General features: G+C 69.7%; 62 protein-coding genes, 1 tRNA gene and 1 rRNA gene (1 of these 64 cut by a window edge). 12 read left to right on the forward strand and 52 right to left on the reverse strand.

Annotated elements, in window-relative coordinates; genetic code table 11:
• The 14 genes from EDF51_RS17750 to otsA all read right to left on the reverse strand — a co-directional run.
• Positions 1-75 (reverse strand): 16S ribosomal RNA (locus tag EDF51_RS17750); the annotation flags it as partial.
• A 462-nt stretch (positions 76-537) separates the two neighbouring features.
• Entirely contained in the window at positions 538-1308 is a 771-nt protein-coding gene (locus EDF51_RS17755; RefSeq protein ID WP_123292275.1) for a fumarylacetoacetate hydrolase family protein, read from the reverse strand.
• Positions 1309-1338: 30 nt separating this feature from the next.
• Positions 1339-2448: a branched-chain amino acid aminotransferase gene (locus tag EDF51_RS17760; protein WP_123292274.1), complete on the reverse strand. Its 1110-nt coding sequence runs from the start codon at positions 2446-2448 to the stop codon at positions 1339-1341.
• A gap of 15 nt (positions 2449-2463) precedes the next feature.
• Complete coding sequence (locus EDF51_RS17765; protein ID WP_123292273.1) at positions 2464-3534, reverse strand: 3-isopropylmalate dehydrogenase; 1071 nt, start codon at positions 3532-3534, stop codon at positions 2464-2466.
• Positions 3534-5123, reverse strand: a complete 1590-nt coding sequence (gene serA / locus EDF51_RS17770; RefSeq protein WP_123938753.1) for a phosphoglycerate dehydrogenase — start codon at positions 5121-5123, stop codon at positions 3534-3536. Before serA ends, EDF51_RS17765 begins: the two co-directional genes overlap by 1 nt.
• 78 nt (positions 5124-5201) lie before the next feature.
• On the reverse strand, positions 5202-5582 hold the full coding sequence (locus tag EDF51_RS17775; RefSeq protein WP_134195849.1) for a hypothetical protein: 381 nt from the start codon (positions 5580-5582) through the stop codon (positions 5202-5204).
• Positions 5579-6043 carry a hypothetical protein gene (locus EDF51_RS17780; protein WP_111085937.1) on the reverse strand — a complete coding sequence of 155 codons (465 nt, stop codon included), beginning with the start codon at positions 6041-6043 and terminating at the stop codon, positions 5579-5581. The genes EDF51_RS17775 and EDF51_RS17780 overlap by 4 nt, the downstream gene beginning before the upstream one ends.
• A gap of 61 nt (positions 6044-6104) precedes the next feature.
• Positions 6105-7295 (reverse strand): mannitol-1-phosphate 5-dehydrogenase, encoded by a 1191-nt coding sequence (locus EDF51_RS17785; RefSeq protein ID WP_123292269.1) that lies wholly within the window; start codon positions 7293-7295, stop codon positions 6105-6107.
• Positions 7296-7507: 212 nt separating this feature from the next.
• The gene (gene ilvC / locus EDF51_RS17790; RefSeq protein WP_111085939.1) at positions 7508-8533 is read right to left on the reverse strand and encodes a ketol-acid reductoisomerase; all 1026 of its coding nucleotides are present in this window, start codon (positions 8531-8533) and stop codon (positions 7508-7510) included.
• Positions 8534-8584: 51 nt separating this feature from the next.
• Positions 8585-9085, reverse strand: coding sequence for an acetolactate synthase small subunit (ilvN, locus tag EDF51_RS17795; protein WP_022907763.1), 501 nt, complete (start codon positions 9083-9085; stop codon positions 8585-8587).
• Complete coding sequence (locus EDF51_RS17800) at positions 9082-10905, reverse strand: acetolactate synthase large subunit (RefSeq protein WP_134195851.1); 1824 nt, start codon at positions 10903-10905, stop codon at positions 9082-9084. The genes ilvN and EDF51_RS17800 overlap by 4 nt, the downstream gene beginning before the upstream one ends.
• Positions 10906-10952: 47 nt before the next feature.
• Positions 10953-12647: a dihydroxy-acid dehydratase gene (ilvD, locus tag EDF51_RS17805; protein WP_123292267.1), complete on the reverse strand. Its 1695-nt coding sequence runs from the start codon at positions 12645-12647 to the stop codon at positions 10953-10955.
• Between the two features lie 92 nt (positions 12648-12739).
• The gene (gene otsB, locus EDF51_RS17810) at positions 12740-13522 is read right to left on the reverse strand and encodes a trehalose-phosphatase (RefSeq protein WP_134195853.1); all 783 of its coding nucleotides are present in this window, start codon (positions 13520-13522) and stop codon (positions 12740-12742) included.
• A complete protein-coding gene (otsA, locus tag EDF51_RS17815; protein ID WP_123292265.1) occupies positions 13515-15107 on the reverse strand; it encodes an alpha,alpha-trehalose-phosphate synthase (UDP-forming) in 1593 nt (530 codons plus the stop codon). The genes otsB and otsA overlap by 8 nt, the downstream gene beginning before the upstream one ends.
• Positions 15108-15242: 135 nt before the next feature.
• On the opposite strand from otsA, the gene EDF51_RS17820 reads away from it, so the two are divergent.
• Positions 15243-17726, forward strand: coding sequence for a hypothetical protein (locus tag EDF51_RS17820; RefSeq protein WP_134195855.1), 2484 nt, complete (start codon positions 15243-15245; stop codon positions 17724-17726).
• Positions 17727-17794: 68 nt separating this feature from the next.
• Entirely contained in the window at positions 17795-18766 is a 972-nt protein-coding gene (locus EDF51_RS17825; protein WP_123292263.1) for a magnesium transporter CorA family protein, read from the forward strand.
• 301 nt (positions 18767-19067) lie between these two features.
• Here EDF51_RS17825 and EDF51_RS17830 read toward each other — a convergent pair whose 3' ends face one another.
• The gene (locus tag EDF51_RS17830; protein ID WP_134195857.1) at positions 19068-20219 is read right to left on the reverse strand and encodes an SLC13 family permease; all 1152 of its coding nucleotides are present in this window, start codon (positions 20217-20219) and stop codon (positions 19068-19070) included.
• Positions 20220-20429: 210 nt separating this feature from the next.
• On the opposite strand from EDF51_RS17830, the gene EDF51_RS17835 reads away from it, so the two are divergent.
• Complete coding sequence (locus tag EDF51_RS17835) at positions 20430-21224, forward strand: tyrosine-type recombinase/integrase (RefSeq protein ID WP_166673585.1); 795 nt, start codon at positions 20430-20432, stop codon at positions 21222-21224.
• 19 nt (positions 21225-21243) lie between these two features.
• A complete protein-coding gene (locus tag EDF51_RS17840) occupies positions 21244-21489 on the forward strand; it encodes a hypothetical protein (RefSeq protein ID WP_134195861.1) in 246 nt (81 codons plus the stop codon).
• On the opposite strand, the gene EDF51_RS20195 is transcribed toward EDF51_RS17840, so the two are convergent.
• The 21 genes from EDF51_RS20195 to EDF51_RS17935 all read right to left on the reverse strand — a co-directional run bounded on the left by EDF51_RS20195 (position 21486) and on the right by EDF51_RS17935 (position 37514).
• Positions 21486-21869, reverse strand: coding sequence for a hypothetical protein (locus tag EDF51_RS20195; protein ID WP_208321866.1), 384 nt, complete (start codon positions 21867-21869; stop codon positions 21486-21488). The two genes, EDF51_RS17840 and EDF51_RS20195, sit on opposite strands and share 4 nt — an antisense overlap.
• Positions 21869-22543, reverse strand: a complete 675-nt coding sequence (locus EDF51_RS17850; protein WP_134195863.1) for a hypothetical protein — start codon at positions 22541-22543, stop codon at positions 21869-21871. Before EDF51_RS17850 ends, EDF51_RS20195 begins: the two co-directional genes overlap by 1 nt.
• Positions 22540-22917, reverse strand: a complete 378-nt coding sequence (locus EDF51_RS17855; RefSeq protein WP_134195865.1) for a hypothetical protein — start codon at positions 22915-22917, stop codon at positions 22540-22542. Before EDF51_RS17855 ends, EDF51_RS17850 begins: the two co-directional genes overlap by 4 nt.
• Positions 22914-23540, reverse strand: a complete 627-nt coding sequence (locus tag EDF51_RS17860; RefSeq protein ID WP_134195867.1) for a hypothetical protein — start codon at positions 23538-23540, stop codon at positions 22914-22916. The genes EDF51_RS17855 and EDF51_RS17860 overlap by 4 nt, the downstream gene beginning before the upstream one ends.
• 9 nt (positions 23541-23549) lie before the next feature.
• The gene (locus EDF51_RS17865; protein ID WP_134195869.1) at positions 23550-25280 is read right to left on the reverse strand and encodes a hypothetical protein; all 1731 of its coding nucleotides are present in this window, start codon (positions 25278-25280) and stop codon (positions 23550-23552) included.
• A 1-nt stretch (position 25281) separates the two neighbouring features.
• The gene (locus EDF51_RS17870) at positions 25282-26736 is read right to left on the reverse strand and encodes a hypothetical protein (RefSeq protein WP_134195871.1); all 1455 of its coding nucleotides are present in this window, start codon (positions 26734-26736) and stop codon (positions 25282-25284) included.
• Positions 26736-28511, reverse strand: coding sequence for a hypothetical protein (locus EDF51_RS17875; RefSeq protein ID WP_134195873.1), 1776 nt, complete (start codon positions 28509-28511; stop codon positions 26736-26738). The genes EDF51_RS17870 and EDF51_RS17875 overlap by 1 nt, the downstream gene beginning before the upstream one ends.
• A 2-nt stretch (positions 28512-28513) precedes the next feature.
• Positions 28514-29032: a hypothetical protein gene (locus EDF51_RS17880; protein WP_134195875.1), complete on the reverse strand. Its 519-nt coding sequence runs from the start codon at positions 29030-29032 to the stop codon at positions 28514-28516.
• A 3-nt stretch (positions 29033-29035) separates the two neighbouring features.
• Positions 29036-29446, reverse strand: coding sequence for a hypothetical protein (locus EDF51_RS17885; protein ID WP_134195877.1), 411 nt, complete (start codon positions 29444-29446; stop codon positions 29036-29038).
• Between the two features lie 2 nt (positions 29447-29448).
• The gene (locus tag EDF51_RS17890) at positions 29449-29850 is read right to left on the reverse strand and encodes a hypothetical protein (RefSeq protein WP_134195879.1); all 402 of its coding nucleotides are present in this window, start codon (positions 29848-29850) and stop codon (positions 29449-29451) included.
• The gene (locus EDF51_RS17895; RefSeq protein WP_134195880.1) at positions 29850-30428 is read right to left on the reverse strand and encodes a hypothetical protein; all 579 of its coding nucleotides are present in this window, start codon (positions 30426-30428) and stop codon (positions 29850-29852) included. The genes EDF51_RS17890 and EDF51_RS17895 overlap by 1 nt, the downstream gene beginning before the upstream one ends.
• Positions 30429-30504: 76 nt before the next feature.
• Positions 30505-32151 carry a hypothetical protein gene (locus tag EDF51_RS17900; protein WP_134195882.1) on the reverse strand — a complete coding sequence of 549 codons (1647 nt, stop codon included), beginning with the start codon at positions 32149-32151 and terminating at the stop codon, positions 30505-30507.
• Between the two features lie 2 nt (positions 32152-32153).
• Positions 32154-33266, reverse strand: a complete 1113-nt coding sequence (locus EDF51_RS17905; protein WP_134195884.1) for a phage portal protein — start codon at positions 33264-33266, stop codon at positions 32154-32156.
• Between the two features lie 64 nt (positions 33267-33330).
• Positions 33331-34947, reverse strand: a complete 1617-nt coding sequence (locus tag EDF51_RS17910) for a hypothetical protein (RefSeq protein WP_166673586.1) — start codon at positions 34945-34947, stop codon at positions 33331-33333.
• Complete coding sequence (locus EDF51_RS17915) at positions 34863-35189, reverse strand: hypothetical protein (protein ID WP_134195888.1); 327 nt, start codon at positions 35187-35189, stop codon at positions 34863-34865. Before EDF51_RS17915 ends, EDF51_RS17910 begins: the two co-directional genes overlap by 85 nt.
• Positions 35186-35347, reverse strand: a complete 162-nt coding sequence (locus tag EDF51_RS20035) for a hypothetical protein (protein ID WP_166673587.1) — start codon at positions 35345-35347, stop codon at positions 35186-35188. Before EDF51_RS20035 ends, EDF51_RS17915 begins: the two co-directional genes overlap by 4 nt.
• A 288-nt stretch (positions 35348-35635) precedes the next feature.
• On the reverse strand, positions 35636-36037 hold the full coding sequence (locus EDF51_RS17920; protein WP_134195890.1) for a hypothetical protein: 402 nt from the start codon (positions 36035-36037) through the stop codon (positions 35636-35638).
• Positions 36034-36342 (reverse strand): hypothetical protein, encoded by a 309-nt coding sequence (locus EDF51_RS17925; protein ID WP_134195892.1) that lies wholly within the window; start codon positions 36340-36342, stop codon positions 36034-36036. Before EDF51_RS17925 ends, EDF51_RS17920 begins: the two co-directional genes overlap by 4 nt.
• Before the next feature lie 298 nt (positions 36343-36640).
• Positions 36641-36988, reverse strand: coding sequence for a helix-turn-helix domain-containing protein (locus tag EDF51_RS20040; protein ID WP_166673588.1), 348 nt, complete (start codon positions 36986-36988; stop codon positions 36641-36643).
• Between the two features lie 4 nt (positions 36989-36992).
• Complete coding sequence (locus EDF51_RS20045; protein WP_166673589.1) at positions 36993-37232, reverse strand: hypothetical protein; 240 nt, start codon at positions 37230-37232, stop codon at positions 36993-36995.
• 84 nt (positions 37233-37316) lie between these two features.
• Positions 37317-37514: a helix-turn-helix domain-containing protein gene (locus tag EDF51_RS17935; protein ID WP_134195896.1), complete on the reverse strand. Its 198-nt coding sequence runs from the start codon at positions 37512-37514 to the stop codon at positions 37317-37319.
• A gap of 89 nt (positions 37515-37603) precedes the next feature.
• On the opposite strand from EDF51_RS17935, the gene EDF51_RS17940 reads away from it, so the two are divergent.
• The gene (locus tag EDF51_RS17940; protein WP_134195898.1) at positions 37604-37909 is read left to right on the forward strand and encodes a helix-turn-helix domain-containing protein; all 306 of its coding nucleotides are present in this window, start codon (positions 37604-37606) and stop codon (positions 37907-37909) included.
• Between the two features lie 29 nt (positions 37910-37938).
• The gene (locus EDF51_RS17945) at positions 37939-38130 is read left to right on the forward strand and encodes a hypothetical protein (protein WP_111085947.1); all 192 of its coding nucleotides are present in this window, start codon (positions 37939-37941) and stop codon (positions 38128-38130) included.
• Positions 38131-38218: 88 nt separating this feature from the next.
• Here EDF51_RS17945 and EDF51_RS17950 read toward each other — a convergent pair whose 3' ends face one another.
• The 4 genes from EDF51_RS17950 to EDF51_RS17965 all read right to left on the reverse strand — a co-directional run bounded on the left by EDF51_RS17950 (position 38219) and on the right by EDF51_RS17965 (position 42844).
• Positions 38219-39382: a mechanosensitive ion channel domain-containing protein gene (locus EDF51_RS17950; protein ID WP_134195900.1), complete on the reverse strand. Its 1164-nt coding sequence runs from the start codon at positions 39380-39382 to the stop codon at positions 38219-38221.
• 110 nt (positions 39383-39492) lie between these two features.
• Positions 39493-40407, reverse strand: a complete 915-nt coding sequence (locus EDF51_RS17955; protein WP_123292260.1) for a glycine betaine ABC transporter substrate-binding protein — start codon at positions 40405-40407, stop codon at positions 39493-39495.
• 131 nt (positions 40408-40538) lie between these two features.
• Complete coding sequence (locus tag EDF51_RS17960) at positions 40539-41480, reverse strand: ABC transporter permease subunit (RefSeq protein ID WP_131845574.1); 942 nt, start codon at positions 41478-41480, stop codon at positions 40539-40541.
• The gene (locus EDF51_RS17965; RefSeq protein WP_243837158.1) at positions 41477-42844 is read right to left on the reverse strand and encodes a glycine betaine/L-proline ABC transporter ATP-binding protein; all 1368 of its coding nucleotides are present in this window, start codon (positions 42842-42844) and stop codon (positions 41477-41479) included. The genes EDF51_RS17960 and EDF51_RS17965 overlap by 4 nt, the downstream gene beginning before the upstream one ends.
• Positions 42845-43274: 430 nt before the next feature.
• On the opposite strand from EDF51_RS17965, the gene EDF51_RS17970 reads away from it, so the two are divergent.
• Together EDF51_RS17970 and EDF51_RS17975 are read left to right on the forward strand one after the other, a co-directional pair.
• Positions 43275-44837, forward strand: a complete 1563-nt coding sequence (locus EDF51_RS17970) for an amino acid permease (RefSeq protein ID WP_134195902.1) — start codon at positions 43275-43277, stop codon at positions 44835-44837.
• Positions 44838-44907: 70 nt separating this feature from the next.
• On the forward strand, positions 44908-45225 hold the full coding sequence (locus EDF51_RS17975) for a hypothetical protein (protein ID WP_131845576.1): 318 nt from the start codon (positions 44908-44910) through the stop codon (positions 45223-45225).
• A gap of 19 nt (positions 45226-45244) precedes the next feature.
• Here the strand turns inward: EDF51_RS17975 and EDF51_RS17980 are convergent, their stop codons facing one another.
• From EDF51_RS17980 to EDF51_RS20055, 8 genes are all read right to left on the reverse strand, one after another.
• Positions 45245-46084 (reverse strand): VOC family protein, encoded by an 840-nt coding sequence (locus tag EDF51_RS17980; RefSeq protein WP_134195904.1) that lies wholly within the window; start codon positions 46082-46084, stop codon positions 45245-45247.
• An 84-nt stretch (positions 46085-46168) separates the two neighbouring features.
• Positions 46169-46813 (reverse strand): PepSY domain-containing protein, encoded by a 645-nt coding sequence (locus EDF51_RS17985; protein ID WP_134195905.1) that lies wholly within the window; start codon positions 46811-46813, stop codon positions 46169-46171.
• A 48-nt stretch (positions 46814-46861) separates the two neighbouring features.
• Complete coding sequence (locus tag EDF51_RS17990) at positions 46862-48178, reverse strand: HAMP domain-containing sensor histidine kinase (protein WP_208321867.1); 1317 nt, start codon at positions 48176-48178, stop codon at positions 46862-46864.
• A gap of 34 nt (positions 48179-48212) precedes the next feature.
• On the reverse strand, positions 48213-48890 hold the full coding sequence (locus tag EDF51_RS17995) for a response regulator transcription factor (protein ID WP_134195909.1): 678 nt from the start codon (positions 48888-48890) through the stop codon (positions 48213-48215).
• 75 nt (positions 48891-48965) lie between these two features.
• Positions 48966-49178 (reverse strand): hypothetical protein, encoded by a 213-nt coding sequence (locus EDF51_RS18000; RefSeq protein WP_131845581.1) that lies wholly within the window; start codon positions 49176-49178, stop codon positions 48966-48968.
• A 140-nt stretch (positions 49179-49318) separates the two neighbouring features.
• Entirely contained in the window at positions 49319-50245 is a 927-nt protein-coding gene (locus EDF51_RS18005; protein ID WP_131845582.1) for a hypothetical protein, read from the reverse strand.
• Positions 50242-50703 (reverse strand): ImmA/IrrE family metallo-endopeptidase, encoded by a 462-nt coding sequence (locus EDF51_RS20050; protein WP_111085958.1) that lies wholly within the window; start codon positions 50701-50703, stop codon positions 50242-50244. Before EDF51_RS20050 ends, EDF51_RS18005 begins: the two co-directional genes overlap by 4 nt.
• Positions 50700-51140: a hypothetical protein gene (locus EDF51_RS20055; RefSeq protein WP_159573933.1), complete on the reverse strand. Its 441-nt coding sequence runs from the start codon at positions 51138-51140 to the stop codon at positions 50700-50702. The genes EDF51_RS20050 and EDF51_RS20055 overlap by 4 nt, the downstream gene beginning before the upstream one ends.
• Positions 51141-51210: 70 nt before the next feature.
• Here EDF51_RS20055 and EDF51_RS18015 point away from each other — a divergent pair, with 70 nt between their 5' ends.
• Positions 51211-51867: a YigZ family protein gene (locus tag EDF51_RS18015; RefSeq protein ID WP_131845843.1), complete on the forward strand. Its 657-nt coding sequence runs from the start codon at positions 51211-51213 to the stop codon at positions 51865-51867.
• A 103-nt stretch (positions 51868-51970) separates the two neighbouring features.
• On the opposite strand, the gene EDF51_RS18020 is transcribed toward EDF51_RS18015, so the two are convergent.
• A tRNA-Lys gene (locus EDF51_RS18020) sits at positions 51971-52046 on the reverse strand.
• Between the two features lie 93 nt (positions 52047-52139).
• Here EDF51_RS18020 and bcp point away from each other — a divergent pair.
• Complete coding sequence (gene bcp / locus EDF51_RS18025) at positions 52140-52610, forward strand: thioredoxin-dependent thiol peroxidase (RefSeq protein WP_134195911.1); 471 nt, start codon at positions 52140-52142, stop codon at positions 52608-52610.
• Between the two features lie 74 nt (positions 52611-52684).
• Here bcp and EDF51_RS18030 read toward each other — a convergent pair whose 3' ends face one another.
• Positions 52685-53107: a hypothetical protein gene (locus EDF51_RS18030; RefSeq protein ID WP_131881465.1), complete on the reverse strand. Its 423-nt coding sequence runs from the start codon at positions 53105-53107 to the stop codon at positions 52685-52687.
• 260 nt (positions 53108-53367) lie between these two features.
• Here EDF51_RS18030 and EDF51_RS18035 point away from each other — a divergent pair, with 260 nt between their 5' ends.
• On the forward strand, positions 53368-53616 hold the full coding sequence (locus EDF51_RS18035; protein WP_017888820.1) for a WhiB family transcriptional regulator: 249 nt from the start codon (positions 53368-53370) through the stop codon (positions 53614-53616).
• 426 nt (positions 53617-54042) lie between these two features.
• Here EDF51_RS18035 and EDF51_RS18040 read toward each other — a convergent pair whose 3' ends face one another.
• On the reverse strand, positions 54043-55542 hold the full coding sequence (locus tag EDF51_RS18040) for a PAS domain-containing sensor histidine kinase (protein ID WP_111085963.1): 1500 nt from the start codon (positions 55540-55542) through the stop codon (positions 54043-54045).
• A 118-nt stretch (positions 55543-55660) separates the two neighbouring features.
• Here EDF51_RS18040 and EDF51_RS18045 point away from each other — a divergent pair, with 118 nt between their 5' ends.
• Positions 55661-56101, forward strand: coding sequence for an Rv3235 family protein (locus EDF51_RS18045; RefSeq protein ID WP_123938738.1), 441 nt, complete (start codon positions 55661-55663; stop codon positions 56099-56101).
• Between the two features lie 151 nt (positions 56102-56252).
• On the opposite strand, the gene secA is transcribed toward EDF51_RS18045, so the two are convergent.
• Positions 56253-56467 carry the 3' end of a preprotein translocase subunit SecA gene (gene secA / locus EDF51_RS18050; protein WP_123938737.1) on the reverse strand. It continues 2566 nt past the right edge of the window, so only the last 215 of its 2781 coding nucleotides appear in the window; its start codon lies off the right edge, out of view — the gene reads right to left on this strand; its stop codon occupies positions 56253-56255.

The raw sequence follows: 56467 nt of genomic DNA on the forward strand, positions 1-56467 counted from the left end.
GCATCATCGTTCGACTTGCATGTGTTAAGCACGCCGCCAGCGTTCGTCCTGAGCCAGGATCAAACTCTCCGTAAAAAAATACAGACCCAACACCCAAAGGGCATCAGACCGAGTTGATTCTGACTGTTGACTGTCTACTGACAATCTTCAATCCAAAAGGAATTGCATCATGACCTGAACAACCGAAGCTGCCCAGGCACGAGGTCAATCAATAAATTGGCATTGACAATGTGCACGCTGTTGAGTTCTCAAGGACCAGACGCACTCCCCCGCTCGACACCCGAAGATGCTCCGCCAGAGAGGCTGGTGAATCCGCTGCCCGGGGAAGAACCGTGGCGGACAAGATCCCCGGGTAAACCCAGTGACCGTCTCAGCCGTTCCGTTCTCCGCCGCCGTGGCAACGAGTGATTACTCTACGCAGGGACGAACGGCTGCGCCAAGCCAGGCTGCATCCCGGGCGTGTCGCCCGGGACGGCCCCGAACGCGGAACGGCCCGCTCCCCCGAGGGGGAACGGGCCGTCGTGGTGACGAGCCGGGTCAGTGGCGCGCGATCACCGGGTTCTTGAGCGTGCCGATGCCCGAGATCGTGACCTCGACGACCTCGCCGTCGCGGATCTGGCCGACCCCGGCGGGGGTACCGGTCAGGATGACGTCACCGGGCAGCAGGGTCCAGATCGACGACACGAACTCGACCAGCGAGGGGATGTCGTGGACCATCTCGTTCGTCGAACCCGCCTGGCGCAGGTCGCCGTCCACGCGGGTCTCGATTCGGATGTCCGACGGATCGATCTCGGTCTCGATCACCGGACCGAGCGGGCAGAAGGTGTCGAACCCCTTCGAACGGGTCCACTGGCCGTCGCGGGCCTGCAGGTCGCGGGCGGTCACGTCGTTGGCGATCGTGTACCCGAGCACGACGCTCGCGAAGTCCTCACGCCGCACGTTCTTGGCGAGCGATCCGATCACGATGGCGAGTTCGCCCTCGTGATCGACGCGGCCGATGTCCGCCGGCAGACGGATGGGTTCGTCGGGTCCGATCACCGAGGTGTTCGGCTTGAGGAACACCACCGGGTCGTCGCCAGCGCGCTCGTCCATCTCCGAGGCGTGCTCGAGGTAGTTGAGCCCCACCCCGACCACCTTCGACCGCGGGATGACGGGGGCGAGGAGCTTGGCGTCGGCGAGTGCGACGCGCTCCCCCGTGGTCTCGAACCCCTGGTACATCGGGTCTCCGGCGAGCACCACCAGGTGCCGCTCGTCGAGGATGCCGTACCGGGGGTCTTCACCCTTGCTGCTGAACCGTGCGATCTTCACCGTTCGACCCTACCCACGCTCGGACGTCGATCAGGACGCGTCGGTCAGCTTCGTCATCCACCCGTGCGGGTCGGGACGACGGCCGTACTGGATGTCGGTGAGCTCGTCGCGCAGGGACATCGTGAGTTCCCCGGCGCCCTCGGTCGGCGAACCGATCGTGAAGCCCTCGCCGCGGAGCTCCGCGATCGGGGTCACCACTGCGGCCGTCCCGCAGGCGAACGCCTCGGTGATGGAGCCGTCGGCCACACCGTCACGCCACTCGTCGAGGGTCACCCGGCGCTTCTCGACCGTGAGCCCGCGGTCCTCTGCCAACTGCAGGATCGAGTCGCGCGTGATGCCCTCGAGGATGGAGTCGGAGTCGGGCGTGACGAGCGTGCCGTCGGACTTCACGAGCACGACGTTCATGCCGCCGAGTTCTTCGAGGTACTTGCCCTCGACCGAGTCGAGGAACATGACCTGCTGGCACCCGTGCTCGTAGGCCTCCTGCTGTGGCAGCAGCGACGACGCGTAGTTGCCACCGGTCTTGGCGGCACCGGTCCCGCCCTTGCCGGCGCGGGCGTACTGGGTGGAGAGCCAGATCGAGACCGGCTTCGGGCCCGAGGTGAAGTACGCCCCGGCTGGGCTCGCGATGCAGTGGTACGCCACCGCCTGCGCCGCACGCACCCCCAGGAACGACTCGGTCGCGATCATGAACGGCCGGAGGTACAGGCTCGTCTCGGGCGCGGACGGCACCCAGTCGACGTCGGTCTGCACGAGCTGCCGGATCGACTCGACGAAGGCCTCGACCGGCAGTTCCGGCAGCGCCAGCCGACGGGCCGACCGCTGGAACCGACGAGCGTTGGCGTCCGGGCGGAAGGACCACACCGACCCGTCCGCGTGCCGGTACGCCTTGAGCCCCTCGAAGATCTCCTGCGCGTAGTGCAGCACGCTGGCGCTCGGGTCGAGCGAGAGCGGGCCGTAGGGGTGGATCGAGGCACCGTGCCAACCACCGTCGAGCGTCCACTCGACGGTGGCCATGTGGTCCGTGAAGTGCTTGCCGAAGCCCGGGTCGGCGAGGATCTCCTCGCGCTCGGCGGCGGCGCGGCGGTCCGCCGACGGGGTGGTGGCGAACTCGAGTCCGAAGGCGGTGTCGGTGCTCATGGGGAGGGCTCCTTCTCAGGCGGTGGTGGTGCGTGCCGTGGCCGCGGCGGCGATGGCGTCGCCGATCTCGGCCGTGCGACGCTGCGTGGTGCCCCGGTCTGCCAGGTCTGCCTCGACGGCCCGCGTCACCGCCGTCGCCAGGTCGCTGCGACCGATGTGGTCGAGCAGCAGGGCGACGGAGAGGATGGCGGCCGTGGGATCGGCCTTCTGCTGACCCGCGATGTCCGGCGCGGAGCCGTGGACCGGCTCGAACATGCTGGGGAAGGTGCCGTCCGGGTTGATGTTGCCCGAGGCCGCCAGACCGATGCCGCCGCTGATCGCGCCGGCCAGGTCGGTGATGATGTCGCCGAAGAGGTTGTCGGTGACGATGACGTCGAACCTAGCAGGATCCCGCACCATGTGGATGGTGACCGCATCGACGTGCTGGTAGTCCACCGTGACGTCCGGGAACTCCGCCCCGACGGCCGCGACCGTGCGCTGCCACAGGGCCCCGGCGTGCACCAGGACGTTGCTCTTGTGCACGAGCGTGAGGTGCTTCCGTGCCCGACGGTTCGCCAGGTCGAAGGCGTAGCGGACGACCCGCTCGACACCGAACGCGGTGTTCAGCGAGACCTCGGTCGCGATCTCCTGCGGCGTGCCCGTGCGGATCGCTCCCCCGTTGCCGACGTACGGCCCCTCGGTGCCCTCGCGCACGACGACGAAGTCCACCGCGCCCGGGTCGGCGAGCGGCGTCGCGACGGCGTCGTGGACCTTGGTCGGTCGCAGGTTGACGTAGTGGTCGAACGCGAAGCGCAGCTTCAGCAGGAGCCCACGCTCGATGATCCCGCCGGCGAGCCGGGGGTCGCGGGGGTCCCCGCCGACGGCGCCGAGCAGGATCGCGTCGTGCGACGCGATGGCGGACATGTCGTCCTCGGTGAGGATGTCACCGGTCTCGAGGTAGCGCGTCGCACCGAGGGAGAACGGGGTCTCCTCGATGACGAGGTCGTCCGGGGTCACGGCGTGCAGGACCTTGAGGGCCTCGTCGACCACCTCTGGTCCGATGCCGTCCCCGCGGATCACCGCGAGCTGGAGCGTCCGGACGGCCATCAGAGCGTGATGTCGATCTCGCGGAGCGAAGAGGCGTCGATCGCCCGGCCGACGTGCTCGAGGATCTCGGCGGGCACCGGCGAGTCGACGGTGAGGACGCTGAGCGCCTGGCCGCCGGCGGCTTCGCGCGAGATCTGCATCGCCGCGATGTTGATGCCGGCCTCACCGAACTCCTTGCCGTAGACCGCGACGATGCCCGGGCGGTCGACGTACTCCATGACGACGTGGTGCCGGTCGAGCGGGACCTCGACGTCGTGCCCGTTGATCTCGACGAGCTTCTCGACCTGCTTGGGGCCGGTGAGCGTGCCGGAGACGCTGATCGCGGGGCCGTCGGACTGGGCGCCGCGGATCGTGAGCACGTTGCGGTACTCGGGGCTGTCGGTCTCGGTGATGAGCCGCACGGTGACACCGCGCTGCTCCGCGATGAGCGGGGCGTTGACGTAGGAGACCTGGTCGCTGACGACGTCGGTGAAGACGCCCTTGAGCGCCGCGAGCTTGAGCACGCTGACGTCGTACTCGGCGAGCTCGCCGTGGACCTCGACGTCGATGCTCGTGACGGGCGACGTCGCGAGGGCCGTGAAGACCTGGCCGAGCTTCTCGACGAGCGGGATGCCGGGGCGGACGTACGGGTCGATGACGCCGCCGGCGACGTTGACCGCGTCCGGCACGAGCTCGCCGCCGAGCGCGAGACGCACCGACTTGGCGACCGAGACGCCGGCCTTCTCCTGCGCTTCGTCCGTCGAGGCACCCAGGTGCGGCGTGACGACCACGTTGGGCAGCGCGACGAGCGGGGAGTCCTTCGGGGGCTCCGACACGAAGACGTCGAGACCGGCACCCGCGATGGTGTTCGCGGTCAGTGCACGGTGCAGGGCGTCCTCGTCGATCAGGCCGCCGCGGGCGACGTTCACGACGAACGCCGTCGGCTTCATGAGCGCGAACTGGTCGTCCGAGATCATGCCGAGGGTCTCGGGGGTGCGCGGCATGTGGATCGTGACGAAGTCGGCACGCCGCAGCAGGTCGTCGAGGGAGACGAGCTCGACCCCGAGCTGCTGGGCGCGAGCCGTCGTGACGTAGGGGTCGTACGCGATCACCTGGACGCCGAAGGCCTGCAGGCGCTGCGTGATGAGCGCGCCGATGCGGCCGAGACCGATGATGCCGACGGTCTTCTCGTAGAGCTCGACGCCGGTGTACGACGAGCGCTTCCACGCACCGGCGGCCAGCGACGCGTGCGCGGCCGGGATGTGGCGGGCGAGCGACAGGATGTGCCCGACGGTGAGCTCGGCGGCGGAGATGATGTTCGACGTCGGCGCGTTCACCACCATGACACCGGCGGTGGTCGCCGCCTTGATGTCGACGTTGTCCAGGCCGACACCGGCACGGGCGACGACCTTGAGGTTCGGGGCCGCGGCGATCGCCTCGGCATCGACCTTGGTGGCGGAACGCACCAGCACGGCATCCGCGTCGGCGAGGGCCGACAGGAGCGCGGGGCGGTCGGTGCCGTCCACGTTCCGGATCTCGAAGTCGGGCCCGAGGGCGTCGACCGTGGCGGGCGAGAGTTCTTCGGCGATCAGGACGACCGGCTTCGACACAGCTGCTGTTTCCTCACGAGAGACGGTTGGTATCCCACCATGCTATCGACGTGCGCGGCCCGTTACGACCGCGGGCGCCTAGAACTGCAGCAGGCTCGGCACGAACAGCTGCAGGTCGAGCCAGAGGGCGCCCGCCGCCGCGAAGGCGAGGACGAACACGGCGAGGGTGACCGCGAGCCGCGCACGACGCGTGATCACCAGGGCGACCACGAAGGCGACCGGGGCGATCAGGATGTCCAGGACCAGCCACAGCCAGGGCGTGCTGGCCTGCAGCGAATCGCCACCGGAGGTGGTCGCGAGGAACGCGTTGAACTCGTCCACCCGCTGCGAGATCTGCGTGAGGTTCCCCACCGCCTGCACCGTCATGTAGGCGAACAGCACGGCGAACACGAGCCAGACCGCGATGCGGCCGACGACCGGACCGCGCGACCGGCGGCCGACCGGCGTCGCGGCGGTCACCCGAAGCTCCGCGTCAGCAGGAACGGCCACGGGAACAGCACCACGGCGCCGAGCAGCATCCAGAGCAGTCGGGTACGGGTCCGGCTGCCGCGGGCGGCCCACAGCACCACCGTGAACCACAGCGCCGGCGCGAGGATGGCGAGGAACCGGAGCACCTCGACGAAGACCGTCAGGACGGTGTCGACACCCGAGACGTACGAGGTCGACGCCGTCAGCAGCCAGGCGACCGTGTAGAGCAGGTAGAGCCCACCGAACACGCCGAACCCGACGAGGGCGCCGGAGGTCTCCGGTGCCTCGGGGTCGCGGTCGCCACGGTCCTTGACTGCGACCGGGTTGTGCGCGGCATCGACGTGGGTGGCGTCGTCGGCGTCACCCCAGCTGAGCGCCTCGTCGTCGTGGTCGACGGCGTTCGTCACGTCCGGGTCGACCGACCCGTCGGGTGGGGATGCTGCCGTGTTCATGCCTCGATCCTACGAGGGACCGGCGCACGGGGAGACCACGGGTTCCCGGTGGGACGTGCGCTCAGGCGTCGGCGGGCTGCGTCGCGAGCACCTCGGCGACGACGTCGCGCACGGCGGGGAAGAGCGGGTGGCTCTCCATCAGGCCGGTGAGGATCTCGGTGAGCGCGTGCGCCGTCGCGCCGGAGCGGAGCAGCGCGTGCAGCTCGATCGACTCCGGGTCGTTCTCGTCGTCGAACGCGAGCGCGACGCGGACGGCCCCGAGCAGGTGCTCGACCGGCAACCCGCGTTCGGCGAGCTGCGCGGCGGGACCGACGAAGCGCTCGCGTCGGCCGAGCTTGCGGAGCGGGTTGCGTCCGACGCGCACGGTGGTGTCGGGGAGGTGTGGATTCGCGATGCGCGACAGGTTCGCCGCGACGTACCGAGCGTGGTCCTCCGGGTCGAAGCCGTGCTTCGCGACGAGCAGCGCGGTGGTCTCGGCGAGCACGCCGTCGACCTCGGCACGGACGGCGTCGTCCTCGAGGGCTTCGCGGATGAGCCGGATGCCCCGGACGTAGCCGTGGTAGGCGGCCGTCGCGTGCGCGGTGTTCACCGTGTAGAGCTTGCGCTCGACGAAGGGCTGCAGGTCGTCGACCCAGGTGACGCCCTCGATCGTCGGGGGTTCGGCGTCGGAGCCGAGGAACGGCGTGCGCTCGATGACCCACTCGTAGAAGGGCTCGAGCACGACGTCGAGGCCGCCGGACTGCCCGAGCACGCCGGACTGGTCGGGGACGATGCGGTCGATGGCGCAGTTCGCGAAGACCGCGGCGATGTCGCGGTCCTCGAGCACCGGCGCACGCCGGATGCTCGCGTGCAGGGAGTCGGTGGCGTTGAACGCGTTCTCGCACGCCACGATCGTGACGTCGCCCCGCTCGAGCGGACGTGCCGCGAGTCCCTCGGCGATGAGCGGTGCGACGAGCGGAAGCGTCCGGGCGCCGACGGCGGTCGTCACGACGTCCGCCTCCGCGATCGCCTGGATCACGCGGTCGCGGTCGGTCTTGCTGCTGAGCGCCCGGAAGCCGTAGACGAGGTGCTCGACCGGCATCTCGCCGACCTCGTGCACCACGAAGCGTCCGGCTTCGTTCAACGCGGACACCACACGGTCGTCGACGTCGACGAAGGTGAGCTCGTAGCCGCTCGCCACGAGGAACTGGCCCACGAACCCACGCCCGATCTTGCCGGCGCCGATGTGGACCGCTCGTTTCGTCACCGCCATCCGATGATCATCCCATGCTGGTCGGTCCGCCCCTGACCGCTCGTGCGGACCGCGGACGACGGCTGTCGCACATCGTCCGGGCGCACGCCGACGGGACGCCGGTCCACGGCGTCGGGGCTGGAGAAGAGCTGCTGCATAACGTTCGGGTCACGTCGCGAGGCGGCGGTGCAAGGGCTGCACCGCCGCCTCGTCATCGAGTGTTCCTCGGAAGACTACCGCGCTGCCGAGCCGTCCACGTAGTCGCCGTCGTTCTGCTTCCACGCGAAGAGCGCGCGGAGCTCGCGGCCGGTCGCCTCGATCGGGTGGCCCTCGCCCTTGGCGCGGAGCGCCTTGAACTCGGGTGCGCCGGCGTCCTGGTCGTCGATGAAGCGCTTCGCGAAGGCACCGTTCTGGATGTCCGCGAGCACCGCCTTCATGTTCTCCTTGACGTCGGGCGAGATCACGCGCGGGCCGGAGACGTAGTCACCGAACTCGGCGGTGTCGGAGATCGACCAGCGCTGCTTGGTGAGGCCGCCCTCCCAGATCAGGTCGACGATCAGCTTGAGCTCGTGCAGGACCTCGAAGTACGCGATCTGCGGCTGGTAGCCCGCCTCGACCAGGGTCTCGAAGCCGTACTGGATGAGCTGCGAGGTGCCACCGCACAGGACGGCCTGCTCGCCGAACAGGTCGGTCTCGGTCTCCTCGGTGAAGGTCGTCTTGATGCCGCCGGAGCGCAGACCACCGATGGCCTTCGAGTACGACCAGGCGAGGTCCCAGGCGGAACCCGACGCGTCGACCTCGACGGCGACGATCACGGGGACGCCACGGCCGGCCTCGTACTCGCGACGGACGGTGTGACCCGGGCCCTTCGGGGCGACGAGCGACACGTCGACGCCCTCGGGCGCCTCGATGTAGCCGAAGCGGATGTTGAAGCCGTGGCCGAAGACGAGCGTGGCGCCCGGCTTGAGGTTCGGACGGATGTCGTCGGCGTAGACGATGCGCTGGACCTGGTCCGGCGCGAGGATGACGACGACGTCGGCCCAGGCGGTGACGTCGGCCGGGGTGAGGACCTCGAAGCCGGCCTCTTCGGCCTTCTGACGGCTCTTCGAGCCCTCCTTGAGGCCGATCTTGACCTCGACACCCGAGTCACGGAGGTTGAGGGCGTGGGCGTGGCCCTGCGAGCCGTACCCGATGACGGCGACCTTCTTGCCCTGGATGAGCGTCAGGTCGGCGTCGGCGTCGTACACGATGTCAGTCACGAGGGTGTGTCTCCTTGGTTCTGGTGGATTGTGGGGGTGGCGGACCGCTGGTCAGCGCACCCGGTCGGTGATGCTCTTCGGTCCGCGGCCCATGCCGAGGAGTCCCGCACGGGCGAGCTCCTTGATGCCGTAGGGCTCGAGGACGCGGAGGATCGCCTGGATCTTGCCGGGGTCTCCGGTCACCTCGACGATGAGCGAGTCGTTCGCGACGTCGACGACCTGTGCGCGGAACAGGTTCACTGCCTCGAGCACGGCCGACCGTGTCTGGTTGTCGACGCGGACCTTCACGAGCATGTGCTCGCGCTGGACGGACTGCGAGAAGTCCAGTTCGACGATCTTGATGACGTTGACGAGCTTGTTGAGCTGCTTCGTCACCTGCTCGAGCGGGAGGTCCTCGACGTCGACGACGACGGTGATCCGGCTGAGGCCGTCGACCTCGGTGTTGCCGACGGCGAGCGACTCGATGTTGAACCCGCGGCGGGCGAACAGGCCCGCGACGCGGGTCAGCAGACCGGGCTTGTCCTCGACGAGGAGGGACAGGACGTGGCTCATGCGGTTTCCCCCGTCATGTCGGCGTCCTCGTCGTCCCAGGTGGGTGCGAGGGCCTGGGCGTACTCGATGGACGAGTTGCTGACTCCCTGCGGGACCATCGGCCAGACCATCGAGTCACGGCTCACGACGAAGTCGATCACCACGGGGCGGTCGTTCGTCTCGAGTGCGAGCTGGATGGCGGCGTCGACCTCGTCGGCCTTCTCGACGCGGATGCCGAGGGCACCGTACGCGTCCGCCAGCTTCACGAAGTCGGGCACTCGGCGCGAGTCGTGGCCGGTCTCGAGGTCGGTGAACGAGTGACGACCGTCGTAGAACAGCGTCTGCCACTGCCGCACCATGCCGAGCGACGAGTTGTTGATGATCGCGACCTTGATCGGGATGTCGTTGATGACGCAGGTCGCGAGTTCCTGGTTCGTCATCTGGAAGCAGCCGTCGCCGTCGATCGCCCAGACCACGCGGTCCGGCTGGGCGACCTTCGCGCCCATCGCGGCGGGGACGGAGTAGCCCATCGTGCCCGCGCCGCCGGAGTTCAGCCAGGCGTTCGGGCGCTCGTACTTGATGAACTGCGCCGACCACATCTGGTGCTGTCCGACACCCGAGGCGTAGACGGCCTCGGGACCGGCGAGCTCGCCGATGCGCTTGATGATGGCCTGCGGGGCGAGCAGCCCGTCGGTCGGCTCGGCGTACCCGAGCGGGAAGTCGACCTTGAGCTGGCGGAGCTTCGTCCACCAGTCGGCCGTCGAGGCGCGGTCGTCGACGGCGATGCCGCCCCACGCGTCGAGCAGGTCGACCAGGACCTCACGGGCGTCGCCAACGATCGGGACGTCGGCGAAGCGGATCTTCGAGATCTCGGCCGGGTCGATGTCGACGTGCACGACCTTGGCGTTCGGCGCGAACTCGTCGGCCTTGCCCGTCACGCGGTCGTCGAAGCGGGCACCGAGCGCGATGATCAGGTCGCTGTCCTGCAGACCGAGCACCGCCGGGACGGTGCCGTGCATACCGGGCATGCCGAGGTGCTGCGGGTGCGAGTCCGGGAAGGCGCCGCGTGCCATCAGCGTCGTCACGACGGGCGCACCCGTCGCCTCGGCGAAGCGGAGCAGCTCGGCGGTCGCACGGGAGCGGATCACGCCGCCGCCGACGTAGAGCACCGGACGCTCGGCCTCGGCCAGGAGCTGCGCGGCCGCGGTGATCTGCTTGCCGTGCGCCTTGGTGACCGGTCGGTAGCCGGGCAGGTCGATCTTGGGCGGCCAGACGTAGGGCGCCGACTTCTGCTGGGCGTCCTTCGTGATGTCCACCAGCACGGGGCCGGGCCGACCGGTCGTCGCGATGAGGTGCGCCGCGGCCAGGGTCGCCGGCACGTCGGCCGGGTCCGTGACCAGGAACGAGTGCTTCGTGATCGGCATCGTGATGCCGACGATGTCGGCTTCCTGGAACGCGTCGGTCCCCATCAGCGTCGAGAACACCTGGCCGGTGATCGCGATGAAGGGCACCGAGTCCATGTAGGCGTCGGCGATGGCCGTGACGAGGTTCGTCGCACCGGGGCCGGACGTCGCGATGGCGACACCGACCTTGCCGGACGCCGAGGCGTAGCCCTCGGCGGCGTGGCCGGCGCCCTGCTCGTGGCGGACGAGGATGTGACGGATCGTCTTCGACGCCATGAGCTCGTCGTAGAACGGGATGATGGCACCGCCCGGCAGGCCGAAGACGTCGGTGATCCCGAGGTGCTCGAGCGTCCGGAGGACGGCTCCCGAGCCGGTCAGGATCTCCGGCGACCGGCGTGCACCGGCGGCCGCGGACAGCGGAGTTGCTTCCGTGGGCATGAGGTGGTCCTTGCCTGGAGAGGTGGCGATGGTGCGTGTGTCGAACGCTAGCCCGTGACCGCGCCCTGGGCGGCGGACTTCACGAGCTTGGCGTACTTCGCGAGGACTCCGCGGGTGTAGCGCGGGGGCAGCGGGGCCCAGCCGTCACGGCGGGCCTCCAGCTCGGTCGGGTCGACCAGTAGGTCGAGCGAGCGAGCCGCGATGTCGACACGGATGCGGTCGCCATCGCGCACGAAGGCAACTGGACCTGCGTCCACTGCCTCGGGTGCGATGTGGCCGATGCACAGGCCGGTTGTGCCGCCTGAGAATCGTCCGTCGGTCAAGAGTAGTACATCCTTGCCGAGGCCCGCGCCCTTGATGGCTGCGGTGATGGCGAGCATCTCGCGCATGCCCGGGCCGCCCTTGGGGCCCTCGTAGCGGATGACGACGACGTCGCCCTTCTGGATCTTGCCCTCGGTGAGGGCGTCCATCGCGGCACGCTCGCGGTCGAACACCCGCGCGGGGCCCTCGAACACCTCGGCGTCGAAGCCCGCGGTCTTCACCACGGCACCCTCGGGGGCGAAGGTCCCCTGCAGGACGGTCAGGCCGCCGGTCTCGTGGATCGGGTTGTCGAGCGTGCGGAAGACCTCGCCGTCGAGCGCCGGCGGGTCGATCTCGGCCAGGTTCTCGGCGACGGTCTTGCCCGTGACGGTGAGGCAGTCACCGTGCAGCAGGCCGGCGTCGAGCAGCGCCTTCATGATCACCGGGATGCCGCCGTTGCGGTCGACGTCGACCATGACGTACTTGCCGAAGGGCTTCATGTCGGCCAGGTGCGGGACCTTCGAACCGATGCGGTTGAAGTCGTCCAGCGACAGCTCGACCTCGGCCTCGTAGGCGATGGCGAGCAGGTGCAGGATGACGTTGGTGGAGCCGCCGAGGGCCATCGCCACGGCGATCGCGTTCTCGAACGCTTCCTTCGTCAGGATCTGGCGGGCGGTGATCCCGTGCTCGAGCATGTTCACCACGGCCTCGCCGGAGCGGTGCGCGTAGTAGTCACGGCGGCGGTCGGCGCTCGGCGGGGCGGCGGAGCCCGGCAGCGACATGCCGAGGGCCTCGGCCACGCTCGCCATGGTGTTGGCCGTGTACATGCCACCGCAGGCGCCCTCGCCCGGGACGATGGCGCACTCGATCTTCTTCAGCTCTTCCTCGGACATCGTGCCGGCCTTGCAGGCACCGACGCCCTCGAAGGAGTCGATGATCGTGACTTCCTTCATCGTGCCGTCGGCCTGCTTCACGTAGCCAGGCATGACCGAACCCGCGTACAGGAACACGCTCGCCAGGTCGAGGCGCGCGGCGGCCATGAGCATGCCCGGCAGGGACTTGTCGCAGCCGGCGAGCAGGACGGTGCCGTCCAGGCGCTCGGCGTTGACGACGGTCTCGACGCTGTCGGCGATGACCTCGCGCGAGACGAGCGAGAAGTGCATGCCCTCGTGGCCCATCGAGATGCCGTCCGAGACGGAGATGGTGCCGAACTGCAGCGGGTAGCCGCCGCCGGAGTGGACGCCTTCCTTGGCGCCCTGTGCGAGGCGGTCGAGCGAGAGGTTGCAGGGCGTGATCTCGTTCCACGAGGACGCGATGCCGATCTGCGGCTTGCTCCAGTCCTCGTCTCCCATACCGACGGCCCGCAGCATGCCACGCGAGGTGGTTGCTTCGATCCCGTCGGTGACGACCCGGCTGCGCGGCTTGACGTCGATATCAGGCATGGAGCGAGTCTAGGACGCTTTGGGATACCAGTTGGACAACAACATGCGTTCGCATGTTCTGGAGCCCGACCGGGAGGCCCGGATCACCCTGATCAGCGCGTCGCACGCAGGCGCGCGAGCTGCTTCAGGACGCCGGTCAGGGCCGCCGGGTCCGCGATGCGGTACCCGGCACGGGTCTCCCCCGGGCCCACCTTCACGCCGACGTCGCCGTCCTCGAGCACGCGGAAGCCGTCCTCGTCGGTGACGTCGTCACCGGCGAAGAACACCGCGTCGGCACCGTGGAGCTCGCGCAGCCGGGCGATCGCGTCGCCCTTCGTGACGTGCCGGACGGCGAACTCGACGATGTCCTTGCCACCGCGCTCGAGCACGTCGGCATCGGCATCGTGCGCCGCACGGCTCGCGTCGGCGTTCGCCTGCGCGGCGACCTCGGCGCTCACGCGACGGGTGTGCACGCCGTGACCGGCCGGCTTGTGCTCGATGACGACGCCCGGGTACCGCGCGCCGACCTCGTCGAGCGCCGCACCGATGCGTGCGACCCGGCCGACCTCGTCGTCGGTCAGGGCGGCCTCGTCGTGGCCGTCCACGCGCCACTCGACTCCGTGCGACCCGACCAGCGCCATGTCCTGCGGCGCGTGCGACACGGCCGCGAGGCTCCCGAGCGGGCGACCGGAGACGAGCACGACCTCGGTGTCCGTCGCACGGTGCAGGGTCAGGACCGCTGCCCACGAGCCCGGCAGGGCGCCGACCTGCGACGGCTCGTCGGCGAAGGGCGCGAGCGTGCCGTCGAAGTCGAGGGCGACGATGAGTCGCGGCGCAGCCGCGAGCGTCTCGAGAGCCGTGTCGATGGCGGTCTGGTCGGTGGTGGTCTCAGTCATCACGTGCCTCCCGGGTGTCCTCGGCAGCCCTGGCGGACTGGGCGTCCTGGTCGAAGATCGACATGTTGTCGGTCTGCGCCTCACGGTGTCGGTCCGCCGGGTCGGTGGCTGACGGGTCGAGCTGGGCGTTCCGCGGCGCGTGCCGGTCGAGCGCCTCGAGGAACGAGCGCGACCAGCGCGCCACGTCGTTGTCGCGCACCCGCTTCCGGAGCGCACGCATGCGTGTCGAGCGCTCGCGGCGCGGCATCTCGATCGCGCGCTCGATGCTGTCCTTCAGCGCGCCGATGTCGTGCGGGTTGACGATGACGGCCTGCTTCAGTTCGTCGGCGGCACCGGCGAACTCGGACAGGATGAGCACCCCGTCGCTGTCGAAGCGGGCCGCGACGTACTCCTTCGCGACGAGGTTCATGCCGTCCCGCAGCGCGGTGACGAGCATGATGTCGGCGGCCAGGTAGAGCGCCACCATCTCCTCGCGCGGGTACCCGTGGTGCAGGTACGAGATCGGCTGGTGGCCGATGACCCCGAGGTCGCCGTTGATGCGGCCGACGCTCAGCTCGATCTCGTCGCGGAGCGTGGCGTAGGTGTCGACGCGCTCGCGGCTCGGGCTCGCGACCTGGATGAGGGCGGCGTCCTCGACCTTGATGCGGCCGTCCTCGACGAGCTCGCCGAAGGCCTTGATGCGGTGCCGGATGCCCTTGGTGTAGTCGAGGCGGTCGACCCCGAGCAGCACCGTCTTCGGGTTGCCGAGGCTCTCGCGGATCTCGCGGGCACGCTCCTGCACCTCGGGACGGCGCGCGATGTCCTCGAAGGCCTCGGCGTCGATCGAGATCGGGAAGTGCCGGGCCTCGACGTGGCGGACCGTGATCCCCTTGCGGCTGCGCGGTGCATCCGGGTCGTCGACCGGGACGTCGATCGTCTGGCCCTTCGTCGTGTAGCCCTTGATGTGACGGACCGCGCGGAGGAAGTCGCTCGCGTCGTCGTGGCGCTGGAAGCCGATGACGTCGGCGCCGAGCAGGCCGTCCAGGATCTGCGCGCGCCAGGGCAGCTGGGCGTAGATGCCGACCGGCGGGAACGGGATGTGGTTGAAGAAGCCGATCGTCAGGTCGGGACGCTTGGCCCGGAGCAGTGCCGGCACGAGCTGCAGCTGGTAGTCCTGCACCCAGACGATGCCGTCCTGCTCGGTGATCTCGGCGATCTGGGCGGCGAAGCGCTCGTTGACCCGCTTGTAGGCGTTCCACCAGTCGCGGTGGTAGCTCGGGTGCTCGATGACGTCGTGGTACAGCGGCCAGAGGGTGTCGTTGCTGAAGCCCTCGTAGTACTCCTCGACGTCGTCGTCGGACAACGGGACCGGCACGATGTGGATGCCCTCGTTGTCGAACGGCTCAACCTCGACCTCGGGCTGGCCGACCCAGCCGACCCAGGCCCCGTCGTTCGCGCGCATCACGGGCTCGAGGGCGGTGACGAGGCCGCCGGGCGAGTGCCGCCATCCCTCGTTGCCGTCCTGGTCGACGACCCGGTCCACCGGCAGGCGGTTCGAGGCGACGACGAAGGCGTACTTGGTGGAGGAACGAGAAGGCGCAGACACGGTGGGAATCTACCAGCGCCCGGACAGCGGATTCACGGCGGATCGGCGGGTTCCGGTACGCTGCGGGTGCGTGTCGGGGGGACACGGGTGCTGGCGTGCGGCATCGGCCTCCCGGTCGGAGAGGACCCACCAGCCATGAGCGAGAACCCGCCGAACCCGCCCGTCCCGCCCGTCCCGCCGGGGCAGCCCGGCCCGCAGTCGTCGGATGCGTTCGGTCGCCTGCTGCGGTCCGTGTCCGGCCGTGACTGGCTGGCCGCCGTGCTCGCCGCCGTCGGCGGCTGGGTCGCCGCCTACGTGGTCGCTGCGATTTCACTGCTCCTCACCGTCGCCGTGCTGGCAGCGGGCGGATCCGGTTCCGTCGGGTCGGGGTCGACCGGCACCGGGACCGACCTCGGCGCCGGGAGCACCCCCGACGTCCAGTCGCTGCTGTCCGGGGTCAGCGTCCTGCTCGGCACCCCCGCCCAGCTCGTCGCCCTCGCCGACCTCGGCCGTCTGCACCTGTCCGGCTCGATCGGCTTCCTCGGGTCGGGGTCGGGCGCACTCGCGGTCGTCCCGGCGCTCGTGCTCGCCGCGCAGGTCGTGCTGGCCGTCGTGCTCACCCGTCGCATCCGCACCCGCGGCCTCGGGCGCACCCCGATCCTGCTGACCGCCGTCCTGTCCGGGCTGGTGACCACGGTGCTGACCAACGCCGCCGCGGGCATCCTCGCCATCCGGTTCCCCGCCGTCTCCGGCGCCTCCATCGACCCCGTGCACGCGGTCGGCCTCGGCAGCATCCTCGGGGCCTTCGTGATCGGCGCACTCGCCGCGGTGCTCGCACGCCCGTCGGCCCTGCTCGGCCGGAACGTGTTCGCCGGTCGCGTCCTCGGCACGCTGCGCGTCGCGGCGTCGCAGCTCACGGTGCTCATCGTGCTGGTGACGGTCGTCGTCATCGTCGTCGCCCTGGTCGCACAGCCCTCATGGGGCGCGGCGCTGCCGGTGTTCGTCGGCAACGTCGCGGTCGGCCTCACCGCCCTCGGCTTCTTCGGCGGCGTCGGGCTGTCCGGCTTCGGGTCGGCGGGCAGCACGGCGTCGGTCTTCGGCGGCGCCGGCGGCTGGACCTGGCTCGTCGTCCTGCTCGTCGTCGTGACCTCGGTCGTCGCGGGCCTCGCACTCGCTGTCCGCCGCAACGACCGGTTCCGCACCACGCTGGACTGGGTCGTGACCCCGGTCGTCTGGTTCGCCCTCGGGCTCCTGCTCTTCGTGCTCGGCACCGGGCTGGTGTCCTACCAGGCGACGGGCATCAGCGCCGTCAGCGGGACCGGTTCGATCGGGATCGCACCGTGGACTCCGCTCGTGTTCGCGCTGTGGGGCGGCGCGATCGAGGCCGTGGCACGGTACCTCGCGCCCGTGCTGCTCCCCCGCCTCGGCGGTGGCGTCGTGCTGCGGACCTCGCGCCTCGTCGGAGCGGACACGCGCCCGGCGGCCGCGCCGACCTTCCCGGCAGCGACTCCGGCGTTCCCGCCGGCCGGCCCGGCGTTCCCGCCGGCCGACTCTGCATTCCCGTCGGCGGCGCCCGCGGGCGACCCGGCGGCAGCAGCGTGGGCGGCGACGCCCGGCGTCGGCCACCCCGGTCAGCCGGAACAGCCCTTCGTCGGCGGCGGCGCTCCCACGCCCGCTCCGATGTCGCCGCGCGCCAAGAAGGTCCTGGTCCGCTCGCTCATCGCCGGCGGCGCCGTGGTCGTCGTCGTCATCGCGGGAGCCGTCACCACCGGTGTGCTCCGTGCCAAGGTGTGGGGCCCGGCGCCGACCGTGAAGTCCTACGTGCAGGCCATCGCGAGCGGGGACGCCGACACCGCCGCCCGACTCAGCGAGGTGCCGTCCGACGCCGCCATGCTCGACACCGCGGTGCTGAAGAGCGCGAAGGACCGACCGTCGGACATCCGCGTCGGCCGCGTCTCGACGAGCGGTGACAGCGCCCTCGCCACCGTCAGCTACACCCAGGACGGCAAGAACCGCTCCGGCCAGGTCAGCCTCCGGCGCACCGGCACCGCGTTCCTGGTGAAGGACGAGTGGCGCGTCACCGAGCCGCTCGCCCAGACCGTCACCCTGACCGCGTCCGAGGTGCTCGAGGGCGCCCCGGTCACGGTCGGCGGCAAGGAGATCGGCGAGATCAGCGACGGCCGGTTCACCTCGCTCGCCTACCCCGGCACCTACGAGGTGCAGGTCGGCGGGACGAAGTACTTCACCGGCGGCACCGAGCAGGTGTCGGTCGGCGCGACGTCGTCCGGGTACGTCGACTTCACCCCCACCGCCACGAAGGCGCTGCAGCAGGACGCCGAGCAGTACGTGACCGACCTGATCGACGACTGCGCCACGAAGACCGACCTCAGCGCGCTGAGCGGGTGCCCCTGGTACGGCCCGTACGACGCTGATGGTGCCGTGCGCTACGACGTCACGACGATGCCCGAGGTCGAGGTCGAGGCCTCCGGTTCGGGCACGGTCATGGTGCAGAGCACGAAGGACGGTGTCGTCGAGTACGACTACACCTCGTACTTCGGGGACAAAGAGCACGGCGAGGACATCTTCGATGTGTACCAGTACCTGAAGGTCGAGGACGGGAAGCTCGTCTCCGCCTACTGACGCACCACCGCACGCGACGACGGCCGGCCTGGGATCCCCGGGCCGGCCGTCTCACTAGGCTGACGCGCATGGTCAGGACACGGGCGTGGCGGAACGGCGACGCGGCGGAACGGGACTTCCCGGTCGACCGGGTCTCGGACCTCGTCGCCGACGCGGACACCTTCGTCTGGGTCGACTACACCGACCCCGTGCACGACGACCTCGTGCAGGTCGAACAGGAGCTCGGCATCCACGCCCTCGCCGTCGAGGACGCCGTCGAGCAGGGCCAGCGCCCGAAGCTCGACCGGTACCGCGACAGCCTGTTCCTCGTGGTCTACGACGTCGGCGGTCTCGGCGAGGACGGTGAGCTCGTCACCCACGAGGTGAAGGCGTTCGTCACCGAGCACGCCCTCGTCACCATCCACGGGGCCGACGTCGACACCGCCGCGATGGAGCACCGGCTCGACGCGAACGCGGACGTGGCCGAGCACGGTGTGCCGTGGCTCGTCTGGGCGTTGCTCGACGCCGTCGTCGACCACGCCACCGAGACCGTGGAGGACATCGAGCGACGGATCGACGACCTCGAGGACGACCTGTTCGAGCGGGGCAACGCCCGCGAACAGCAGATCCAACGCCGGTCGTTCCGCCTCCGCAAGGCCCTCGGCGTGCTGCGGCGGCTCGTCGTCCCGACCCGCGACAGCGTCGCATCGCTGCTGCACGGCGACGCGGAGACCATCTCGGACGGCATCCGGCCGTACTTCCGCGACGTCGAGGACCACCTGGTGTCGATCTCGGACTCCGTCGAGCAACTGCGCGACGCCGTCTCGAGTGTCCTCGACACGAACCTCAACCTGGCGTCGAACCGGCAGAACACCGTGATGAAGAAGGTGACGAGCTGGGCCGCGATCATCGCGATCCCCACCGCCATCACCGGCTTCTTCGGGCAGAACGTGACGTTCCCGGGCGAGGGTGCGTGGAGCGGGTTGTACGTCTCGCTCGCGCTCATCGTCGCGTCGTCGCTCGTGCTCTACCGCGTCTTCAAGGCCCGCGACTGGCTCTGACCGCCGCGGGCTTCGCACGGTGCGAGCTTGTTCGGGCGGTGCGCGACTGACCGCACCGTGCCCCGCCACAAACTCGCACCAGGCTGCCGACACCGCACCGAACGACCGAGCACGCACGGTGCGACGCCGAGAACCCGTACGCCACACAGCGCGCGCACGGTGCGAGCTTGTTCGGGCGGTGCGCGACTGACCGCACCGCGCCCTGCCACAAACTCGCACCAGGCAGCTGGCACCGCACCGAACGACCGAGCACGCACGGTGCGACCGCGCGTCAGAGCGCGAGCACCCCAGCGGCCCCGCGTCAGAGCGCCAGCGCGAGCACCCCGGCGGCCACGGTGAGCGGAGCCGCGATGCACCCGAGCAGCATGTACTTGCCCCAGGACAGGTGCACGCCCTCGGCCGACAGCCGTGCGTGCCACAGCAGGGTGGCGAGCGATGCCCACGGCGTCACCAGGCACCCGGCGTTCACGCCGATGAGGAGCGCCGCGTACCGCACGGCCTCGTGACCGGCGGCAGGCTCGAGCACCAGGTACGCGGGCAGGTTGTCGATCGCGTTCGCCGCCACCGCTCCCCCGGCGCCGAGCAGCAGGAGCGGCCCCGCTCCGGTGCCGTCGCCGAGCGCCCGCACGATCGGGTCGGTGAGCCCGGTGCTGTGCAGGGTCTCGACCACGACGAAGAGCCCGGCGGCGAACAGCAGCGTCGACCACGGCAGCCGCGACGGCCGGAGCTCGGCGGGCGACCGGAACGCCGCGACGACGACGAGCACGAGGGCACCGGCCACGGCCGCGATCCAGACCGTCACGCCGGCGGTCAGCGCCACGACGAGCGCGACGAGCACGCCGGACGCCGCCCAGAACGACACCGGGTCGGACGGACGGCGCACAGACACCGGCGTGTAGCGCCCGAAGAGCTTGCCGCGGAACACCATGAGCAGGACGGCGCACGGCACGACGACCCCGGCGACGGCCGGCCACGCCATCAGCCCGGCGAAGGGCAGCGGGCCGCCGAGGCCCATCCGGTCGACGGCGAGCAGGTTCGTCAGGTTCGACACCGGCAGCAGCAGGGACGCGGTGTTCGCGAGCCAGACGGTGGTGAGCGCGAACGGCATCGGCGGCAGCCCGACCCGGCGCGCCAGAGAGATCACGATCGGGGTGAGCAGCACCGCGGTCGTGTCGATCGACAGGAAGACGGTGCAGAGCACGGCGAGGACGACGACGGCGCCCCAGAGCCCGATGGTGCGTCCGCCGCCGACACGTGCCGCGACGTCGGCGAGCCGGTCGAACACCCCGGCGTCCGCGGCGAGCTCGGCGACGATCGTCAGCCCGAGGACGAACCCGAGGACGGGCAGGACCCGCTCGGCCAGGACCCCGAGGTCGTCGAGCGGCAGCAGGCCGAGCGCGACGCACACCGCGCCGATGACGAGCAGCACTGCTCCGATGACGGCCTGACGCACGGGCGCTCCTCCACGAGTGCGCCGGGCAGGGTGTCCGGCGGCGCTCCAATGTACTGACCGAAAGCTTGCACCGGTGGTCTCCCTCGGCGCTTTCCGCGCCGCCGCAACGGCATGAGTCCCAGGCGACCGCGAGTCCCAGTAGACGGACCTGTGCAGCCGCACAGCGCGACCGTAACGTCCCTGACGAACCATCGACAGGGGAGCTTCACCATGAACGCCTACGAACTCGACATGACCCGCCAGCGCCTCGGCGAGCGGACCATCGAGATGCGCCTGTATTGGGCGCGCCGACTGCTGGACTTCGGCACCGACCCGCTGACCGCCACCACCGACGACCTGCACGGTTACCTCGAAGCGCACACCGACTGGTCCACCGGGACACTGCACGTGGTCGTCGCATCGCTGCACTCGCTCTTCCGGTGGCTCGTGCGCGCCGGCCACCGCGCCGACGACCCGTCCGCGCCGATCTACCCACCTCGCGAGGAACGCACCCGCGCGCGCATCGCAGACGACAGCACCATTGCGTCCGCGCTCGCCGAGGCCACCGTCGAAGACCGGGCCATCCTGCTCCTGGGCGCCGAGGGCGGCCTGCGCTGCTCGGAGATTGCCGGCCTGCGCCGGACCGACCGGGACGGCGAATGGCTCGACGTGCTCGGCAAGGGGCGGAAGCTTCGACCGATCCACCTCAGCCCCGAGTGCCGCGAGCTCCTGGACAACATTGAGGCGACGACGATGCGCCACGGCTTCTACTTCCCGAGCACCGTCCACGCCGGCCGGCCCCTGACAGCCAACACTGTCTGGCGCCGCGTCAACCGCCTGACCGGCTACAACACCCACGCCCTGCGCCACCGCGCCGGGACGACCGTGTACCGGAACAGCGGCCATGACCTGCGCCTCACCCAGGAATTCCTTGGCCACGCCTCCCCCACCACCACGGCCATCTACGTGCACATCGAGCGTGACGACATGCGGCGTGCGTCGGAAGCCTCGCGGATGGCGGCATAGGGGCGCTACGCTGCGCGACATGAACAACCGTCAGGCCGCCCTGATTGCCGCCGCGTCCGCCGTCAGCCACACCCCGAAGGGCGGGTTGGCGATCACGTGGAATCAGCACGTGAACCGGATCACGGAGAACGCCGGCGTGCTGAAGGACTGGTTGGACGAGCAGGACGCAGCGGACGCCGAAGGCCGGACGCCGCGGACGGCGCAGGAGCTCCAAGAGGAACGCGACCTGCGCAGCGTCTACGGCATCCGGCCGAGCGGGCGCTAGCCCAGCGCGTCTTCCGGTTCGGTCTTCAGCTCGTCGGGGTAGCCGGCGGTGGTCCGCTCGTCGTCCGGCTCGGTACCGGAGGCATAGCCGCTGGCCGGGACACTGCCGGCCCCCAGGGCCGTCATCCACGCGTTGACGATGGGAAGCGCCATGACGCGCGCGATGCCGGCGGCAACGGCCGCCAGGAACGCGATGGCACCGGTGGCCCAGACGACGAACGGGCCGGGCAGCACGTCCACGAGCTCGCGGATGATCTGCGGAGCTACGGCCGCGACGGCGCCGAGGAACACCCCGGCGGCCGCGATGACCTGGAGCGCGGTGCGGATGACACGCTGCCACGGGAACCAGATGGGATCCGTGATCTTCTCGTGCGCGCCCATCAGTTGACCCGCTTCAGGTAGCCGGCCACGATGTCCATCTCGGCGGTCAGCATGGTGTCCGCGCCGCCGTTGTCGCGATACCGGGTGAGCAGTTCGCGGTGGTACGGGCTCTTGATCGGCGCGCGCTTGCCGCGCATCCCGCAGACGTACGCCGCCTTCGCGGGTTCCTTCGGGTTGCTGGTGACGGGAACGATGGTGAACATGCGGAACCTCCTGGGTGCGGTTGGGGTGACGTGGTTGAGGGGCGTGGCCGCGGTGACCCAGGCGGGTCGGAAGCGGCCGAGGATGTAGGACTTGGGGCGCAGCCGGTACGCGGCCGCGCGGGTGTCGGAGCCGTTGGCGCCGAAGGTGCGGACGTAGCCGTTGCCGAGGTCGGCGACCATGAACTCGACGTGGTTGCCGACGCCGTTGCCCTCCCAGTCGAAGAGGATCACGTCCCACGGCTGGAGGTCGCCGGCGCCGGCGGCGTAGCTGCCGTCGCCGGCGGACTTGAAGTTGTCCACCCACGAGATGGGTCCGGGCTTGCCGCCCCAGATGACGTGGGAGCAGAACCGGGCGCAGTCATCGATACCCGGGTCCGCGGTCCACGGAACGGGGAGCTCGTCGCGGGAGCGACCTGCGAGGCTGGTGGCGTAGGCGCCGGCGAGGGCGGGCGTGGTGCGAGTGAGGGTCATTCGGGCCTCCGGTCCAGGGTGCGTTCGATGTCTTCGATTTGGTCGTGGTGGCGGTCGAGGCGGAAGCCGTGCACGGCGAGGGTCTGAATGATCGACTTCACGTCGGTGCGAATCTCGCCGAGCACCGAGGCGTTCTCGCCGTGGCGCTCGTCCTGCTCTTCGCGGAGGTTGATCGGAGTGCCGTCCGGCTTGACGTGGTTGTTCGAAACCTGCTCGTTGGCGGCGGCCGCCTCGTTGCGCGCCCGGATGAGCAGCGGGATGACGATGCCGGCCAAGGTGCAGAGCGCGACGAGCACGGCGACGATGCCGCCGACGATGACCGCGAAGTGGTCGTTGGACACTTCGGCGGGGTTGGGCGCGCCGGCGAGGATCACTGCTCGTCCACCCACAGGACTTCGAACGTCAGGGCGGTGGCGCCGGTGTCGAGCGTCTGCGAGTCGCCGCCGTAGTTGCGCTGGTAGCCGACCACGCGCAGTTTGTCGTTCGCGTTCAGGGACACGCAGAGGCGGGACGCGGTGACGGATGGGGCCACGTTGGCGTCGTTGTTGAAGCCGCGCGCGCCGGGGTAGACGACGCCGCGGCAGATGGCCGCGTTGGCGTTCTCCGGGTCCTCGCTGTTGCGGGTGACCATGACGTACTGCGCGTAGTAGTCCTCGGCGTTGAGCTTCATGGTGGCCTGGACCATGTACATGCCGGCGCGCGGCACGGTGAGGACGCCGCCGGCCCACGCGAATCCGCCGACACGCTTCGAGGGCGTGGCCCACGCGGTGCCGGTGAAGATGCGGGCCTCGGTGTGGTTCAGGGTGAAGCCGGCGGACGAGCGGGACACGCTGAACTTGGGCGTCTGAAGGATGGCCTTCTCGACCACGCCGGTGCGGGTCATCACCTTGGCGATGTCGTCGCCGCGCTGGTTGGCCATGGTGTCGATGTCGGCGACGAGTAGCGAGTCGTCGTAGACCTTCAGGCCGGCCGCGCCGGCGGCGTCTCCTACAGCCACGTGGGCCTCCTAGTTGGTGTAGGCAGCGATGTTTCCGGACACGCTGCCGATGGTCTGGGTGATGGGTGCGTTCCCGATGGAGCCGGGCGGGGTGGTGACGAGGCCCTTCGTGGTGACGGTCATGGTCGCCGCGGCGAGGTCGAAGACGAGGGCCTGCACGTAGCCGGTCGCGGTGGGCCGGTGCGGGAGCGACACGACCGCGGACATGCCGGGTCGGGCGGTCCAGTCGGGCCGGCCGGTGGTGTCGATCTGTCGCTTCCGCGCCAAGAGCCGGGCAAGGAGGAACTTGGCCTGCCCGGGGCCTGGGTAAGGCGTGTCGCGCTTTTCGAGCAGGTAGGGGCGGCTGTAGGTGGTGGCGGCCTTCGCGAAGTCAGTGGCGGTCCTGGCCACCCCGAAGGCATCGGTCCAGGCGTAGGTGACGATCACGGCGTCCGCGTTGAGCGGGAAGCCGTCGTCGCCGTCATCGAGGACCGAGGACGATTCGACGGCGCCGTACAGGGTGGAGCCCTGCTGCATGACGACCTGGCCGGCGAGCTTGTAGCCGTTGTCGGCGAGGATGAACGCGCCGCGTTCGTTCTGGAACAGGCGCAGCCCGACCGCTTCGAGGATGGGCCGAAGGAAGTCATCGGCGCGGTCTGTCTGGAGCCAGCGCAGCGACTCCGGGTCGCGGTCGGTGACGGGCGTGCGGGTCGAGGTCGAGGCGTTCGCGGCGCCCGTCCACCCGTAGGTGTAGCCGGTGGAGCCGGGCACGGTGTCACCCTGAAACCAGGTGATCCATGACGTGCCGTCCGTGTCGAGACCGTCGCCTTCCACGATCATCCACTCGGCGCCGGAGACGGTGTAGAGGTTCGCGGTCGAAGCGGCGCGGAGGTACAGGTGCACGCTGGCGGTGCCGGCGGGCGCCACCGCGGTGATGCCGACGCGGGCCGAGTTGGTGAACAGGGTGGGGAGCACGCCGAGCGACTTGGAGTAGGTCTGAATGTTCGAGCCGGCAGCGTTGCGGAAAGCGATGATGAGCGAACCAGTGGCGTCGTTGCCGGTGCTGGTGGACTGCGGCAGCACGCTGCCGGTGTACTGCTGCCCGGCCGTTGCGGGCACGACCACGGAGTTGACGACCTGCACGTACGAGACGCCGGACCCGCCGGTGGACTGCGCCCGGGCGGCGTTCTTGCCGAGGGACGTGTCCTGGCTCAGTGCTGCGCGGCCGGTCGGGAGGGACGCGGCCGCCCAGTTGGCGATGGTGGTCACGTTCGGGTCCGGGAACAGGTCCTCGACCGCGGAGTACGTGGTGAAGCTCTTGTCCGCAGTGCCGGCAGCCAGCGCCACGGCGGTGGCCTTCCCCAACGCGAGGGTGACAACCCGCGCGGCGATGGCACGGGCGGACGCCTGGTAGGTCTTGGCGCGCAGGTCCACGACCGTGGAGGGCGCGTAGGTGAGCAGCGGGTACTCGTCGGACACGAGCGTCAGCGCCACGGTGTCCGAGTCGGGCGTGAACTCGCGGCCCTGCACGGTGAAGGTCATGGCCAGCGACGCCGGCGCGGCGAGGGTGAGGGTGATGGCGGTTCGGCGGTCCGGTTCGAGCAGCGCCATGACCGCATCGGCGGGACGGCGGATGGTTGCCTCGGCGGTCAGCCACGGGCTGTTGCCTTCGTCCATGCGCACCGTCATGCGGTCGTCCAGCACCGACAGGCGGGTGCCGCCAGCGGTGAGGGTGAAGGTCTGCGCGGCAAGGATTGCCACGTCACACCTCCTGGTACTCGACGCGCACGATCCAGTACTCGCGGGTCTGGTCGTCCAGGGCGCGGCTGATGCGGCCGCCCTGCGGGATGACGTAGGTCATCGCGGCGGATGCGCGGTCGGTGTCGCTGATGGTGAACGTGGACGGCCGGCAGTGCATCGCGAACGCCTCGGCGGCGTCGGTCTCGTCTTCGTAGACGAGCTCGAATGCCCCCTGGCGCAGCGACGCCGCCTGCAAGGTGACATCGAAGCCGCCGCCGACTACCGGGTTGACGAGGTTGCCGCCGGTCGCGGCCTCTTCCCACCCGTTGACCACGAGCGGCAGCGTGCTCTCGAACTCGACATAGCTGGGCGTGGAGCCGTCGAAGTAGGGCAACTCGGCACTGCCAGTCTCCACGAGCACGTCATCGATGTAGACGCTCTGCGCGAGGTAGCTGCCGGTGTACGAGTTGGGATCGTACAGCCAGATCGACAGGCCGGTCGAGCCGACCGGCGTCCGGTAGGGGAACACGATGCGCTGCCACCCGACCGTGGCCTCCTGCAACGTGACCGCGTTCGGCCCCTGAGTGGCGGAGTCGGTCACGGACAACAGGACCGCCTTAGACAGCCGCTTCGGAATCGACACCCACATCGACACCATGTAATCCGTGTCGTCCACCAGGCCGAGCACCGTGTGCGCCGCGAAACCGCCCTGCCGGCTCGGCGACTGCCACCGGACCTGGAGCGACGCGAGACCGGAGTGCGACACCGCGACGGAGCGAACCACGTCCATTCCCTGCGAGGTGGATTGCGTGCTGCCATCGAAAAATGCGCCGGTGGCCTGGACATTTGCCTCGATGATGGCCTGGTTGAAGTACACCGTTGCGTTGCCGGTGGTCGAAGCAAGATCAACGAACTGGAAGGTACCGTCAGCGTTCGGGTTATACCAGGTCTTGACCGTTGCGCTGCTGCCCGACTGGACCACGGTCGTCACGGGAGAGCCGTCGCCAACGTCAAGAACGACCGTCACCGGGAAGGCGTTCGGGTTGAAGACCACAACCGATGCCGCAATGGCCGAGTTAGTCGCAATCGCGTAGGTGTTGAGGTCCCAGCGGATCGGGTCGCTGATTGTGCCGTTGACAAACGTTGCGGAGTGCCAGCCTCCGGTGTCGGCGTTGATCTTCGTGTTGTTGTAGGCGCGGAGGTTCCCCATGTGCGCGTAGTTCGTGCGCTTGACAGCCCCGTTGACCGACGCGGTTGACGGCGACTGGTTCGCCGTGCCCGTCCACGCATAGGTGGTCGTGGTGGCACCGGACGCGGACCAGCCGGAGGCGTCTACCTCGAAGCCGGGGTTGGTGTCACAGTTGCGGCGCACCTCGATGCTGTCGCGGGTGAGGGTCGAGGCGGACTTGCCAGCGGTGCCGAGCCAGGCGTAGGTGTACTCGTGGCTGATGGTGTCGGAGCTGATCGTGGAGGGCATCAGGCGACCGCCTTTCCGATGCGCTGGTTGACGGTCTGAGTGACGGGCGTGGTGGCGATGCGGCGGTTTGCGTCATCGATGGCGGACGTGTCCACCTGGTAGACGATGGTCGGGCCGTCCACCCGCTTGCCCTTCAGCTTGCGAATGGCGTCGTCTACGTCGGACGTGTCCGCCTGGAGCTTGGAGGTCGGCCCGTCCGCCTTCTCCTTGCCCTTCTGCGCGACCTTCTTGTCCACGTCGGACGTGTCGCCCTGCACCTCGGAGGTCGGCCCCTTCGTCCGCTCCTTGCCCTTTGCGGTGGTCTTCGCGTCGAGGTCGGACGTGTCGCCCTCGACCTGCGCGGCGATCTTCCACCCGGCCTGAATGCGGGCACGCTGCGCGTCGTTCGCGGACAGGTACGTCGCGATTTCCTCGGAGAAATCCGGACCCTGCTCGCGGACGAAATTGAAGAGGTCGGCCGGCAGGCGCTCGCCGATGGCCTGCACGTTGGCCTCGTACTGCTGCGCCGCCTCGGTTCGCTGCTGGAGCCCGGAGATGTACTTGTCCGCGTTCAGTGCGCTGTTGTCGAGCGCTTCCGAGGTGGACTCGGCGGCCTCCGCAAGGGTGGAGGTCATGGTGTCGGCAAGGGCCTGCGTGGCCTCGTCGTACTCCTTCGTCGCTTCGAGCTGCGCCTGATACTGCTCGACCGTCTGACCCTGCGCCTTGGCGACCGCGCGCAGGCTCTTCTCGTACGTGTCGTTGACTTCGAGATTCTGGTCCAGTTGCTTCTTGACCGCGCGAGCCGCCTCCGCCTGCTCCTGCGCCCCCTTCGCGGCGATACGCCCCTTGGCCGTGCCGTCCGACAAGGCGGCCGCCTGCCGGTTCAGGGTCTCGATCTGGTCCTCAACCTCGGTCCGAAGGCGCCGCATCTTCGACACCGACTGTGACCCGATGGCCTCCGTGAGGTCACCGACACCCAGGCCGGCCTTCGTGGCGTTCTTCTGGAGGTCGAGCAGCGACCCACCGAAGGACTCCGAGTCGGTGGCCCACTTCCGCAGCCCCCGCGCGAGCGCATCCCCGCTGTCCTCGTACTGGCCGAAGAGGTCGCCGAGCCGCGTCTGCGCGAGGTCTGCGATCTTCTCCTTGAACTCGTCGGACTCTTCCCCGGACGACGCGAGTGCGGACCCGACGAGACCGACCGCGACCGCGATGCCACCGAAGACGAGTGACGCGGGGCCACCGAGGGACGCGAGCCCACCGAAGGTGCCCTGCGCCAGGTCGGTCACGGACTGCATGTCGCCAGTGAAGGACGAGGTGACTTCGGAGAAGTTGGCCAAGGCCTCTTCCTTGAACTCGCCCGTGGCGCCGCCGGCCTCCTGGAAGGTGCCCTTGCCTTCGGCCTTGATCCGGGCCATGTCGGCCTCGATCTTGGCCGTCATGGCCTTGTACTCGTCGGCGGTCTTGCCGGTCTGCTTCTGGGCGCCGCGCAGGCCCGCTTCGAGGTCGTCGCCGGCTTCCTTGCCGGCGCGGCCGAGCTTGTCGAGCTCGCGGCCGCCGTGCTTGGCGCCGTCCTCGATGTCGTCGCCAGCGTCCTTGCCGGCCTTCCCGAGCTTGTCGAGCTGGTCGCCGCCGTCGCGGAGCCCGCGGTCGAGGCCGTCGCCGGCGCGCTCCCCTGCCTTGCCGAGCTCTTCGAGCTTGTCCTGCGCGTCCTCGGTCGGCTCGATGATGCCGGACCGGATGCCCTTCTCGTAGGCGCGGGCATCCATGGCGACGCCGATGGAGAATCCACCTGCCATGGCTACTTCCTTCCTTCGAGGGCGTCGTACAGGGTGCGGGCCGCGGTCTGGACCCAGAGGCTCGCAAGCCGCGGGATGCTGTCACGCGACGAGGCGTAGACGATGCGGCCGTTGGTGTTGCGGGACGGGAGCTGGCGTTTCGTGTGCCGCGTGACCCGGTACCGGCGGCCCTTCCGGCTGGTGGTGTCGTAGGTGGTCTCGGCGTTGCGGTCGGCTCCGAACTCGACGCCGCCGGCGAGCATGGCGGGCTTCGCGCCGCCAGACAGGGCCTTGCCGATGCGGGCGGACTGCAACATCACGTTCTGGTCCGACACGGCCACCCGGGATGTCTTCCCGAGCACCCGGTCATCAAGGCGGGACATCACCCGGCCCTGGACTTCCTGCTGCCAGATGGGTTGGGCGTCGCGCTTGGTGTAGGTGCGAATGTTCTTCCGCATTTCCCGCGGGACGGCCTTGACGGCGGCGAGCAGCGTCCGAAGATCTTCCGATGCGAACACCGAAATCCGGCCGCTGCCCGCCACCGATCAGCCCACCGCGGCGATGACCGGCTTGCCGACGACGCCGAGGGTGACGCTGGACGAGGCGACGGCATCGACCGATCCGCCGATGTTGCCGGCGGTGATGATGATGGTGGCCTCGATGGCGGGGCCGCCGTCCAGCGGGGTGAACGATGCGTCCACCTGCTCGCCCTGGTGGTCGAAGAGGTACCGGGAGAGGCTGTTGGGCGTCTTCCAGTCCTGCGCGAGGGCGAGGACGAGCTGCCACGTGGGCGTCTGCGCGGCGGTGAAGGTCGAGTCGGGCGTCAGGCCCTTCCAGGACACGAGTCCGCCCTGGGGCTGGAACTCGCACTGCGAGACGTGCTTCTCGTAGTTGTCCTGGTCGATCTTCAGCTTCACGTCCGTCATGGTGAACGGCTGTGCACCGATCTGGGTCATGGTCACTCCTTGTCGGGGATGGGGTAGGTGAGCACTTCGACGGAGATGTCGAAGCCGAGGTGCACGTCGGTGGCGGCGACCTGCCGGGCGGACGCGCGGCGCACGAGCGGCAGCGCGTCGAGTGCGTGCATGAGCTCGATCACCCGGTCATCGAGGTCCGCGTCGGCCTCCTGCAACAGGACCTTCGTGCTGGCGACGGTGACCACGAACGTGACGAGGTTGGCGCCGGACTGTGGCGCTTCGGGCAGCTTGTCGATGGTGTCGAGCTTCACCCACACCGTGGTCTGGTTGATGTCGTCGGGCACGGTCCGGTACGGGTGCAGCTTCCACCCGCGGGGCAGGAGCGGCCGCAGGCCGTTCACGAGGGTGGATCGGATACCCGCGTCGGGCTTTTTGCGGGCCATCAGCCGAGGCCCTTGACGCCGCGCTTCGGCCGCAGGACTTGCTTGACGCCCCAGTCGAGCGGGCGGATGGTGACGAACACGCCGCCGCCGGTGTCCACCTGCTGCTCGCCGGCGCTCAGTGCGGCGTTGTAGGTGTTGCGGGCCTGCATGAGCTGGCCGCGCTTGTACCGGGTCGGGACAGCGGAGCCGGCGGGCAGGTTGGGCGCATAGGCGAGCACCTGGTCACGGGCGCTGTCGAGCAGGTCCGCGAGGGTGCCGTCCGATTCCGGGGCGCCGTCCCAGTCGAGCCGGGCGGTGATGACGTTGTACCAGGGGTCGTCCGGCGCCACGACGACGAGGTAGTCCACGAGGGTGCGCTGCGTGCGGCCGCCGAGCTTCGCGACGATGTAGACCGGGTAGCTGCCCGGCGCCGGCAGCGCGAGCGAGAACCACGTCCCCTCGACGGCGTTCGTGATCGAAGCGGGGAGCGTCTGGTCGGCGACGGAGATGGTGACGGTGGCGCCATCCACGTCGGCCGCGGCGGGGATGTCGTAGTCGAAGTCAGCGACCGGTGTGTCGCCGGCGATGAATGCGGGCACGGTCGCCTCCTTCCTGGTGTGCGGGTGGTGGTGCCGCGCGGCGGCCCGGGTGGGGGCACGGACCGCCGCGCGGGTCTTACGCGGCCTTGTCGCCCAGGAGCACGAGACCGTCGTCGTACTCGGTCATGTACTGGGTGTAGCCGTGGGTGCCCTTGTCCATGCCGCCGCGGGCGATGTCGAGCGCGTCCACGGTCAGCGGCGACCCGCCGAGCTCGTTGAGGTGCGCGGCCTCTTTGGCGACGCCGAGGACCTGGCCGGTGCCGAGCTTCTTGAACTTGTCGCGGACGATGAACACGCCGTCCCCGGTGCCCTCACCCTTCGTGCCGAACGACAGGGAGATGTACTCCGGGATCAGGTCCTTCGGCGTGTACATCAGCTCCTTGAACACGTCCTGCGCCACGACGATGCTCGTGGCGTCCACGTCGGAGTCGTTGATGATGTCGAGGACCTGGAGGACCTTGCCGATGGAGCGGTTGTACTGCGTCGGGTAGGTGTCGGCGTCGATCTGAGCGCCGGCGGCGGCGATGAACTGGCCCAGCGCCCACTCGTCGGTGACCTTGGCGTAGCTGTTGAAGATGCCCTTCACGAACGCCTCGATCACCTCCCGGTTGCCGGGGATGTCGTAGAACTCGCGGGCGATGTCCACCGCGACGGCCCAGCGCTGGAACACGGAACCGACGAGCGAGGTGGAGCCGGTGCCGGTCGGCACGTTGGCCTTGTTGCCGGCGTAGGGCTGCACCAGCGCGGTGCCCTGGTCGAGCTTCCAGCCCTTCTCGTCCTGGTTGGTGAGGGTGCCGTTCTTCACCATCGACCAGAACTTGCGCTCGTAGGCGCGGTTCTCCCACACCTCGCCGAGCCATGCCGGCTGGACGACGCCCTCGGCGGGCAGGGCGCCGGTGCCGGCGGTCTTGATGTCGGACAGCGCGGCGAGCAGCGTGTTCTGGTCGCCGGACGCGCGGCCGTCGAAGGCGGCCTGGATGGCGGCGAAGACGGTCTGCGCCGAGGCTTCCTTCGGCTTGCGAGCCGCGTTGAGCGTGCTCGGAGGGGTGGCAGCGGGCACGTTGGGCTCCTGTTCGTTGGGGTCCGGCTCTTCGGCCGGCTTCTCGATGGTCTGGGTGGTGACGGTCTTCAGGACGGTGACCGTGCCATCGGCGGCGGTCTCGTTCTTCGTGGACGTGATGGTGACGGTCTGGGAACCGTCCGGGTTGGTCTTCGTCTCGACGGCGGTCTCGGCGTCGCCGTCGTCGGGCTGGACGGGCTCCACGTCGGGCGTGTCCTCGGCCATGAGGGACGACGACGGGAACGCGCCGGCCTTGACGAGCGCGGCGCCGTGCACGACGCCCTGGACAGCCTGGCCGCCGCGGAGCTTCACGTCGTCCACCTCGATGGAGAGCTTCCGCGGGACGTTCTGGTCGCCGCTGTCCCACGCTGCGAGCAGCGCGTCGCCCTCGGGGCCGTCGTTGATGCGCCAGCCAGCGATGATGCCTTCCTCGGTCTCCTGCGCGAACAGGGCCGTGCCGACCGGCTTCACCGGGCGGGCATGGGTGTCCACGAGGTGGAGGAAGCTCGGCACGTCGGCCGGCAGACGGAACACGCCCTTGCCGACCTTGAAGCGGCCGAGGTTCGTCCGGCCCACCTCCCCGAACTTCAGGAGCAGGCCGCTCACGGTGCGGTCCTGGCGGTTGGCGGTGAGCGTGCCCGCCTCGATCTGTGCAACGGTCATGGTCAGTCCAACTCCGTGGGTCCGGTGGGTGAGGGCGTGGTGGCGTACTGCTCGTAGAAGTCAAAGCGGACGCGCTGGCCGCGGGGAACGCAGTCGTCCTGCGAGAGGCGGTGGGCGATGGCGTCGGTCCAGCGCGGGAGCGAGAGGTCGTAGAACGTGTTCCGGTTGCCGTCCTGCGTCGTGTACGTCAGGGCCGCTTCCGCGAGGGAGCCGTCGAGCAGCGTCGTCGGCACGTTGAGGTAGTTGGCCACGTCGGTCTTCACTGCGTTGCGTCCCTGCAACATCAGGTCCGGGCTCACCTCGCCGTGCACCTCCATGGAGATGCCGGGCGGGAGGAAGCCAACCGCGCCGTTCTCGGAGTTGCGGGCCGTCGCCCACGCCTCCACGTACTCATCGATTTCTTCCTGGGTGTAGTCGGTGCCGTCATCGACCTTCAGCACGATGACGGGGATGGGGTTGCGGGCGCGGCCCTGCCAGGACTTCTCCACGTCCTTCGCGCCGCGGAGGTTGCCGGCACCGACCGAGAGCAGCCCATCCCACATCGGCACGTCGAAGAGGATCATTTCGGAGTCCTGCAACGGCTCCTTGCGGCCCTCGATGTAGAACTTGCCGTCCTGGCCGAGGCTCCAGAGGTTTGGCGGGCACCACTCGGCTTCGAGGATTTGGTCGGCGGCGCCTCGTGTGGTGAGCCACAGCGACACGCCATCGAACACGCAGTCAGCGACGGTCGCGACCATGCGCGCGTAGGGCGACACCTGACCGTTGGTGCGGTACAGCCACGACGGCTGATCGGCGACCGGTACGGCCCGCTCCACCAACACCTGCTGGCCGTCGCGTTGGACTGGCACCATCTCGGTCTGGTCGGTCAGGGCGCGCAGCGGGTAGCGGGCGATGGAGGACATGAGCAGGTGCATGCCCTTGGCCACTGCCGGCACGGTCATGGCCGTGCCGCGGTCGAGCGGCAGGTTTGCGAGCTCTACGCCGAGCGCGTCGGAGATGACGATGGAGCCGAGGTCTGAGGGGCCAGCCCACTGGGACAGGATGCCGGTCGGCGCCATGTCGAGCAGTGCGCTGCTGCGCTTGCGCCCGAGGCCCAGACGGTCGAGGAATCCCACAAGCGGAGGTTAACACAGCTTGTGGGATTCCTACATTGAGAACGCGCGTTCCGTTGTGACCTTCCTACAGTCGGGTCGATGGGCGGAGGTTGGTTCGCTTCGGGTGCTCGTCCACCCATCGCAGCGCGAGGGAGCCGGCTTCCAGCGCGATGATGGAATCGCCGGCGTCGCGGCGGCCGAACGCCCACCGGCTGGAGGTGGCGGTGCCGCGCTTCGTGGCGAGCCGGACTGCGGTGTTGAGCTCGTCTTGGTCCCAGTGCACGATGTTCCGCTCGGCGTTCTCCTTCATGAACAGGCCGGCGGCCGTGGACACGTTGCCCCAGGTCTGCGGGTCGAGGCGCGGCCGCGGGCGCATCCGTTGCATCACCTCCACCTCGACCAGGACGGTGCCGGCGTTGTCGTAGACGACTGGCGTCCGCAGCTTCGCGGCGAGCTCCTTGGCGCGCTTGGCGATCCACTTCGTGCTGGCCCGGTAGTCCACGACGAGGATGCACGCCCGCCCGGCGTCGTCGCGCCACGCCGCCATGATGACCGCACACGACTGGTCGGGGTGCACGGCCGCGGCGAGGCCCACGGCGCGGTCAGTCGGCGGGTCGGGCAGGTCACCCTTGCGCGCTTCGTCCTGCCACGCTTCGAGGTCCACGAACGCCTCGGCGGCGCCGACCGTGCCGAAGATGGACAGGTACTCTTCCGCGAACTGTCGCGGGGAGAGCTTCTGCCAGCGCCGGTGCGCCACCTCAATGGTGGTCAGCGTGTCGATGCCGGGGTGCGCGGAGCGGACGAGCGCGGCCACGTAGTCCCACTCGCCCATGCGGGTCTCGTCGGTGGAGTCCGGCGCCGCGTACTCCAGGATGCCGGCCTCGCCGCGTCGGCCTTCGGCAAGCGCCATCCACAGGAGGTTGCCGTCGCGGAACTTCGCGGCGGTGCCGGCGATGACGAGTTGCGCGTCGGGCTGCGTGTCGAAGGTCGGGAGGATGCCCTGCATGAGGTCGTCGGACATGTCGGCGCCGGCTTCTCCCGACTCGTCCAGGACCACCACGTCCCACGTGTCACCGCGGAACGCCTCCGACTCGGGACCCATCACCTGGAGCAGTGAGCCGTTGGCGAACTCGATGCGCTCGGCGCCGTTGGTTTTGAAGATGCGCCACTTGCCGCCCTGCGCGTCCGGCCACATCCGTTCGAGCACCTGGATCACGTCCTTGCGGAAGCGCTCCCGTGCCTTTGCGCCCGTGGTGCACTGCGTGTACGCCGCGCGGTAGCCGTCGCGGGACACGCACCGGCCGATGAGCCACGCGAACAGGCTGGTGGTCTTCGCGGTTCGGCGGGACATCAGGACGCCGGTCTCGGTCTCGCCGGCGTTGAGCACGTCGGCGAGGCGAAGCTGTTGCGGCTTCAGGGACTTCCCCCGCCCATGCACCCCCATGACCTGCGCGCCGGCGATGAACTCGGCGCGAAGCGACGGATCGTCACTGAGTTTCGACTGATGGAGCGGGGGGATACCCGAGTCCCGAACGAGGTCCCACCCATCGGGGAGAGAATCCTCGCTGCCATAGGCGGGGGGTTGCGCGGCCTCTGTCAAAGAAGCCGCCGTTGCGCTCACCACGTGGGTAGCCTCCGGTCTTTCTTGCGCTTGGCGTGGGTCTTCGCGGCGCCGAGCTTGCCGCCCTCGATCTGATTGCATGCCCGCTGCCCCGGCATCTTCGCGTGGGTAGGCCCGAGGTTGGTCGGGTCGTTGATCTGGTCAGTCGTCCACCCCATGGCCTTGCCGGCCATCGCGCTCACGATGTGGCCGACCTGCCATCGCTGGTCGGGGTAGACCGGCTTGCCGCAGTCCACGCACGGTTGGGGCAGGCGGGCCTTGATGGCCGGCCGCACGATGCGCACGACGCGGGCCCATGCTTTCGTGCGGTGGTGCGCGCTCACAGCCGGTGGTCCTTCGCCACGTGGTGGGTCGCGCCGCGGATGGCGTTGACCCACAGGAAGCACACGTCGCGGTCGCCGCAGTCGCAACGCCACCACCACATGACGCGAGGGAACGTGCCCTTGTAGACGCGGGCGCGGTGCCCGATCACGAGTACCACCGGTGCTGGTCGGCATCCTCGCCGGCACCCATGAGGCACCAGTGCGGGCCAGCGTGGCCGGCGAGGCCGAAGCACGTCACCTCCATGGTGTCGTCGCGCGCCGTGCACCCTCTCATCGGTCACCCTCCGCCGCTTCGAGCCTGCGGTGGTGCGGGCACAGATCACCTTGCGCATCCGACTTCCACCCGGCGCTGCGAAGCTGCGTGCGCAGGGCGGTCAGCCCGTCCACCCCTTGCACCCACTCCCCGCAGTTGATTCGGTCGCACCACACCGTCACCTCTCGTGTGATCATGCGGCACCGCCGGGCTGCTTCGGCGACCAGATGCTCTTGGTCACGATGTTGGTGGTCCAGAACTCGGCGTTGGCGGGCTCGTCGGGGAACTCGGCCTTCAGGGTCTTGACGTTGATGGCGCGCGTGGTGTCGATGCGGCGGCTGAAGAGCTCTTCGCCGCCGATGGTGATGGTGGCGCCGTCCGGGCACAGGTCGGCCAGGAGCTTGGTGACGCGGCCGCGGTCCTTGGTCGCGAGGGCGGCGAGGCGGGCCTGCTCTTCCTGCTCGGCGTAGAGCGCGAGCAGGTACACGGCCTCATCGCTCATGGGGTCGAGGTCGAGGGTGTTGTCCTCGGTCTTTGGCAGGTGCAGCTTGTCGGCGGCGTCGGCCAGGAGCTCGGTGAGTGCGGTGCTGTTCATGCGTGGATACCTCGTTCGTTCATGAAGGCTGCGAACCAGACGTGTTCGAAGCTCTGAAAGGTGGGTCGGGGGTTGATGCGCCAGTGGTCGATGAGCTCTTCACTGGCGTAGGCGACGGCGCGAGCCTCCTGGCCTTCGAAGAGCGAGAGCGACGAGACGCCGGCTTCCATCCCTCGACGGTTGAGCAGTCGGCCGCGGCACGCCTCGGCGGCGTGCTGGTAGGCGTTGAGCTGGTGCACCTCGAAGTCAGCGCGGCACTGCCGGCGCACGAGGTTGGACCACATGTGGAAGGCGCCGTGACTCATGAGCGCCACCCCGCAGTGCAGCCGTTGACCACGCACAGGTGCTCTCCCGTGTGACGCTCGGGGAGGCGGCAGCGGTGATGCGTGGCGGCCTTGCCTGTGCGGCTCGTCGCGAGGCACTGGCGCTGTTCCGGATTTTTCTGTTCCATCTCTGTTCCTGCCTGTTAAGACTCTGTTCGTGTGATCTGCGGTCACACCCGCTGTCACCGGGGATCACACCTAGGTGTGACGAGAGGTCACTGGGGGTGTGATCCGTGGTCACACCGGTGTGATCTGAGGTCACAGGGGGTGTGACCTGAGGTCACTGGCCCTCGGAGTTATCCACAGGGCCATCGGTGAAGCGGACGCGACTTGGAGCCCTGGACTTGGGGTCGTAGTCGGGGAGGTAGTAGCGGGACGACTTCTGCTGGTTGGAGCGAGGGTCGTAGTGGTCTTCAACCTCGATGAGGCCGACGCCGTAGGCCAGGTGCTTGATGGCCCGGTTCACGCCCTCGCGGGTGGCGCTGACCTTGCCGGCGATGGTCGTTTGCGACGGCCACGCGTAGTGGGTCCGGTCGTTGAAGTGGTCACCGATGGTGACGAGGACGAATTTCTGGAGCGTGGTGAGGTCTTCCTGCTCCCACGCCCACTCGCGTGCACCCTTCGACAAGCCATCACGCCAACCCGAGGCGCACGGCGAGCCGGACTCGTTGCTCGTCGGTGAGGGTGAACAGGCTGCGTGTCGCCACGAGGTTCGCCGTGCGCTGCTCTTCGACCAAGGCGAGCGTGGCGTGCACCTGCGCTTCCGCGAGGAACGATGCGCGGGCCTGGTCTTCGGGCGTGAACTTGGAGGCGTCCACCAGCGACTGCGCAGCCACTTCGACATGGTGCTGTGCCGGGTCAGTCGTCGTCACGGTCCATCGCCTCTCGGAGCTCGCGATCGATGAGCGGGAGCTGCCACATGCCGAGCGCGAAGAGCACGACGGCGGCCACGGTGATCACGAGGTCCGCCCCGAACTCGCCAGGCTGTCGATGCTCGATCGGAAGTAGCGGCGGTGGCCACTCGGCAGCGTGACGGCGGCGACGACGCCACGGTCCGCCATGCGGGTCAGCGTCTTCGTGCTCACGTGGAGCAACTGCGCCGCCTCGCCAGGCATCAGGTCCGGCAGTTCGGCCGGTTCAGTCTTGTTTGGCATGTCCGAAACCTTCGCATGCCTCTTTGGCCTAATCAACCAACTTGGCCGGATCGGTTGCAACTTGTCCGATTCGTCCGTATCTTGGACGCATGCAGACAACGCAGCGTGTTCGTGCCACTCCGTCGCGTGACATCGACGCCGAGGTCGGCCGTCGCATCCACATGCTCATGTGGGACCAGGGGCTCACCCAGACGGCCCTGTGCAACATGACCGGCTTGGAGCACCTGGACCAGTCCAGCCTGGCCAAGAAGCTGCGCGGTCAGCGCAAGTGGGCTCTTGCCGACATCTTCGCCATCGCCGGCGCCCTCGATGTGCCCGTGGCCTCACTGCTCGAAGACGCCCCCCGTGGCCCCCGCCCGATCGATTCCGGGAACCGTCCGGCTACTGACCGGTAGCGTTGGCAGCACGACGACAGGAGGCCTCTGTGCGCAAGTTCATGTTCAACGGTGCGGTGTGGAGTTCGCTCATCAGCGGCTACAGCGTGCTCCAGACCACCCGCCAGGGACCCCGCGACTGGCGGCTCGCCCTGACGTGGGTCGCGTGGATCGCGACCACGATCGTGGCGATCGGCACGGTGGTCGAGGACGACCGCGCCGTCAAGGCGCGCCAGCCGTAGGTCGCGATCGCGACCACACGACGGACGGGAGGCCCGGTGCCAGCTGGCACCGGGCCTCCCGTCCGTCCCGTGTCGGGTCCGGAGCCCGTCAGCGCTGTGACGGCGGGATGTCGGACGTCTGGATCGGGCCGGTGAAGAGGGCCGCGCGGTCCTCCTGCCCCGGCGCGAACAGCGCCGAGTCGGCAGCGGTCGACGCCGTGCGCCGCCGCGGTGCGGTCTCGTCGACCATGAGCACGCGCTGGACCGGCAGGGCGTCGGGGTGGGTGCGCTGGATCCACTCGACGAGTTCCTCGCGGATGTAGCAGCGCAGGTCGAACAGCGACGGGGCGTCGTGCGACGTCGCGAGGACCCGCACCCGCACGTACCCCTGCACGGCGTCGGTGACCTGCAGCACCTTGACGCGGCGGTCCCACAGCTCGGTGCGGTCGAGGATCCGGTCGAGTTCCTCGCGCATCTCGCCCGGCCGGACCCGCCAGTCCAGGTCCATCTCGACGGCACCGAGCAGTTCGCTGTTCGTGCGCGTCCAGTTCTCGAACGGGGTGCTCGTGAAGTACGTCGACGGCAGCACGAAGCGCCGGTCGTCCCACAGGTGCACGACCACGTAGGTCAGGGTGATCTCCTCGATCCGTCCCCACTGCTGCTCGACCACGACGACGTCGTCGACGCGGATCGACCCGGAGAACGCGAGCTGCATGCCCGCGAAGACGTTGCCGAGCGTCGACTGCGCCGCCAGACCCGCGACGACCGAGATGAGTCCGGCGCTCGCGAGCACGCTCGCGCCGGCGGCCTCGACCCCGTCGAAGGTGAGCAGGATCGCGCCGACGGCGATGATGACGAGCACGGCGACGGTCAGCCGCCGGATGATGAGGACCTGCGTGCGGATGCGGCGGGCCTGGCGGTTGTCCGGGACGTCGATGCGGAACCGGTGCAGGCCGAGGTCCTCGAGGAAGATCGCGATCTGGCACGCCAGCCAGCAGCCCACGGCGATCGTGACGATCAGGAAGCCGTGCACGACCTCGTCGCGCCACGGGTACGCGTCGGCGTCGCGCGGGACGCTCGAGGTGAACGCGATCCAGAGCAGGACCACGAGCAGGGTGGTGCGGAACGGGTGCTTCGCCCGGCGGGAGAGCACGCCGGCCCACCGCTCCCGGCGCGCGATCGTCCGGAGCACGAGGTGCAGGACGACCGCGGCGACGGCGGTGATGAGGAGGGCGAACCCGATCGCGACCAGGAGTCGGAGGAGGATGTCCATCCCTCCATGCAAGCAACGACACGACAGTCGTCGTTCAGAAAACCAGCCCAGGACGCGACCGAGGCCCGGTGCGCACGACGCGCACCGGGCCTCCTGTCCGAACGGAAGGGCTACTTGCTCGCGGTGAGCGAGTCCACGTAGTCCTCGTTGTCGGCAACCCACTTCTCGACGATCGACTGGTACTCGGACTGGTCCGCGCCGCTGTTGACCAGCGCGTCCTCGAGCGAGTACAGCGTGTCGGAGTCCATCTTGAACGCCTGCAGCCACTTCTGCGCTTGCGGGAAATCGTCGCCGAAGTCCTCGTTCACGATGGTGTGGATGCTCTCGTTGTCGCCGAGGGCGTTCTTCGGGTCCTCGAGGTCCTTCACGTCGAAGGCGTTGTAGGCCCAGTGCGGACGCCAGAGGGTGACGACGATGTCCTTGCCGTCCTTCTCGGACTTCTTCAGCTCGGACAGCATCGCCGGCGTCGAGCTCGTGACGAGCTCCCAGTCGTCGAGCCCGTAGGCCTTCATGACCTTCTCCTTGACGATCTTCGTCTCGCCGGCGCCGGGCTCGATGCCCACGATCCGTCCGCCGAAGTCGTCCTTGTGCGCGGCGAGGTCGGCGAGCGAGTCGATCGGAGCGTCCGCGTTCACGGTGAGTTCGAGCGACGCCTGGTCGTTCCACGACCCGAGGTCCTCGAGGTCGTCGCCGTACTTGTCCATGTACGCCTTGTGCGTGTTCGGCAGCCAGGTGTCGAGCACGGCGTCGTAGTCGCCCTGAGCCAGCCCCTGGTACGCCGGCGCGGGGTCCGCGTAGTCGAGCTCGACGTCGTACCCCTTCTTCTCGAGGACGTACTTCCAGAGCTCGCTGGCTGCGGTGTCCTCGTCCCAGCCGTTGAAGACGACCATCTTCATCGCCTGCTTGTCGCCGTTGTCCACGGTGTCGGACGCGTTGCTCGAGCCGGGCGGCGAGCAGGCGCTGAGCGCGAGGGCCGCGGCGGCACCGAGTCCGATGGCCGACAGGATCTTGGTTCGGGTGTTCATGGTTTCCTTCCTGGTTCGACGCTCGGCACCGGCGGACCGGGTTCGGCGTCGTCGACACGGCGTGCTGTCACCGTGCGGTCTGTGGGTTCTGGATGATCTGGTCGCCCGGACGCGCGACTGCGCTCCAGCGGTCAGGCGCCGACCGGCACGGGCTGCCCCGCCTGCTGGGACGCCGACTCCTGGTCGTCGTCGCCGGTGGGCGCAGCGGCCGCCGTCGACCGGCGTGGGGCGCGCTTCTTGCGGTCGCCACCGAACGCTGCGGTCATCCGGTCCAGCACGATCGCGAGGATCACGACCGAGATGCCTGCCTCGGAGCCCAGACCGACGTCGATGCGGTTCAGGGCGGCGACGATCTGGCCGCCGAGTCCCCCGGCGCCGACCATGCCCGCGATGACGACCATGGACAGCGAGAGCATGATGACCTGGTTGACGCCGGCCATGATGCTCGGGCGAGCGAGCGGCAGCTGGATCTGACGGAGGATCCGCCACGGGCTCGAGCCGAACGCAGCACCGGCTTCGACGACCTCCGAGCTGACGCCGCGGATGCCGAGCTCGGTGAGGCGGACACCCGGCGCCATCGCGAAGACGATCGTCGCGACGATGCCCGGCACCGGCCCGATGCCGAACAGGATGAGCGCGGGGATCAGGTACACGAACGCCGGGGTCGTCTGCATGAAGTCGAGGACCGGCTTGATCGTCCGGCTCGCTGCGTCGGAGCGTGCCGCCCAGACGCCGAGCGGCAGGCTGAGCACCACGGCGATGCCGGCGGCGACGACGACGAGGGCGAGCGACTCCATCGCGTAGCTCCACTCGCCGATGCTCACGATCACCGCCAGGCCGATCAGGGTGCCGAGCGCGAGCTTCCATCCCTTCGCCCAGAAGGCCACGGCGACGAGCACGACGATCACGGCCCAGAACGGCGGCGTCGTGAGGAAGTACTCGATCCACTCGTAGAAGAACGTGAAGATCGCGGCGATGACGTCGAAGACGCCACCGAGGTAGGTCGTGATCCACTCGACGATCGCGTCGACCGCGTCGCCGAGCGGCAGTCGGAATCCGAAGAGAGTGGTCATGCGTCGGCTCCTGTGCGGTCGGTCGAGATGATGGTCGGATCGCTCACGACGGGCTGTTCCCCGGTGGCCAGGGTCGCGTCGAGATCCGAATCCGAGATGCGCGTGACCGGCTCGAGCACCGGGATCGGCATGGTCGCGGTCGGCACGTTGCCGAGCGCTGCGAGCAGTGTGACCCGCGGCACGACGCCGAGCAGGCGGTCCTCGTCGTCGACCACGGCGATCGGCAGGGGCGACTCCACGGCGAGCTCGAACAGATCGGTGAGCGCGGTGTCGGGTGAGACCCGGGCGTACTCGGTGTTCACGATGGCGTCGAGGTTCGTGTCGCCGGCCTTGACCTGTCGCATCACGTGGCGATCGCGGACCCATCCGTCGAGCGTGCGACCACGCCCGGTGACGAACACCGCTGCGGTCTGCAGGTCGCGCATCACCCGGAGCGCGCCACGTGGGCCCGCCGTCGACGGGACGACCGCGCGCGCCGGTTCCATGACGCTCGCGGCGGTGAGCACACGGGCGCGGTCGACGTCCTGCACGAACTGGGCGACGTAGTCGTTCGCCGGGTCGGTGAGGATGTCCTCCGGCGACCCGATCTGCACGATCCGGCCGTCGCGCATCACGGCGATCCGGTCACCGAGGAACATCGCCTCGTTGAGGTCGTGCGTGATGAAGACGATGGTCTTGCCGAGCCGCTGCTGCAGGTCGACGAGCTGCTCCTGCATCTCACGGCGGATGAGCGGGTCGAGCGCGCTGAACGCCTCGTCCATCAGCAGGACGTCAGTCTCGGCGGCGAGGGCGCGGGCGATGCCGACGCGCTGCTGCATGCCGCCGGACAGCTCGTCGGGCTTCGCATCGGCCCAGACGTCCAGGCCGACCAGGTCGATGACCTCACGGGCCTTCGCGAGCCGAGTAATCTTGTCGACGCCGTTCACCTCGAGGCCGTACGCGACGTTCTCGAGCACGGTTCGGTGCGGCAGCAGTGCGAAGTGCTGGAACACCATCGACACGCTCGACCGACGGATCTCGCGGATCTCCTTGGCGCTCGCCTTGGTGACCGTGCGCCCGCCGATCTCGACGCTGCCGGCGCTGGGCTCGAGCAGGCCGTTGAGCATCCGGATGAGGGTCGACTTGCCGGAGCCGGACAGTCCCATGACGACGAAGATCTCGCCGGGGCGGACGTCGAAGGACGCGTCGATGACCGCGGCGGATCCCTGCTCGCGAACCTCGTCGCGGGTGGCGCCGGCGGCGAGGCGGCGGACGGCGTCGCCGGGTCGGCGGCCGAACACCTTGTAGACACCGCGCACACTGAGCGCGGCGCCCGTGCCGTCCGGCGACGTGTCGTGCCGGATCTCGGATGGGGCAATGGACAACTGGACTCCTCGCGTCGCCGCGGCGCCGGAGCGCACGTGCGGTGACGGTGTGGTTGCGAACGGGTCGCCCGGGACGGCGCGCACGGCCCACGTCAGCCCGCGCAACGGCGCAGGGCGAGCGAACACGCACGCAGGGACCACGCTCGGGGCGGTCCCGGTCCGGCCGACCGTACGGTCACGGCGCTGCTGGCCGCGGACGCGTTCTGGTCGTCGTGCCCCCGGCCGTCGGGCCTGTGGGGACGTTCAAACCTAACGGCTTCCTGTCCCCCGATCACAATCGACGTCCGCCGGAATCCCGGCATCGCTGTACCCCGTCGTCGGCGTGTCGCCCACGCACATGGGGATCACGATCGTGACCGTCTCGTTACAGATCAGCTCGTTCGGAGGTTTGTGTGCCGCCCCGGTTCCGTGCGCATGTAGGTTGGCGCGCATGACAGCGCAGAACGACACGGGCGTGAACCGTGCTCCGGCGAACGACTTCTCGCACGAGCAAGAGGGCTACCAGCACGGTCTGAAGCCCCGGCAGCTGCAGATGATCGCGATCGGTGGGGCCATCGGTACCGGACTCTTCCTCGGTGCGGGTGGACGACTCCACACCGCGGGCCCCGCGCTCGCGCTGACCTACCTGATCTGCGGCATCTTCGCGTTCTTCATCCTGCGCGCCCTCGGCGAGCTCGTGCTGCACCGTCCGTCGTCGGGGTCGTTCATCTCCTACGCGCGTGAGTTCTACGGCGAGAAGTTCGCCTACGCCGCCGGCTGGATGTACTTCCTGAACTGGGCGATGACCTCGATCGTCGACACCACCGCCGTCGCCATCTACCTGCAGTACTGGTCCGCGTTCACCGCCGCACCGCAGTGGCTCCTCGCGTTGATCGCCCTGATCGTCGTGCTCGCCGCCAACATGGTCGCGGTCAAGGTGTTCGGCGAACTCGAGTTCTGGTTCGCGCTCATCAAGGTCGCGGCACTCGTCGCGTTCCTCGTCGTCGCGATCATCTGGCTCGTCTTCGCGTTCCCGGTCGAGGCCGGCGGCGAAGCCGTCCGCACGGGCTTCTCGATCTGGGGGGACAACGGCGGGCTGTTCCCGAACGGGCTGCTCCCCGCGGTCATCGTGATCCAGGGTGTCGTGTTCGCGTACGCGGCCATCGAGCTCGTCGGCACCGCGTCCGGTGAGACGCAGAACACCGAGAAGGTCATCCCCCGCGCCATCAACTCCGTCGTGTTCCGCATCGCGGTCTTCTACGTCGGGTCGATCATCCTGCTCTCGCTCCTCCTGCCGTACACCGCGTACAAGGAGGGCGAGAGCCCGTTCGTGACGTTCTTCTCGTCGCTCGGCAACCCGCAGGTGGGGTCGATCGTCGGCGGCATCATGAACTTCGTCGTGCTCACGGCGGCACTGTCGTCGCTCAACGCCGGCCTGTACTCGACCGGTCGCGCCCTGCACTCGATGGGCATGAACGGCTCGGCGCCGAAGTGGACCACCAAGATGTCGAAGGGCGGTGTGCCGTACGCCGGCATCCTGCTCACCGCCGGCTTCACGGTCGCCGGGGTCGTCCTCAACTACTTCGTCCCGAGCCAGGCGTTCGAGATCGCGCTGAACATCGCGAGCCTCGGCATCATCACCGCGTGGGGCACGATCATCCTCTGCCAGATGCGGCTCCGGTCCTGGGCGAAGCAGGGACTGGCGAAGGAGCCGTCGTTCAAGCTGCCGGGTGCCCCGGTGACCGCCTGGCTCACCCTGGCGTTCCTGGCGTCGGTCATCGTGCTGATGGCGATCGACTACCCGGTCGGCACCTACACGATCGCGTCCCTCGTGATCGTCATCCCGCTGCTCATCGTCGGCTGGTTCCTGCAGCGCGACCGCATCCTGCGCATCGCGTCGCTCCGACAGGGCGTCACCGGTCCGTACCCGATCGGCGTCCGCGACCCGGCGAACCAGGTCCGTCGCGACGGCGAGGACGGCGGCGAGCACAAGGGGTCCGACGACACCGTCTGATCTGTCCCCGGTGCGCAGCACGTCGCGCGCCGAGTGCAGTGGGTCCGGCACCCCTCGGTACGATCGGCGGGTGCCGGACCGCTCTGTCTCCCCTGCGTCTGTTCCCCCCACCCTCGATCTCCAGCTGAGCTGGCGAGGCGCGTACGGGCGCCTGCGGGTGTTCCCCGACCGCCTGGAGGCCGAGACCGACTACGAGCGCGAGGCGCGGGTCTCCGTGCCGATGGACGCGGTGTCGGGGTGGCGGCTCGGCCCGTGCGACGAGGACGCCGTCTGCGTCGAGTTCGTCACGGCGCAGGAGACCTTCCGCGTGCTGCTCGACACCTCGGACGAGCAGCTCGCCGCGCTGGCGATCCAGAAGGTGCTCGGACCGCCGCTCACCACCGGCTGACGATCCACGGGCGCTGCGCTCAGGCGTCGCCCTCCGGGGCGAACTGCGTGACGCGGAACGTCGCGCCCTGCGGGTCCCGCAGCTCGGCCGCACGCGTCCACGGACCCTGCCAGGTGCCGAGTACGGCGCCGCCGAGCTCCTCGGCCCGTGCGGCGGCGACGTCACGGTCCGCCACGCTGAACGACACGTGCCAGTCGTCCGGCCCGTCGTCGAGTCGGGCGAGGGCACCGATGACGTCCGCGAAGCCCTCCGGTGCGCCGACCTGCCGTTCGCGGATGTCGGGGTCGGAGGTGGCCGCGAGGTGGTCCCCGTAGCCGGGCAGCCGGACCATGGCGGTCGGGCCCTCCTCGATGCCGGAGACCCGCCAGCCGAACAGCTGCTCGTAGAACGAGATCGCCTGCTCCGGCTCGGTCGAGCGGAGGTCGCTGAAGACCCAGCCGCCGGGGGCGTTGATGTGCTGCGACCCGAGCCGGTCGCGCGCCTGCCAGAGTCCGAACGCCGCACCGCGCGGATCGACGCAGTCGACGCTGCGGCCCGCGGCACCACCCGGCCCGGCGTCCTCCGCCGGAGCGGCGGTGCCACCGAGCTCGACGACCCGAGCGGCCACCGCGTCGGCGTCGTCCACGGCGATGTACGTCGTCCACGACGCCGGCTCGTCACCCGAGGCGATCGCACCGACCTCTCGTCCGTCGATGCTCATGATCCGGTACGAGCCGGGGGCCCCGGGCGGCAGGCGCTCCTCGAAGTCCCAGCCGAACAGACCGCCGTAGAACGCCTGCGCGGCGTCGGGGTCCGGGTGTCGTCCGTCGATCCAGCTCGGGACGCCCTGCGGGTAGGTGCGAGGGGTCTGGTCCGTCATGGTGTCTACCGAGGTCGCCGACGCCCAGGTCGGATGCCCCAGGTCTACCGCTGACCGCCGACGTCGGCCGGGCCGTTCGTCGGGTCAGTCGTCGGTGTCGACCTGGTCGGTGACGACGTCGCCCGAGCCGGCATCGATCCGGACGCTGTGCTTGGTGCCGGACCCGTCGACGACGTCACCCTCCCAGACCACCGTGCCGAGGTGGTCGTCGAGGCCGAGCTCGGTGATCGCACCGGCGTGCAGGTCCTCGAAGGCGCTGACGGCCTTGCTGACGTCGAGGTCGGCCGCTGCGACGAACCGGTCGTGCTCGGCACGGTCGTCGGTGTCCGCGGTCTCGGTCTGCGGGGTACCGGTCACCCCGGTGCCGGCGGCGTCGGTGTGCACCTCGTGCTCGGTGCCGTCCTTCGTCACGACGAGGACCTCGTACGCGCTGCCACGCTGCTCCTGCTCGACCGAGATGACGGTGCCGGAGCCGACGCTCCCGCGTGCGGTCGCGACGGCGGCCAGCAGGGCGTCGTTCGACGTGGCCGAGGCGGCGGTCGCGGACGCGCCACCCGACGTGCCGGTGGTGGCGCCCGTCGCGGCCGACCCGTTCGAGGACGACGCCGCCGAGCCGGACGACCCGTCGGTGGAGCAGCCGGTGAGGGCGAGCGCGGCCACGACGGGCAGGGCGGCGAGGGCGGCGACGCGGCGGGCGGAGGGCTTCTGGAGCTGGGTGCGGAAGGTCATGGGGCGAGCATGTCGGCGGGGTGCTGAAGCAGACCTGAAGCCGCCTGTTCAGCCGCCGAGTGCAATGCGCACGACGAACCGCGCCCCGCCGAGCGGCGAGTCCGCCACCGTCGCCTCGCCGCCGTGCGCCCGGACGGCGTCCCGCACGATCGCCAGACCGAGGCCGGCACCACCGGCGTCGCGGCTGCGGGCCTCGTCGAGCCGGACGAACCGCTCGAACACCCGGTCGCGCTCGGCCGGCGGGATCCCGGAGCCGTCGTCGTCCACGGTCAGCACCGCCGCGCCGTCCTGCTCGACCAGGGCCACCGCGACGCGCGACGTGGCGTGCCGGACGGCGTTGTCGACGAGGTTCCGGACCACGCCGGTGAGCAGCCGTTCGTCGCCGAGCACGCGCGCGGCGGAGATCCCGGAGCCGTCGACCCGGATCGCACGGTCACCGGTCGAACCACCCGGCACCCGGGCCCGCGCCCGCGCGACGGCGTCGAGTGCGAGGTCGTCGAGGTCCACGGGACGACGGACACCCGTGCCGCCCTCGTCGAGCCGCGACAGCTCGAGCAGCCCGGTGACGAGGTCCTGCAGGCGCACGGCCTCGGACCGCACGACGTCGGAGAACTCGGCCACGTCGGTCCGGTCCGGGTACGCGACGGCGACCTCGGCGTGCTGGCGGAGGGACGCGATCGGCGACCGCAGCTCGTGCGAGGCGTCGGACACGAACTGCCGCTGCCCCGCCGCGGATCGGTCGAGCCGGTCGAGCATGGCGTTCATGGTGGTCGCGAGCCGGGCGATCTCGTCACCGGTGTCCGGCACGACCACGCGGGCATCGGGCTGCGCGGCACGGATCGTCTCGACCTCGGTGCGCATCCGTTCCACCGGCCGCAACGACCGCCCGGTCACGGACCAGGTCACGATCCCGAGCACGAGGACGAGCACCGGCACCCCGCCGGCGAGGAGCACCACGGCGGTCCGGATGGCGGTGTCGGTCTGCTCGAGGGAGACGCCGTACACCAGGGTCGCCTCACCCCCACCGGGCAGGTCGACGTTGTCGGCGACGAGCAGCCAGCGTTCGCCGTCGTGCGACCACCGGGACTCGTCCGCGGTCGACAAGGCCGGAGCGTCGGCGTCCTCGCCGTGTGCCAGGACCGAGCCGCCGTCACCGATCACCTGCACCAGGACGTCCTCGTAGCCGGTGACGGCACCGGCTCCGTCGGACTCGACCCGCGACGACACCTGTTCGAGTCCGGCCTCGGCGGACGTCCGCACCCCGTCGAGCAGCACCAGGCGGAGCACCACGACGAACCCCACGGCACCGACGACCAGGGCGGCGAGCACGACCACGCCGGCGCCGAGCGTGGTCCGCGCACGCACGGACCGGAAGCGGCGCGTGCGCCCCGTCCCCCGGTCAGCCACCGTCGGCCGCCAGTCGGTAGCCTGCACCGCGGACGGTCTCGAGTGACGTCCGTCCGAACGGCCGGTCGAGCTTGCGCCGGAGGTGCCCGACGTACACCTCGACGATGTTCGGGTCGCCCTCGAAGTCGACGTCCCAGACGTTCTCGATCACCTCGCGCTTCGAGCACACCTGCCCGGAGCGCCGCGCGAGGTACTCGAGCACCGCGAACTCACGGCTCGTCAGGTCGACGGGGGTCCCGCCACGCGTCACCGTCCGTGCGGCCGGGTCGACGACCAGGTCGCCGAGGGTCAGCACCGCCGGGCGTTCCCGCGCACCGCGGCGGACGAGCGCGCGCAGCCGGGCGACGAGGACCGGGTGCGAGAAGGGCTTCGTGACGTAGTCGTCGGCGCCGGCGTCGAGGGCCTCGACCTGGTCCCACTCGCCGTCCTTGGCGGTGAGCATGAGCACCGGCGTCCAGTCCTGGTCGGCCCGGAGCTGGGCGCAGACCGCCCATCCGCTCATCCCGGGCATCATCAGGTCGAGGACGATCGCGTCGTACTGGAACTCGCGGGCGTGCCACAGGCCGTCGACGCCGTCGTGGGCGACGTCGACCGCCCATCCCTCGGCCTCGAGGCCGCGACGGACGCCGTCGGCGAGCCGCACCTCGTCATCGACCACCAGGACACGCATGGCGACGATCCTGCCGTGCCGCCCTGAAGCAGCGCTGAAGCGACGCCCGACGGCGATCGGCGATCGGCGAACGGCTCAGACCAGCAGCAGGATCCCGGCGACGACCGCGGCCGCGGCGATGGCGAGCGCGATGAGCAGCAGCACGAGGTGCACGGTGTAGAACGTCGTCGGCTTGCCCGCAGCATCACGCGCGCGGGTGTCCTTCGCGACGCGCTGGAAGAAGCGCGGCCAGGTGACGACGTTGAAGACGGCACCGATGAACAGGACGACTGCGGCGAAGACGAGCACCGTCCGAGTCTAGACAACGACTGTCGGTGGTGCTCGGCCGCCCCCAACGCGGCCGAGTCCCACCGACGAGCCACAGGATCTGTAGCACTTGCTACAAACCCTACACGGGCGTCGGGAGACCGTCGAGTCACCCCTTCGGGCTACGCGGAGTCGAGCGCCGACTCGGCCTCGGCGAGGACGGCTCGCTCCGCATCGGTCAACGGCGCACGCGTCCGCCGGAGCCCGTCGTTGACCTCGACGATCGCGCGGCTCAACCGCGTGGCGGGGTCCTCGGTCGACGGGTAGGCGTTGTCGGCACCGATCCGCTCGTGCAGCGGCGCGAGACGCCGCAGCGCCGCGTCGACCCGACGGGTACGTCGACGTCGCGAGACCCGGTGTCCGACGACGAGCAGCAGCATCCCCGTCGAGACGCAGATCACGGCGCCGGGCGTCGTGACGTCGTACGGCAGCGCGAGGGAGCGCATCCGGTCGAGGTCCCCCGTGACGTGCGCCAGGTCCATGACCACGACGACGACCATCCGGACGACCCCCAGCACGCCGCCGAGCACCAGGATCCACAGCCCGACCAGGTCCGTCGTCGTCCGGGCCTCGCGCAGGCGGAGGACGCAGATGAGGCCCGTCGCGCCGAGCGCCACCCCGAGGTACACCGTCTGCGCGATCGAGTAGACGGTCGCGGCCGGGTGCGACCCGGCGTCGAGCATGAACGTCGTCGTGCTGGCGGGCTTGTCCAGCACCGAGAAGGCGACGACCACCACGACCACCACCGCGGCGCACGACACCACGATCGCGTTCCGGAGCCACGGCCGCGCCGCTCCGACGGCCTTCGCCACGCCCCAGAGCAGCGTGCTCGTGCCGGCGACCATCAGGCAGTCGCTGACCACGGTCACCACGTTGAAGCCACCGAGCAATGGGTCGAGCCACCGGTACAGCGGGTCGACGTTCGTGACGATGGTGCCGGCGAACAGCAGGAAGGTCACCGCCAGGGTCCGGTCCTGCCCGCGTTGCAGGACGAAGAGCGCGATCGTCCCGGCGATGAGCAGCACCGCCTGGACGACTGCGACGATCACCCGAAGACCCCGCGGAAGGCGCTCGGGCGGCCTCGGTGCCGCCGGATGAGCGTCGCGAGCGCGTCGGCGAAGACCTCGGCCTCGTGCTCGTACGCGTTCGAGAACATCCCCCGCGCCAGCGCCCGCTCGACCTTGTACTCGGGCAGGTCCGGGATGACGTCGCGGATGTAGGCGGACTGGGGCGCGTGCTCCTGGTGCCGGTGCAGGACGTGACCGAGCTCGTGGCCGATGACGAACGCCCGGAAGGTCGGCGAGGCGGTCGGCGAGATCATGATCAGGTGGGCGTGCTCGAGCGTCGCGACGAAGCCGCACACGGGCTCCGTCGCCAGGAACGCCTCTTCGCGGACGACGATGGGCTTGTCCACGACGACGGCTGCGGCTGCGACGGCCTGGTCGACGTCGGACCACCCCTCGACCGCACCGCGTGCCCAGAAGGACTCGAGCAGCGGGTCGGTCACGCCACGCTCCCGCGCTGTGATTCCTCCTCGAGCACCTCGGCGATGCGCCGCAGCGCCTCGGGTGAGAGCTCGCCGGGGAAGGTGCGTGCAGCGAACCCGCTCACGCGGGCGGAACGCAGGGAGCGGACGAGGGCGAGCTGGGCGCCGATGCGCTCGGGGACGTCGCTGTCCTCGAGCAGGAAGCGCTCGTCGACCTCGAAGAACCCGGCGAGCAGCCGCAGGAGCTCGGTGTCGCGGTTGCGTCGGCCGTCGCCGGAGAGCATGTAGGTCCACTTCGCCCGCGAGAGCGAACCGCCGTGGGCGGCGACGTACTCCTCGATCGAGGCGAACGGCACCGGGGCGCCACGCTGGGACTCCTCGAAGTCGAGCAGCAGGTTGATGCGCCGTGCGAGTTCGGCGGCGTCCAGGACCCCGCCCCTCGGATCACCGGTCTCCATGTCGGACTCCTCCCCAGCCGTGCGTGCACGACATCGTAGCGCGGCGGACACGGTGCACGCCGTTAGCCTCGTGGGCATGGCCCGCAGCTTCCCCGCGACGATCGCCGACCCGGTCGAGCACGAGATCGTCATCACGAAGTCGCGGTTCATCACCACGGTCGCCCCCGTGTCGGACGTCGCGGACGCCGAGCGGGTCATCGCCGAGGTGAAACGCCGCCACTGGGACGCCCGGCACAACTGCACCGCGATGGTCACCGGAACCCTCGGCGACCAGGCCCGGTCGTCGGACGACGGAGAACCGTCGGGTACGGCTGGCGTGCCGATGCTCGAGGTGCTCCGCCGCCGCGAACTCACCGACGTGGTCGCCGTCGTGACGCGCTACTTCGGCGGCGTGAAGCTCGGCGCCGGCGGACTCGTCCGCGCCTACTCGACCTCGGTCTCGGAGGCCCTCGACACCGCCGCGCTCGTCCGGCGCGAGGCGCTCACGCAGGTGCACTTCGACGCCCCGCACGCCGAGGCCGGCCGGCTCGACAACGTCCTGCGCGACTGGGTCCGGCACCACCACGCGACCCTCGGTGCGACGGTCTACGGACGTGCAGCGACCTTCGAGGTCTGGGTGCCCGCCGACGCGCTCGCGATCCTGACCGCGGACCTCGCAGCGGCCTCCGCCGGCGCCGTCGACCTCGTCGTCGGACCGGAACGGATCGTCGATGTCGCCGCCGACTGAATCCGACCGCCGGAAGCACCTCGGGCGTGTCCAGCTCAGAACGCGGGCACATCCCCGGAACGCACGAAGGCCCCGACTCGATGAGTCGGGGCCTTCGTGGTTGTGGTGCACCCCCTCGGACTTGAACCGAGAACCCACTGATTAAGAGTCAGTTGCTCTGCCAATTGAGCTAGAGGTGCATGTTCCGGCTTCCGTGCCGCAACGGGAATCAACAATAGCATGGGTTCTGCGCGCTCACGACCACTCGTGGGCACCAAGCGAACAGGAGCACCATGACCGACCGTCTCGCCGCCGGCGACACCGCCCCCGACTTCACGCTGCCGGACCAGGACGGCGTCGAACACTCGCTCGCCGCACTGCGGGGCAAGAAGGTCATCGTGTACTTCTACCCGGCGGCGTCCACCCCGGGTTGCACCACCGAGGCCTGCGACTTCCGCGACAACATGTCGTCGCTGCAGGCAGCCGGCTACGAGGTCCTCGGCGTCTCGAAGGACGAGCAGGCGAAGCTCAAGACGTTCCAGCACGAGCAAGCGCTCACGTTCCCGCTGCTGAGCGACCCCGACCTCGCGGTACACAAGGCCTACGCCGCGTGGGGCGAGAGGAACAACTACGGCAAGATCGTGACCGGCACGATCCGCTCCACGATCGTGGTCGACGAGGACGGCAGCGTGCAGCTGCCGCTCTACAACGTCAAGGCGACCGGACACGTGGCGAGCCTGCGGAAGAAGCTCGGCCTGGTCTGATGACCGGACCACAAGGCGGACGGGAGGCCCGTGGCGTCGTCGCCACGGGCCTCCCGTCCGTCTTTCGGTCGCGTCTACTCGGCCGGACGCGCGAGCGCGGCCGTCACCGACCGCGACAGCACGAACGTGATGCCGAGCAGTGCGGGGATCAGCAGGACCCAGCCGACCGCCGGCTCACGGAAGACACCCTGGAACGCGCCGATCGCGATCGCACCCTGCAGGACTTGCCAGACGATGATCCCCGACCGCACCCAGGCGCGACGCTTCCACAGGCCGTTCAGGAGCGCACCGAGCCAGAGCGCCGCGACGGCCGACAGGATCGTCAGGGCGATCCCGGACGCCAGGCTCGACGCCGGCGCGACGATCAGCTCGACGACCAGGACGACCGTGACCACGACGAGCGCCGCGAACTCGAGGCCGACCACCACCAGCAGGCCGATCAGCGCGCGTGAGCGTCGCTCAGGACGGTCGACCGCGGTCGGGTCGTCATCGTGCACAGTGATCCTCCAGCATCGGAACCCTTGATTTGCCCCTACCAGTATGGAACGATATTCGAGGTCGTTTGGACGGCACGATGTGGTGTGCGTCTCCCGTGGTTCGTCGCTCCTCCCCCGAGCGTCACGCGGGCGTCAGACTCGCTTCCAGCGGACTCCTCCCCACAGTTGTCCCCTCATGCCTCATGCATGGTCAGCGTTCCGATCCCCCGAACCCCGGCCCCGGCCTGCCGTTCGAGCATCGACATCAAGGAGCACCACACATGGACTGGCGTGACAAGGCAGCTTGCCTCACCGCGGACCCCGAGCTCTTCTTCCCCGTCGGGAACACCGGGCCCGCCGTCGATCAGATCGAGAAGGCCAAGTCGGTCTGTGCGCGCTGCACGGTCACCGAGATGTGCCTGCAGTACGCACTCGAGAACAACCAGGACTCCGGTGTCTGGGGTGGCCTCAGCGAGGACGAGCGTCGTGCGCTGAAGCGCCGCGCCGCCCGCGCCCGCCGCGCTTCCTGACCCGGGCTGGTTCCCGCAGGACACACCGACGCCCGTCGTCCCTTCAGGGGCGGCGGGCGTCGTCGTGCGCGTGGCGCACGGGGGCGCGGGGCGGGGCGGCACGCCGTGCGCTGGTCCTCGGGGTTCCACAACATGCCGCGCGCTGACCGTCGAGGTTCCACAACACGCGCGATCGCACGCCGAGATGCGCAGATCTCGGAACCTCGGCGCGGCCCGAGACGCGACCGAACGACGGACGGGAGGCCCGTGGCGACGCGCCCACGGGCCTCCCGTCCGACAGCCGCCCGGGTTCCACAACACGCCGCGCGCTGATCACGGCGGTTCCGCAACACGCGCGATCGCACGCCGAGATGCGCAGATCTCGGAACCTCACGAGCGGGCGCGAACCCGACGCGCAACTCCCACGGGCGCGGCGCAGCGCGGGGGCTAGGCGGGAGCGGTCAGCCAGCGGAACGGGATGGTGATCGTCACCTCGGTGCCGCTGCCGGTCAGGGTGTGCCAGTCGATCGTGCCGCCGAGCTCGCCCTGGATGAGCGTGCGGACGATCTGGGTGCCGAGACCCGACCCGACCTTCCCCTCGGGCAGACCCACGCCGTTGTCACGGACCTCGATCTCCAGGTGGTCGTCGAACCGGCGGGCGACGATCTCGACCTCACCGTCGCGGCCGTCCAGCCCGTGCTCGACGGCGTTCGTGACGAGCTCGGTGAGCCCGAGTGCGAGCGGCGTGGCAGCCTCGGACGGCAGCACCCCGAACTCGCCGGTCTTCTTCGGGTGCACGGTCGTGTTGTGCGACGCGGCGACCTCGGTGACGAGCTTGAGCACCGAGTCGAAGACGTCGTCGAAGTCGACCGTCTGACTCAGGCCGCTCGACAGCGTGTCGTGCACGACCGCGATGGCAGCCACGCGGCGCATGGCGTTCTGCAGCGAGGTTCGTGCCTCGTCGGAGTGCGTGCGACGAGCCTGGATGCGCAGCAACGACGCCACCGTCTGCAGGTTGTTCTTGACGCGGTGGTGGATCTCGCGGATCGTCGCGTCCTTGGTGATGAGCTCGCGCTCCTGGTGCCGGAGCTCCGACACGTCGCGGCAGAGCACGATCGCACCGATGCGGTCGCCGTGGTCGCGGAGCGGGATCGACCGGAGCGACACCGTCACGCCCTTCGACTCGATGTCGGCCCGCCACGGAGCACGACCGGTCACGACGAGGGGCAGTGACTCGTCGACGTCGAGCTGCGCGCCGATGAGCTCGGTCGTGACCTCGGCGAGGGACTTCCGCTCGAGTTCCCCCTCGAAGCCCATCCGGTTGAAGGCGCTCAGGCCGTTCGGGCTGGCGAAGGTGACGATGCCGGCGGTGTCGAGGCGCAGCAGGCCGTCACTGGCGCGCGGGGCGCCGCGGCGCGGACCGGCTGGTGCTCCGAGGTCCGGGAAGTCGCCCGTCGCGATCATGCCGAACAGGTCGTTCGCACTCGCGGTGAAGTTCAGTTCCTGACGGCTCGGCGTCCGCATCTCGTCCTGGTTGGAGTGCCGCGTGACGACGGCGATCGGCCGCTCGGTGGTCTCTGCGCTCTTGGCACTGAGGCGCCGCAGCACCGGGATCGCACGGACCCGGGTGGGGGTGTCCTCGTACCAGTCGGGCTCAGCGGAGTCGACGACGCGGGCGCCGGCGAAGCTCTCGGTCACCTGACCGCGCCACTCCTCGCGGATCTCCTGGCCGACGATGTCGCGGTAGAACAGCGTGGCCGCGGAGCTCGGTCGGGCGTGTGCCACGGCGACGAACGAGCCGTCCTCGGCAGTCGGCACCCACAGCACCATGTCGGCGAAGGACAGGTCGGCGAGGAGCTGCCAGTCCCCCACGAGCAGGTGGAGCCACTCCACGTCGGCTTCGGAGGAACGGCCTTGCGCGAGGACGAGGTCACTGAGGGTCGACACCCAGCCAGTCTAGGTGCGCCGACTTGTGGACAACGTCGTGCTCTCCACAGGCCCAGCAGCTTTGTATTTCTCATGTTGCACGCCCCATACGCTCGCTCCAGCAACGGAAGGGGCAGGGGTGGCGGAGCAGGCACGCCGGATCGACCACACGACGACGACGGCACACTCGCCGCCACTGACGATCGTCGAACCGCAACCGGTCGAGGAACCGGCGAGCGGCCCTCCAGACCCGGCGGACACCGCACGCGCCCTGGGACTGTGCGTCGCCGAGGTCCTGACCGGGGCCCGCGAGGTCGACAGCATCGCCCGCTGGATCACCGACGACGTGCACCGGCACCTGCAGCAACGTGCAGCCGTGGCCGCGCACGCCCGCTCGGTGCGCCGACGGTCGCGGAGCCGAGCGGTGCTGCGGGTCGGCAGCGTGCTCGTCTGCCGACCGGCGGACGGCGTCGCCGAGGCGACCGTCGTCGTGCACACGCGCAGCCATGCACGCGCCGTGGCGATGCGGTTGGAGACGCGGGACGGCAGGTGGCGGGCCACCGCGATCGGCGTCCTGTAGGTGCCTGACGCGGACGGGAGGCCCGTGGCGGTGTCGCCACGGGCCTCCCGTCCGCCGTCGGCGCGCGTGGTGCGCCTGGTGAGCAGCAATGGTCGGGTCCCGACGCGGGACCCGACCATTGCTGCTCACGATGCGCTCACGCGCACGCGGACTACTTCTTGGACGCCTGACGACGCTCGGCACGGTTGCCGGCCGCGGCAGCCTGGCCGGAGGCCGTGGCTGCGTTGCCGAACGCGGAGCCCTGCTCGGGCTCGGCAGCTGCCTCGGCCTCGGCCTGGGCCTGCTGCGCACGCGCCGTGGCGGCCTGCTCGAGGCGGCCCTTCTCGTCGCGCACCTCGACCTCGCCGTCGATCGACGGTGCCGAGT

It is taken from the genome of Curtobacterium sp. PhB25, assembly GCF_004365375.1.
Lineage (GTDB): Bacteria > Actinomycetota > Actinomycetes > Actinomycetales > Microbacteriaceae > Curtobacterium.

Coding starts and splice junctions, on each gene's coding strand:
- EDF51_RS17760 (WP_123292274.1), bottom strand. CDS start 2,448: ATGAGCACCGACACCGCCTTCGGACTCGAGTTCGCCACCACCCCGTCG.
- EDF51_RS17765 (WP_123292273.1), bottom strand. CDS start 3,534: ATGGCCGTCCGGACGCTCCAGCTCGCGGTGATCCGCGGGGACGGCATC.
- EDF51_RS17780 (WP_111085937.1), bottom strand. CDS start 6,043: ATGAACACGGCAGCATCCCCACCCGACGGGTCGGTCGACCCGGACGTG.
- EDF51_RS17785 (WP_123292269.1), bottom strand. CDS start 7,295: ATGGCGGTGACGAAACGAGCGGTCCACATCGGCGCCGGCAAGATCGGG.
- ilvN (WP_022907763.1), bottom strand. CDS start 9,085: ATGAGCCACGTCCTGTCCCTCCTCGTCGAGGACAAGCCCGGTCTGCTG.
- EDF51_RS17800 (WP_134195851.1), bottom strand. CDS start 10,905: ATGCCCACGGAAGCAACTCCGCTGTCCGCGGCCGCCGGTGCACGCCGG.
- ilvD (WP_123292267.1), bottom strand. CDS start 12,647: ATGCCTGATATCGACGTCAAGCCGCGCAGCCGGGTCGTCACCGACGGG.
- otsB (WP_134195853.1), bottom strand. CDS start 13,522: ATGACTGAGACCACCACCGACCAGACCGCCATCGACACGGCTCTCGAG.
- EDF51_RS17820 (WP_134195855.1), top strand. CDS start 15,243: ATGAGCGAGAACCCGCCGAACCCGCCCGTCCCGCCCGTCCCGCCGGGG.
- EDF51_RS17825 (WP_123292263.1), top strand. CDS start 17,795: ATGGTCAGGACACGGGCGTGGCGGAACGGCGACGCGGCGGAACGGGAC.
- EDF51_RS17835 (WP_166673585.1), top strand. CDS start 20,430: ATGAACGCCTACGAACTCGACATGACCCGCCAGCGCCTCGGCGAGCGG.
- EDF51_RS17840 (WP_134195861.1), top strand. CDS start 21,244: ATGAACAACCGTCAGGCCGCCCTGATTGCCGCCGCGTCCGCCGTCAGC.
- EDF51_RS20195 (WP_208321866.1), bottom strand. CDS start 21,869: ATGGGCGCGCACGAGAAGATCACGGATCCCATCTGGTTCCCGTGGCAG.
- EDF51_RS17850 (WP_134195863.1), bottom strand. CDS start 22,543: ATGACCCTCACTCGCACCACGCCCGCCCTCGCCGGCGCCTACGCCACC.
- EDF51_RS17870 (WP_134195871.1), bottom strand. CDS start 26,736: ATGCCCTCCACGATCAGCTCCGACACCATCAGCCACGAGTACACCTAC.
- EDF51_RS17875 (WP_134195873.1), bottom strand. CDS start 28,511: ATGGCAGGTGGATTCTCCATCGGCGTCGCCATGGATGCCCGCGCCTAC.
- EDF51_RS17885 (WP_134195877.1), bottom strand. CDS start 29,446: ATGACCCAGATCGGTGCACAGCCGTTCACCATGACGGACGTGAAGCTG.
- EDF51_RS17890 (WP_134195879.1), bottom strand. CDS start 29,850: ATGGCCCGCAAAAAGCCCGACGCGGGTATCCGATCCACCCTCGTGAAC.
- EDF51_RS17900 (WP_134195882.1), bottom strand. CDS start 32,151: ATGACCGTTGCACAGATCGAGGCGGGCACGCTCACCGCCAACCGCCAG.
- EDF51_RS17910 (WP_166673586.1), bottom strand. CDS start 34,947: ATGCAATCAGATCGAGGGCGGCAAGCTCGGCGCCGCGAAGACCCACGC.
- EDF51_RS17920 (WP_134195890.1), bottom strand. CDS start 36,037: ATGAACAGCACCGCACTCACCGAGCTCCTGGCCGACGCCGCCGACAAG.
- EDF51_RS17925 (WP_134195892.1), bottom strand. CDS start 36,342: ATGAGTCACGGCGCCTTCCACATGTGGTCCAACCTCGTGCGCCGGCAG.
- EDF51_RS17935 (WP_134195896.1), bottom strand. CDS start 37,514: ATGCCAAACAAGACTGAACCGGCCGAACTGCCGGACCTGATGCCTGGC.
- EDF51_RS17940 (WP_134195898.1), top strand. CDS start 37,604: ATGCAGACAACGCAGCGTGTTCGTGCCACTCCGTCGCGTGACATCGAC.
- EDF51_RS17950 (WP_134195900.1), bottom strand. CDS start 39,382: ATGGACATCCTCCTCCGACTCCTGGTCGCGATCGGGTTCGCCCTCCTC.
- EDF51_RS17955 (WP_123292260.1), bottom strand. CDS start 40,407: ATGAACACCCGAACCAAGATCCTGTCGGCCATCGGACTCGGTGCCGCC.
- EDF51_RS17960 (WP_131845574.1), bottom strand. CDS start 41,480: ATGACCACTCTCTTCGGATTCCGACTGCCGCTCGGCGACGCGGTCGAC.
- EDF51_RS17970 (WP_134195902.1), top strand. CDS start 43,275: ATGACAGCGCAGAACGACACGGGCGTGAACCGTGCTCCGGCGAACGAC.
- EDF51_RS17980 (WP_134195904.1), bottom strand. CDS start 46,084: ATGACGGACCAGACCCCTCGCACCTACCCGCAGGGCGTCCCGAGCTGG.
- EDF51_RS17985 (WP_134195905.1), bottom strand. CDS start 46,813: ATGACCTTCCGCACCCAGCTCCAGAAGCCCTCCGCCCGCCGCGTCGCC.
- EDF51_RS17995 (WP_134195909.1), bottom strand. CDS start 48,890: ATGCGTGTCCTGGTGGTCGATGACGAGGTGCGGCTCGCCGACGGCGTC.
- EDF51_RS20055 (WP_159573933.1), bottom strand. CDS start 51,140: ATGGAGACCGGTGATCCGAGGGGCGGGGTCCTGGACGCCGCCGAACTC.
- bcp (WP_134195911.1), top strand. CDS start 52,140: ATGACCGACCGTCTCGCCGCCGGCGACACCGCCCCCGACTTCACGCTG.
- EDF51_RS18035 (WP_017888820.1), top strand. CDS start 53,368: ATGGACTGGCGTGACAAGGCAGCTTGCCTCACCGCGGACCCCGAGCTC.